General features: G+C 71.1%; 55 protein-coding genes (2 of these 55 only partly in view). 24 read left to right on the top strand and 31 right to left on the bottom strand.

Annotated elements, in window-relative coordinates:
• The 3 genes in view from AAHG03_RS18165 to AAHG03_RS18155 are tightly spaced (at most 22 nt apart) and all read left to right on the top strand, a layout consistent with a single transcriptional unit that may run on beyond the window.
• A protein-coding gene (locus tag AAHG03_RS18165) for an SIMPL domain-containing protein (RefSeq protein ID WP_342152183.1) crosses the window boundary here: on the top strand, positions 1–594 show its 3' portion. Its footprint begins 117 nt before the window's first position; the window shows 594 of its 711 coding nt (coding positions 118–711); the start codon falls outside the window, past its left edge; its stop codon occupies positions 592–594.
• Positions 591–1,010, top strand: coding sequence for a (deoxy)nucleoside triphosphate pyrophosphohydrolase (locus AAHG03_RS18160; protein WP_342152182.1), 420 nt, complete (start codon positions 591–593; stop codon positions 1,008–1,010). The genes AAHG03_RS18165 and AAHG03_RS18160 overlap by 4 nt, the downstream gene beginning before the upstream one ends.
• Positions 1,011–1,032: 22 nt before the next feature.
• A complete protein-coding gene (locus tag AAHG03_RS18155; RefSeq protein ID WP_342152180.1) occupies positions 1,033–2,571 on the top strand; it encodes a DUF6880 family protein in 1,539 nt (512 codons plus the stop codon).
• 215 nt (positions 2,572–2,786) lie between these two features.
• Here the strand turns inward: AAHG03_RS18155 and AAHG03_RS18150 are convergent, their stop codons facing one another.
• A complete protein-coding gene (locus AAHG03_RS18150) occupies positions 2,787–3,131 on the bottom strand; it encodes a DUF427 domain-containing protein (protein ID WP_342152178.1) in 345 nt (114 codons plus the stop codon).
• Entirely contained in the window at positions 3,128–4,024 is an 897-nt protein-coding gene (locus tag AAHG03_RS18145) for a methyltransferase domain-containing protein (protein WP_342152176.1), read from the bottom strand. Before AAHG03_RS18145 ends, AAHG03_RS18150 begins: the two co-directional genes overlap by 4 nt.
• A gap of 143 nt (positions 4,025–4,167) precedes the next feature.
• Here AAHG03_RS18145 and AAHG03_RS18140 point away from each other — a divergent pair, with 143 nt between their 5' ends.
• On the top strand, positions 4,168–4,398 hold the full coding sequence (locus tag AAHG03_RS18140; RefSeq protein WP_342152240.1) for a hypothetical protein: 231 nt from the start codon (positions 4,168–4,170) through the stop codon (positions 4,396–4,398).
• A complete protein-coding gene (locus AAHG03_RS18135; protein WP_412759771.1) occupies positions 4,395–5,165 on the top strand; it encodes a ComF family protein in 771 nt (256 codons plus the stop codon). Before AAHG03_RS18140 ends, AAHG03_RS18135 begins: the two co-directional genes overlap by 4 nt.
• Positions 5,166–5,437: 272 nt before the next feature.
• Here the strand turns inward: AAHG03_RS18135 and AAHG03_RS18130 are convergent, their stop codons facing one another.
• From AAHG03_RS18130 to AAHG03_RS18115, 4 genes are all read right to left on the bottom strand, one after another.
• Positions 5,438–6,694, bottom strand: coding sequence for an MFS transporter (locus AAHG03_RS18130; RefSeq protein WP_342152174.1), 1,257 nt, complete (start codon positions 6,692–6,694; stop codon positions 5,438–5,440).
• Positions 6,695–7,134: 440 nt separating this feature from the next.
• Positions 7,135–10,881: an AAA family ATPase gene (locus AAHG03_RS18125; protein WP_342152173.1), complete on the bottom strand. Its 3,747-nt coding sequence runs from the start codon at positions 10,879–10,881 to the stop codon at positions 7,135–7,137.
• A 9-nt stretch (positions 10,882–10,890) separates the two neighbouring features.
• The gene (locus AAHG03_RS18120; RefSeq protein WP_342152171.1) at positions 10,891–12,135 is read right to left on the bottom strand and encodes an exonuclease SbcCD subunit D; all 1,245 of its coding nucleotides are present in this window, start codon (positions 12,133–12,135) and stop codon (positions 10,891–10,893) included.
• Positions 12,136–12,503: 368 nt separating this feature from the next.
• Positions 12,504–12,749 carry a hypothetical protein gene (locus AAHG03_RS18115; protein WP_342152170.1) on the bottom strand — a complete coding sequence of 82 codons (246 nt, stop codon included), beginning with the start codon at positions 12,747–12,749 and terminating at the stop codon, positions 12,504–12,506.
• Between the two features lie 353 nt (positions 12,750–13,102).
• Here AAHG03_RS18115 and AAHG03_RS18110 point away from each other — a divergent pair, with 353 nt between their 5' ends.
• Both AAHG03_RS18110 and AAHG03_RS18105 read left to right on the top strand, forming a co-directional pair.
• Positions 13,103–14,062, top strand: a complete 960-nt coding sequence (locus AAHG03_RS18110) for a L,D-transpeptidase (RefSeq protein WP_342152169.1) — start codon at positions 13,103–13,105, stop codon at positions 14,060–14,062.
• Between the two features lie 55 nt (positions 14,063–14,117).
• Positions 14,118–15,998, top strand: coding sequence for a S9 family peptidase (locus AAHG03_RS18105; RefSeq protein WP_342152167.1), 1,881 nt, complete (start codon positions 14,118–14,120; stop codon positions 15,996–15,998).
• Positions 15,999–16,197: 199 nt separating this feature from the next.
• Here the strand turns inward: AAHG03_RS18105 and moaD are convergent, their stop codons facing one another.
• From moaD to AAHG03_RS18085, 4 genes are all read right to left on the bottom strand, one after another.
• Positions 16,198–16,449, bottom strand: a complete 252-nt coding sequence (moaD, locus tag AAHG03_RS18100; protein ID WP_342152165.1) for a molybdopterin converting factor subunit 1 — start codon at positions 16,447–16,449, stop codon at positions 16,198–16,200.
• Between the two features lie 59 nt (positions 16,450–16,508).
• Positions 16,509–17,108 carry a CDP-diacylglycerol--glycerol-3-phosphate 3-phosphatidyltransferase gene (pgsA, locus tag AAHG03_RS18095; RefSeq protein WP_342152238.1) on the bottom strand — a complete coding sequence of 200 codons (600 nt, stop codon included), beginning with the start codon at positions 17,106–17,108 and terminating at the stop codon, positions 16,509–16,511.
• Between the two features lie 70 nt (positions 17,109–17,178).
• Positions 17,179–19,251, bottom strand: coding sequence for an excinuclease ABC subunit UvrC (gene uvrC, locus AAHG03_RS18090; RefSeq protein ID WP_342152164.1), 2,073 nt, complete (start codon positions 19,249–19,251; stop codon positions 17,179–17,181).
• Between the two features lie 257 nt (positions 19,252–19,508).
• Entirely contained in the window at positions 19,509–20,231 is a 723-nt protein-coding gene (locus tag AAHG03_RS18085) for a chemotaxis protein (RefSeq protein ID WP_342152163.1), read from the bottom strand.
• A gap of 218 nt (positions 20,232–20,449) precedes the next feature.
• Here AAHG03_RS18085 and AAHG03_RS18080 point away from each other — a divergent pair, with 218 nt between their 5' ends.
• Positions 20,450–21,187 carry a L,D-transpeptidase gene (locus AAHG03_RS18080; RefSeq protein WP_342152162.1) on the top strand — a complete coding sequence of 246 codons (738 nt, stop codon included), beginning with the start codon at positions 20,450–20,452 and terminating at the stop codon, positions 21,185–21,187.
• A 72-nt stretch (positions 21,188–21,259) separates the two neighbouring features.
• On the opposite strand, the gene AAHG03_RS18075 is transcribed toward AAHG03_RS18080, so the two are convergent.
• The 5 genes from AAHG03_RS18075 to lgt all read right to left on the bottom strand — a co-directional run bounded on the left by AAHG03_RS18075 (position 21,260) and on the right by lgt (position 26,406).
• Positions 21,260–22,039, bottom strand: a complete 780-nt coding sequence (locus tag AAHG03_RS18075; RefSeq protein ID WP_342152160.1) for a DUF2076 domain-containing protein — start codon at positions 22,037–22,039, stop codon at positions 21,260–21,262.
• A gap of 289 nt (positions 22,040–22,328) precedes the next feature.
• Positions 22,329–23,225: an outer membrane protein gene (locus AAHG03_RS18070; RefSeq protein ID WP_342152158.1), complete on the bottom strand. Its 897-nt coding sequence runs from the start codon at positions 23,223–23,225 to the stop codon at positions 22,329–22,331.
• A 447-nt stretch (positions 23,226–23,672) separates the two neighbouring features.
• Positions 23,673–24,434 (bottom strand): peptidoglycan editing factor PgeF, encoded by a 762-nt coding sequence (gene pgeF, locus AAHG03_RS18065; RefSeq protein WP_342152156.1) that lies wholly within the window; start codon positions 24,432–24,434, stop codon positions 23,673–23,675.
• A gap of 14 nt (positions 24,435–24,448) precedes the next feature.
• Positions 24,449–25,513: a class I SAM-dependent methyltransferase gene (locus AAHG03_RS18060; protein WP_342152154.1), complete on the bottom strand. Its 1,065-nt coding sequence runs from the start codon at positions 25,511–25,513 to the stop codon at positions 24,449–24,451.
• A 2-nt stretch (positions 25,514–25,515) separates the two neighbouring features.
• Positions 25,516–26,406, bottom strand: coding sequence for a prolipoprotein diacylglyceryl transferase (gene lgt / locus AAHG03_RS18055; RefSeq protein WP_342152152.1), 891 nt, complete (start codon positions 26,404–26,406; stop codon positions 25,516–25,518).
• Positions 26,407–26,707: 301 nt separating this feature from the next.
• On the opposite strand from lgt, the gene AAHG03_RS18050 reads away from it, so the two are divergent.
• Complete coding sequence (locus tag AAHG03_RS18050; protein WP_342152151.1) at positions 26,708–27,388, top strand: MgtC/SapB family protein; 681 nt, start codon at positions 26,708–26,710, stop codon at positions 27,386–27,388.
• 92 nt (positions 27,389–27,480) lie between these two features.
• Entirely contained in the window at positions 27,481–29,112 is a 1,632-nt protein-coding gene (locus tag AAHG03_RS18045) for an alpha-D-glucose phosphate-specific phosphoglucomutase (protein WP_342152150.1), read from the top strand.
• A gap of 188 nt (positions 29,113–29,300) precedes the next feature.
• On the opposite strand, the gene AAHG03_RS18040 is transcribed toward AAHG03_RS18045, so the two are convergent.
• From AAHG03_RS18040 to AAHG03_RS18020, 5 genes are all read right to left on the bottom strand, one after another.
• A complete protein-coding gene (locus AAHG03_RS18040; protein ID WP_342152148.1) occupies positions 29,301–30,206 on the bottom strand; it encodes a cell wall hydrolase in 906 nt (301 codons plus the stop codon).
• A 125-nt stretch (positions 30,207–30,331) separates the two neighbouring features.
• Positions 30,332–30,589 (bottom strand): hypothetical protein, encoded by a 258-nt coding sequence (locus AAHG03_RS18035; RefSeq protein WP_342152147.1) that lies wholly within the window; start codon positions 30,587–30,589, stop codon positions 30,332–30,334.
• A 430-nt stretch (positions 30,590–31,019) separates the two neighbouring features.
• Positions 31,020–33,686 carry a pyruvate, phosphate dikinase gene (gene ppdK, locus AAHG03_RS18030; RefSeq protein WP_342152146.1) on the bottom strand — a complete coding sequence of 889 codons (2,667 nt, stop codon included), beginning with the start codon at positions 33,684–33,686 and terminating at the stop codon, positions 31,020–31,022.
• A 252-nt stretch (positions 33,687–33,938) separates the two neighbouring features.
• Complete coding sequence (locus AAHG03_RS18025; RefSeq protein WP_342152145.1) at positions 33,939–34,091, bottom strand: DUF3096 domain-containing protein; 153 nt, start codon at positions 34,089–34,091, stop codon at positions 33,939–33,941.
• 113 nt (positions 34,092–34,204) lie between these two features.
• Complete coding sequence (locus AAHG03_RS18020) at positions 34,205–34,861, bottom strand: L,D-transpeptidase (RefSeq protein WP_342152143.1); 657 nt, start codon at positions 34,859–34,861, stop codon at positions 34,205–34,207.
• Between the two features lie 178 nt (positions 34,862–35,039).
• Here AAHG03_RS18020 and AAHG03_RS18015 point away from each other — a divergent pair, with 178 nt between their 5' ends.
• Positions 35,040–35,483 (top strand): VOC family protein, encoded by a 444-nt coding sequence (locus AAHG03_RS18015; protein WP_342152141.1) that lies wholly within the window; start codon positions 35,040–35,042, stop codon positions 35,481–35,483.
• 30 nt (positions 35,484–35,513) lie between these two features.
• Here AAHG03_RS18015 and AAHG03_RS18010 read toward each other — a convergent pair whose 3' ends face one another.
• The gene (locus AAHG03_RS18010; RefSeq protein WP_342152140.1) at positions 35,514–35,960 is read right to left on the bottom strand and encodes a Crp/Fnr family transcriptional regulator; all 447 of its coding nucleotides are present in this window, start codon (positions 35,958–35,960) and stop codon (positions 35,514–35,516) included.
• Between the two features lie 82 nt (positions 35,961–36,042).
• Positions 36,043–36,252: a hypothetical protein gene (locus AAHG03_RS18005; RefSeq protein WP_342152139.1), complete on the bottom strand. Its 210-nt coding sequence runs from the start codon at positions 36,250–36,252 to the stop codon at positions 36,043–36,045.
• Between the two features lie 192 nt (positions 36,253–36,444).
• Between AAHG03_RS18005 and AAHG03_RS18000 the strand changes: the two genes are divergently transcribed.
• Positions 36,445–36,633, top strand: coding sequence for a con-10 family general stress protein (locus tag AAHG03_RS18000; protein WP_091950803.1), 189 nt, complete (start codon positions 36,445–36,447; stop codon positions 36,631–36,633).
• A gap of 64 nt (positions 36,634–36,697) precedes the next feature.
• Here the strand turns inward: AAHG03_RS18000 and AAHG03_RS17995 are convergent, their stop codons facing one another.
• Positions 36,698–37,210 carry a MarR family winged helix-turn-helix transcriptional regulator gene (locus AAHG03_RS17995; RefSeq protein ID WP_342152138.1) on the bottom strand — a complete coding sequence of 171 codons (513 nt, stop codon included), beginning with the start codon at positions 37,208–37,210 and terminating at the stop codon, positions 36,698–36,700.
• A gap of 104 nt (positions 37,211–37,314) precedes the next feature.
• Here AAHG03_RS17995 and AAHG03_RS17990 point away from each other — a divergent pair, with 104 nt between their 5' ends.
• Positions 37,315–38,094 (top strand): DUF1499 domain-containing protein, encoded by a 780-nt coding sequence (locus AAHG03_RS17990; protein WP_342152137.1) that lies wholly within the window; start codon positions 37,315–37,317, stop codon positions 38,092–38,094.
• A gap of 205 nt (positions 38,095–38,299) precedes the next feature.
• Here AAHG03_RS17990 and AAHG03_RS17985 read toward each other — a convergent pair whose 3' ends face one another.
• The 3 genes from AAHG03_RS17985 to AAHG03_RS17975 all read right to left on the bottom strand — a co-directional run bounded on the left by AAHG03_RS17985 (position 38,300) and on the right by AAHG03_RS17975 (position 40,815).
• Positions 38,300–39,160: an MBL fold metallo-hydrolase gene (locus AAHG03_RS17985; RefSeq protein WP_412759770.1), complete on the bottom strand. Its 861-nt coding sequence runs from the start codon at positions 39,158–39,160 to the stop codon at positions 38,300–38,302.
• A 159-nt stretch (positions 39,161–39,319) separates the two neighbouring features.
• Positions 39,320–40,327 (bottom strand): DUF2865 domain-containing protein, encoded by a 1,008-nt coding sequence (locus AAHG03_RS17980; protein WP_342152133.1) that lies wholly within the window; start codon positions 40,325–40,327, stop codon positions 39,320–39,322.
• 344 nt (positions 40,328–40,671) lie between these two features.
• Complete coding sequence (locus tag AAHG03_RS17975; protein WP_342152132.1) at positions 40,672–40,815, bottom strand: hypothetical protein; 144 nt, start codon at positions 40,813–40,815, stop codon at positions 40,672–40,674.
• Positions 40,816–41,060: 245 nt separating this feature from the next.
• Here AAHG03_RS17975 and AAHG03_RS17970 point away from each other — a divergent pair, with 245 nt between their 5' ends.
• The gene (locus AAHG03_RS17970; protein WP_003599466.1) at positions 41,061–41,237 is read left to right on the top strand and encodes a DUF1328 domain-containing protein; all 177 of its coding nucleotides are present in this window, start codon (positions 41,061–41,063) and stop codon (positions 41,235–41,237) included.
• Positions 41,238–41,444: 207 nt separating this feature from the next.
• On the opposite strand, the gene AAHG03_RS17965 is transcribed toward AAHG03_RS17970, so the two are convergent.
• Positions 41,445–41,882, bottom strand: coding sequence for a DUF3429 domain-containing protein (locus tag AAHG03_RS17965; protein ID WP_342152131.1), 438 nt, complete (start codon positions 41,880–41,882; stop codon positions 41,445–41,447).
• A 253-nt stretch (positions 41,883–42,135) separates the two neighbouring features.
• Here AAHG03_RS17965 and AAHG03_RS17960 point away from each other — a divergent pair, with 253 nt between their 5' ends.
• From AAHG03_RS17960 to AAHG03_RS17950, 3 genes are all read left to right on the top strand, one after another.
• A complete protein-coding gene (locus AAHG03_RS17960; RefSeq protein ID WP_342152130.1) occupies positions 42,136–43,458 on the top strand; it encodes a chloride channel protein in 1,323 nt (440 codons plus the stop codon).
• A 70-nt stretch (positions 43,459–43,528) separates the two neighbouring features.
• A complete protein-coding gene (locus AAHG03_RS17955; protein WP_056246931.1) occupies positions 43,529–43,708 on the top strand; it encodes a DUF1328 domain-containing protein in 180 nt (59 codons plus the stop codon).
• Between the two features lie 15 nt (positions 43,709–43,723).
• Positions 43,724–44,563 carry an SDR family oxidoreductase gene (locus AAHG03_RS17950; RefSeq protein ID WP_412759769.1) on the top strand — a complete coding sequence of 280 codons (840 nt, stop codon included), beginning with the start codon at positions 43,724–43,726 and terminating at the stop codon, positions 44,561–44,563.
• A 277-nt stretch (positions 44,564–44,840) separates the two neighbouring features.
• Here the strand turns inward: AAHG03_RS17950 and thiL are convergent, their stop codons facing one another.
• The 3 genes from thiL to ribH are packed head-to-tail and all read right to left on the bottom strand — an operon-like array spanning position 44,841 to position 46,864.
• Positions 44,841–45,818: a thiamine-phosphate kinase gene (gene thiL / locus AAHG03_RS17945; protein ID WP_342152127.1), complete on the bottom strand. Its 978-nt coding sequence runs from the start codon at positions 45,816–45,818 to the stop codon at positions 44,841–44,843.
• Between the two features lie 6 nt (positions 45,819–45,824).
• A complete protein-coding gene (gene nusB, locus AAHG03_RS17940) occupies positions 45,825–46,358 on the bottom strand; it encodes a transcription antitermination factor NusB (RefSeq protein ID WP_342152125.1) in 534 nt (177 codons plus the stop codon).
• Positions 46,355–46,864 carry a 6,7-dimethyl-8-ribityllumazine synthase gene (gene ribH, locus AAHG03_RS17935; RefSeq protein ID WP_342152123.1) on the bottom strand — a complete coding sequence of 170 codons (510 nt, stop codon included), beginning with the start codon at positions 46,862–46,864 and terminating at the stop codon, positions 46,355–46,357. Before ribH ends, nusB begins: the two co-directional genes overlap by 4 nt.
• Positions 46,865–47,027: 163 nt before the next feature.
• On the opposite strand from ribH, the gene AAHG03_RS17930 reads away from it, so the two are divergent.
• The 3 genes from AAHG03_RS17930 to AAHG03_RS17920 all read left to right on the top strand — a co-directional run bounded on the left by AAHG03_RS17930 (position 47,028) and on the right by AAHG03_RS17920 (position 49,612).
• Complete coding sequence (locus tag AAHG03_RS17930) at positions 47,028–47,321, top strand: hypothetical protein (protein ID WP_342152122.1); 294 nt, start codon at positions 47,028–47,030, stop codon at positions 47,319–47,321.
• A 363-nt stretch (positions 47,322–47,684) separates the two neighbouring features.
• Positions 47,685–49,199: a UbiA family prenyltransferase gene (locus AAHG03_RS17925; protein ID WP_342152121.1), complete on the top strand. Its 1,515-nt coding sequence runs from the start codon at positions 47,685–47,687 to the stop codon at positions 49,197–49,199.
• Positions 49,199–49,612 (top strand): GtrA family protein, encoded by a 414-nt coding sequence (locus AAHG03_RS17920; RefSeq protein WP_342152120.1) that lies wholly within the window; start codon positions 49,199–49,201, stop codon positions 49,610–49,612. Before AAHG03_RS17925 ends, AAHG03_RS17920 begins: the two co-directional genes overlap by 1 nt.
• Here AAHG03_RS17920 and AAHG03_RS17915 read toward each other — a convergent pair.
• Complete coding sequence (locus AAHG03_RS17915; protein ID WP_342152119.1) at positions 49,600–50,829, bottom strand: hypothetical protein; 1,230 nt, start codon at positions 50,827–50,829, stop codon at positions 49,600–49,602. The two genes, AAHG03_RS17920 and AAHG03_RS17915, sit on opposite strands and share 13 nt — an antisense overlap.
• A gap of 203 nt (positions 50,830–51,032) precedes the next feature.
• Here AAHG03_RS17915 and AAHG03_RS17910 point away from each other — a divergent pair, with 203 nt between their 5' ends.
• The 4 genes in view from AAHG03_RS17910 to AAHG03_RS17895 are tightly spaced (at most 9 nt apart) and all read left to right on the top strand, a layout consistent with a single transcriptional unit that may run on beyond the window.
• Positions 51,033–52,115 carry an acyl-CoA dehydrogenase family protein gene (locus AAHG03_RS17910; RefSeq protein WP_342152117.1) on the top strand — a complete coding sequence of 361 codons (1,083 nt, stop codon included), beginning with the start codon at positions 51,033–51,035 and terminating at the stop codon, positions 52,113–52,115.
• A 3-nt stretch (positions 52,116–52,118) separates the two neighbouring features.
• Positions 52,119–52,718, top strand: coding sequence for a class I SAM-dependent DNA methyltransferase (locus tag AAHG03_RS17905; protein ID WP_342152116.1), 600 nt, complete (start codon positions 52,119–52,121; stop codon positions 52,716–52,718).
• Complete coding sequence (locus tag AAHG03_RS17900) at positions 52,705–53,382, top strand: cytochrome b/b6 domain-containing protein (protein ID WP_342152115.1); 678 nt, start codon at positions 52,705–52,707, stop codon at positions 53,380–53,382. The genes AAHG03_RS17905 and AAHG03_RS17900 overlap by 14 nt, the downstream gene beginning before the upstream one ends.
• 9 nt (positions 53,383–53,391) lie before the next feature.
• Positions 53,392–53,426, top strand: partial view of a molybdopterin-dependent oxidoreductase gene (locus tag AAHG03_RS17895; protein ID WP_342152114.1) — the 5' portion only. The gene runs 709 nt beyond the window's last position; the window shows 35 of its 744 coding nt (coding positions 1–35); the start codon lies at positions 53,392–53,394; its stop codon lies beyond the right edge, outside the window.

The raw sequence follows: 53,426 nt of genomic DNA, 5'->3' as shown, positions 1-53,426 counted from the left end.
GCCTCGGTCGAGGTCGGGGTGGAGAGCCGGGGCGCGACCCCGGCCGCCGCGCTCGATGCCGCGAGCCGCGCCGCCAAGGGCGTGATGGCGACGGCCAAGGAAATGGGCGTGCCGGAGGCCGACATCGGCACCACCTCACTCACGCTCCAGGCCCGGACCAAAGCGGTCAACCAGCCCGACGGCACCGTGCGCGAAGTGGCCGACGGCTACACTGCGGGCAACCTCGTGCGGGTGCGGCTGGCCGAGATGGGCAAGCTCGGCGAGTTGCTGCGCCGGGCGCTCGATTCCGGCGCCAACCGGATCGACGGCATCGCCTTCGGCCTGCGCGACCCGGCCGCCGCCGAGGCCGACGTACAGTCCGCGGCCATGAAGGACGCCCGCGCCCAGGCCGAGCGCCTCGCGGAGGCTGCGGGCGTGCGGTTGGGGCAGGCCATCGCCATCACGTCGCCCCCGCGGGGCGAGGGCGCCCGGCCGATGCCCTATGCCATGGCGGCCAAGGCCGCCGCGCCGCGGGGGCGGACCGCCGTGCCGATCGAGGCCGGCAGCATCGAGACGGCCGCAGAAGTCGAAGCCGTCTTCTCGATCGCCCGATGAGCGCCGCCCCGATCCGCCTCGTCCTCGTGGTCGCCGCCGCCCTCGTCGATGCCGACGGGCGCGTGCTGATGGCCCAGCGGCCGGAGGGCAAGGCGCTCGCCGGCCTGTGGGAGTTCCCCGGCGGCAAGGTCGAGCCGGGCGAGCGCCCGGAGGAGACGCTGATCCGCGAGTTGGCGGAAGAACTCGGCATCGACGTGCGCGAGCCCTGCCTCGCGCCGCTCACCTTCGCCAGCCACGCCTACCCGGATTTCCACCTCCTGATGCCGCTCTACATCTGTCGGCGCTGGGAAGGGATTCCGCAGTCGCGCGAGGGGCAGGCCCTGCGCTGGCAGCGTCCGGGGGCTTTGCGCGACCTGCCGATGCCGCCGGCCGACCTGCCGCTGATCCCCTTCCTGATCGATCTGCTCGGCCCCTGACCGGCCGATAGGGAACGGGACGATGGCGAGACGGGCGAAGGCGGTCGAAACTCCCCAAAAGCCGACTGCCCCAAAACCCGCCGCGAAGCCGCGCAAGTCGCGCAGCACCGTCCCGTCACCCGAGACCCTGTCGGGGCTGAGTCAGGAGCGGCTGATCGCCCTGATCCTCGAAGAGGTCGGCCAGAGCCCCGCTTTCAAGAAGCGGGTGAAGGCGGCGCTGGCCGCCCTGCAGGGGCCCGATACGGTGGCCGCGGTGATCGACCGGCGCCTTGCCGCCCTGGAGAAGGCGAGCGGCTTCATCGACTGGCCGAAGCGCAAGGCGTTTGCGGCCGACCTCGGCGCCACGGTGGCGTCGGTGCTCACCGACCTGAAGCCGCTCGATGCCGACATGGCCCTCGACCGGCTGCTCCGCTTCCTCACTACCGCCGACGCCACGCAGGACCGCGTGGACGATTCGAACGGGCAGATCCACGCCGTCTACGAGACCGCCGCCGAGGCTGCCGTGGGCATCGCCGCCGATCAGCCGCCCGAGACGGCGGAGGCGTTCGTCGTCCGCGCCATCGGCCATCTCGCGGGGGACGGCTATGGCCTGATCGGCAACCTGCTCGGCGAACTCGTGCCGAAGCTGCCGAAGGCGGTGCTGCCGCGCCTCGACGCGACGCTGGCCGAGGCGCTCGCCGCCGTGCCGAAGCCGACCCGGAAGAGCGGGCGCGAGGCCTTCGCCGCCGCGCAGGGCGTGTGGGAGCATCGCTACCAGCGCCTGCGGCTCGGCAGGCTGCGCCAGGTCGTGGCCGAGGCAAGCGGCGATGTCGATGCCTACATCGCGCTGGAGAAAGATATCTCGCCGGACCGCCCCAACGTCGTGGCCATCGCCGCGCGGCTGCTGGACGCCGGTCGCCCCGCGGAGGCATTGGACTGGATTCGCCGCAAGTCGAAGCCCGGCATCGCCGCGATGGACGCCTACGACCTGATCGAAGAAGCCGCCGGCTACGAACCTTCAGCGCTGGACCATACGGCGCTCGAGGCCCGCATCCTCGACGCGCTCGGGCGCAAGGAAGAGGCGCAGGCGCTCCGCTGGGACCGGTTCGAGCGCACCCTCGATCCGCAGACCCTGCGCGACCACCTCGTCAAGCTGCCGGACTTCGAGGACGAGGAGGCACTGGAGCGGGCCTTCGCTCTCGCCGAGACGCGCAAGGACGCGCATTTCGGGCTCTACTTCCTGATCGGCTGGCCCAACCTCGACCGCGCCGCCCGGCTCGTGCTGGCCCGGCGCAGCGAATGGTCGGGCCGCAACTGGGAGGTGCTGGCGCCTGCCGCCGACGCGCTGGCACCGGACCATCCGCTGGCCGCCAGCCTGCTCTACCGCGCGCTGATCGACGACATCCTGGAGCGCGCCCGCTCCAACGCCTACGGCCACGCCGCGCGCGACCTCGCCAAGCTCGGCATGCTGGCGGAGGAGGTGGAGCCGGGGGATCTTGAGCCGGACCACGACGCGTATGTCGCCGCGTTACGCAAGACGCACGGGCGGAAGTATGGGTTCTGGCAGTTGGTGGAGAGGTAGGCGCCGCTTGCCGCCTCACGCCACGCGGCCTCACACTCCGCCGTCATTCCGGAGCCGCGTAGCGGAACCCGGAATCCACCCGTGATGCGGGAGGCCCGACTGAAGCTGAACTGTCGTGCCCAGTCGTGGATTCCGGGTTCGCCTTCGGAGCCCCGGAATGACGGCGGTGGGTGTGCCCGGCACGGCCGCGTCGCGCCGCCCTACGCCTCGATCCCCTAAGTCTCGATACCCTCCACCCGATCCGGATAGAACGCCAGATGCCGCCGGATGCGGGCCACTGCCGGGAACGGGTTCTCGTAGGACCACGCCGCCGCCGTTCCGCCCGCCACGTCGAAGTAGCTCGCCTCGCCCTTGTACGGACAGTGGGTGCGCCGCGGGTTCGCGGCCAGAGCATCCGCCGCCACGTCCTCACGGGGGATGTAGAGGACCGGCGGATAGTTCGCCTCGCGCAGTTCCAGCGCCCGCGCGCTCTCGGCCACGACGCGGCCGTTCGCCCGCACCCGCACCGTGCCGACATGCGGCGTGATCGTGATCGGATGGGCGGGGCCGGGTTCCTTCATCGCGTCTCTCCGGTGTCGGGTATGATCCGGTGCTCGGCGGTGCCGAGCGCTTCGGCGAGGCGGGTCTTTGCGGTGCCGGGGCGCAGCGGCTTCTGCTGGCTCTCGTGCGGCACCCAGCCGGAGACCCACAGCACCTCGAAGGTCGCCCGCAACCGCCCGTCGGCATCGGAGAAACGCTCGGCGTAGATCGCGGCAGCGCGCATCAGCGTGGCGCGGCGCAGCGGCGTGCGGCGGCGGTCGGTCAGCGCGTTGGTCAGCCCCATGGCGCGCAGGTCTCGCATCAGCGCGAACGGATCGCCGTAGCGCACGCGGATCGTGTCGGCATCGACCACCGGCAGCGCGAAGCCCGCCCGCTGCAACAGGCCGCCGAGGTCGCGCAGCTCCGCGAACGGCGCCACCCGCGGGCTCACCCCGCCCTCGGTCTCGCTCTCGGCTTGCAGGAAGGCTTGGCGCAGTTCGGTCAGCGTCGCGCCGCCGAGGAGGCAGCCGAGAAACAGGCCGTCGGGCTTGAGCGCCCGGCGCAACTGCACCAGCACGCCCGGCAGATCGTTGACGTGTTGAAGCGCCAGCGCCGACACCGCCAGATCGAAGCCGGCACTCGCCGCGAAGGGCAGGGCCTCGGCATCGCCCACGCAGTCGGCCTCCGCCTCGGGGAGGGGGCTCAGCCGCACCAGCCTCTCCACGCGGCCCCCCGCGCGCAGGCGCTCGGCCAAAGCCGGCACCGGGCTGACGAGATCGAGCGCGAGGGGAAACGGCCGAGTCACCGCCGCGAGCCGGTCCTCGAAATCGTCGAGGACGCGCTCCATCAGGAAACTGGCATAGCCCCCGGCCCGCGCGCGGGCGAGGCGGCGGCGGATCAGGGCGGTGTCGAACAGGGGCGTCGGATCGCTCATCGGGAAGGCAGATGGGACTCGGGGTCAGCGGCGGCCAGACGAGGCCGAAGAATGGATGAAAACGGAATATGCGGATGCGGCAAAACGTGTCGGAACCTCGATGGCGCGCAATCGTTTTTGCGCCGTCGATCAAGGAGGTTCACATGACTCGGATCATTCTCCGCGCAACGCTGATCCTGGCTGCGGTCGCCATGGCCGGCGCCGCCGAGGCGAAGGGCTGCATCAAGGGTGCCGTCGTCGGCGGGATCGCGGGCCACGCGGTCGGCCACGGCATCGCCGGTGCGGCGGCGGGCTGCGCCATCGGCCGTCACGAGGCCAACAAGGCGGACAAGGCGAAGTCGCAGAACGACGCCGCCCAGCCGGCCGCTCGCTGACCCACGTCGCGCCGCTCCCCGCCCTGCGGCAGGCGCTGCGCCGCGCCGCGGCGGCGGGGCTCGGCTTCGTCTACCCGCCGACCTGCCCCGGCTGTGCCGCCGCCACCGCCGAGCCGCACGCGCTCTGCGCCGCCTGCTGGAGCGGCTTGCGCCTGATCGAGCGGCCGTACTGCGAGCGGCTCGGCACGCCCTTCGCCCTCGATCTCGGCACCGGGCCGCTGCTGTCGCCGCGCGCCATCGCCGATCCGCCGGTCTACGACCGCGCCCGCGCCGTCGCGCTCTACGACGGCACTGCCCGCGACCTCGTCCACCGGCTCAAATACGACGACCGCCTCGAACTCGCGCGCACCATGGCGCGGATGATGGCCGCATCCGGCCGCGAATTGCTGGACGAGACCGATCTGATCGTGCCGGTGCCGCTGCACCTGTTCCGCCTGTGGCGCCGCCGCTTCAATCAGGCGGCCTTGCTCGCCCGCACCATCGGGCGCCTCTCTGAAACACCCTGCGATGTCCGGGCGCTCGCCCGCGTGCGAGCGACGCGGCCTCAGGTCGGGCTCACGCGCAATCAGCGTGCGCTGAACCTGCAGGGCGCCTTCCGGGTGCCGGACGCGGCACGCTCGCGCATCGCCGGTCGGCGTATTTTGCTGATCGACGACGTCGCCACCACCGGCGCCACCGGCAACGCCGCCGCGCGGGCGCTGCTGCGGGGCGGGGCGACCAGCGTCGATCTGCTGACCTTCGCGACGGTGACCGGCGAGCCGCTGTGAGCGTGCTTGCCGATTATCCGCTCGGCTTCAGCCGCATTCCCCCTCTCCCCGCACGCGGGGAGAGGCCTGCATGGACCTTGTCGTCCATGCAGGAAGCGCAGGCGAAGCCGAAGCGGCGGTGAGGGGGCGATTCACGGTGAGTCGCCTCCGTAGAAGCCCCCTCACGCCTCGGCTGCCGCCTCGCTTCGGCGACGACAGGGTCGCCGAAGCCCTCTCCCCGCGTGCGGGGAGAGGGGATGCGCGTTGACGTAGCTCTTCCTGCAGTATCGCGCTCAAACCGCCGCCGGCTCCATCCGCCCGCCGGCACCTTGCGCCTCGCTCGACTTGTCGAGCACCTTGCCCCGCGGGCCGACCCAGGTGCCGACCCATTTGCGCTGCCACAGGAACAGGCAGCCCAGCACGACGGCCGCGAACACCGCGTAGGCGACGAAGCCGGGGGCGAAGCCGCCGGTGTACTGCTTCGACAGGCCCATGACGTTCGGCAGGATCGCGCCGCCGAGCGCCCCGACCTCGCCGATCATCGAGCCGGCGACCGCCGTGTTGGTCGGCCAGCGCAAGGGGACGAGCTGGAACAGCGCGCCGTTGCCGGCGCCGAGCGCGGCGAAGCAGAGCATGAACAGGATGGTGGTGGCGACGAGCGACGGCGTCGCGGTGAGCGCCAGGAACGAGCCGATGGCGGCGAGCAGCACGATCGACAGCACCATGATGCCGCCTATGCGGTCGGCGAAGTAGCCGCCGAGGATGCGGATCGCCGAGCCCATCAGCGCGGCCAGCATGGTGAGGCGCCCGGCCTCGACCTTGGTGACGGCGAACTGCTCGTAGAAGAAGGTCGGCAGGAAGTTCGACAGGCCGATGAAGCCGCCGAAGGTGATGACGTAGATCAGCGAGAACGCCCAGCCGTCCTTAGTGAACAGGCAGGAGACGTGCTCCTTGAAGCTCTGGCCGTGGAGATCCGGCGGCTCCTTGGCGAGGAGAATCATCACGACGATCGGCACGATCATGACGAGGCCGGCGAAGCCGTAGACCGCCTGCCAGCCATAGGCCTGGGCCAGCGGCGGGGCGAACAGCACGGCGAGCACGGTGCCCGAGTTGCCGGCGCCCGCGATGCCCATGGCAAGCCCCTTGTGCTCCGGCGGGAACCAGCCCGAGCCGAGCGACAGCGCCACGCCGAACGAGGCGCCGGCGATGCCGAGCAGCACGCCCATGGCGAGCACGTCGTTGTAGGAGGAGATGAAGAAGAACCCGTAGGCCATCGCCAGCACGATGACGCCCATCTCGGTCAGCGCCGCGTTCTTGCGGCCGATGTATTGGGCCAGCACGCCGAGGGGAAAGCGCATGATCGCGCCGGCCAGGATCGGCAGCGAGATCATGAAGCCGGTCTGGGCCGGCGTCAGCTTGTAGGTCTCGGTGATGAACGGGCCCATGGCGCCGTTGAGCACCCAGATCGCGAAGCAGAAATCGAAGTAGAGGAACGCGGCGAACAAGGTCGGGGGGTGGCCCGACTTCATCACGGTCTTGAAGGAAGCCATCGGCGTGCTCGATGTCAGGCGGGCGCGCCGGACCGTCGGGTCGGTGGCGGCCGCACAAGCGGGGAGGGTTGCCGGACCAGCGCCGTCCGGACCGCGAGGCGCCGTTGCCCCGCCGCTGCCACGGGCAGCCGGGGGAGGCTATGCAGCCGGCGTGCCAAGCGGTGGAGGAGGTTGTTAACGACCTCGAAACCATCACCCACCGTGATTCCGGGGCCGCGAAGCGGAACCCGGAATCCACCCGTGATGCGGGATACCCGGCCGAAGTCGGACCGTCGCGGCCAGTCGTGGATTGCACGCCTCCGGCGCGCCTCTCCGGGTCCGGGTTCGCTTGTCAGCACCCCGGAATGACGGTGGTGATCCGAACAGGAGCCCGACAGCCCCCTCCCTGGCGCCGCGCGCGCCACCGCCTGCCCAGGATGCGGGCACCTGCGGCGATTGCCTCACATCACGGCAGTGCCGCGATCCACCACCTGGACGACGCTGCGCCCGCTGCCGCGCTTCTCCACGCGGATCTGCACGGCGATGCGCTCCATCATCCCGGCCACGTGGGTGATGACGCCGACCTTTCGTCCACGACCCTGGAGGGTTTCGAGGGCGTCCACGGCGAGGTCGAGGGTCTCGGCGTCGAGCGAGCCGAACCCCTCGTCGATGAACAGGGTGTCGACGAAGGATTGCCGCCCCTCCAGGCCCGAGAGCGCCAGCGCGAGAGCCAGCGAAACCAAGAAGCGCTCGCCGCCCGAAAGGCTGCGGGTGGCGCGGCGCTCCTCGCCCATGTCGCGGTCGATGACGTGCAGGCCGAGATCGGCCGCCGGGCTGCGGGCGAGGCGGTAGCGCGGGCTCAAAGCCCGCAGTTGCTCGTTGGCGAGATGGACGAGATGATCGAGGGTGATGCCCTGGGCGAAGCGCCGGAACCGGTCGCCGCCGGCCGAGCCGATCGCCTCCTCGACCTGCGCCCAGACCGCGAATTCGGCTTTTGCCGCCGCGACGTCCGCCTCCAGACCCTCGGCGCGTGCCCGCGCGGCGTCGTCGCGGGCCAACTCGGCGTCGAGGGCGCCGAGGCGCTGCTGCGCCTGCGCCTCGGTTTCGGCGAGCGTCGCGGCCTCCGCCTGGACGGCTTCGACGTCGATGTCGGCTGCATCGACCAGCCCATCGAGATCGGCCCGGCGCGTGGCGCGGGTGGTCGCGGCGTCCGCCGCCTCGCGGACGAGACCGTCGAGGGTGGCGCGCAGCGCCTCCCGCTCGGGGGTCGGCACGGCGAGGAGTTCGGCCACCGCCGCGCGGTCGCGCGCGCCGCATCCTTGCGCGAACGCAGCCTCTGCCGCCGCATGCCGGGCCAGCGCCCGCTCGCGCTCTGCCGCCATGCCCGCGGCCTCGGAAAGGCGCACCGCCAGCACGCGGGCTGCCTCCGCCGCCCGGTCCTGCACCCGCTTCAGCGCGTCGTGGGCGGCGCGACGCTCGGCGTTGATGCGGGTGCGGTGCAGGCCGGTCGCCTCGCCGCCGAGCAGGGTTTTTCGGGTTTCCCGCTCCTGCGCCAGTCTTTCGGCACGGCTCGCGGCCTCATCTTTGGCGAGGCGCGCGGCTTCGTCCCGATCCGTCAGCGCGGTGACGGCCGCCGCCCGCTCCGGGGCGAGGGCGGCGCGCTCGGCCTCGCGGGCGGCATGGCGCGCGTGCAACTCCGCATAGGCTTGGCCCAACGCCTCGATCCGCCGTGCGGCGGCCTCTGAATCGCGGTCGAGATCGGCCTCCGCGAGATCGCCCGCGCTGAGCGCCGGGCCGAGATCGGCGGTCACCGTGGCGATGCGTTCCTTCAGCGCCGCGCCGTCCGCTTCCGCGCGGCCGGCGGCGAGCGCCGCCTCCTGCCGCTGCTGCGCCAGAAGCGCGTGAGCGCGGCTCTCGGTGGTGGCCTGACCCTCCGCCTCGTCGCGGGCGCGGACGAGACCGTCGATCTCGCCACGCAGGGCGCGGGCGGCGTCGAGGGTTTGGACGATCCGCTCGCGCTCGGCCCGCGCCGCGAGGCCGGCGGCGGCCAGCGATTCGGCCTGCGGCTCCTGCGGCAGCGCGGCGGCGAGGCCCGCTGCGGCGAGCGCGTCGAGAAGTCGGGGCAGGAGGCCGCGATAGAGGTCGAGGGTTTCGCGGCACGCCGCGTCCGCCGCCGTCGCCCGGCGCTCGGCCTCGCCGCGGCGTCCCTCCGCGGCCGCGGTCTCGCTGCGGGCGCGGTCGCGGGCGGTATTCTGGGCAGCGATGGCGGTGTCGAGGGCAGCGCGGCGGGTGCGCAGCTCGTCCGCCAGCCGGCCGAGGGCGTCGTTGGAGGCATGGGCGTGCGGGTGCTCGCCGCCGCCGCAGACCGGGCAGGGCTCGCCCGGCACGAGCAGGCTGCGCAGCCGCGCCGCCTCGCGCGAGACGCTCTCTTCCGCGAGTTCGGCGAGCGGCAGCAACTCGGCGCGGCGTCCTTGCGCCTCCCGCAAGCCGCCCTCCGCCGCGACCCAGCGGGCGGTCGCCGCCGCGTGGTCGGCCTCCGCACCCGCGCCGTCCTGCCGGGCCGCGGTCGCGTCGGCGAGGGCGGCGGCATGGCGACCGGCCAGCGCGTAGGCCTCGCGCAGCGCATCCAGCAGAGCTTCGAGATGGCCCGCGCGTGCCAGCGCCGCCGGCTCGTCGAGGGCGGCGAGCGCCGCTTCGCGCTCGGCCCGGCGCGTCGCCAGCGCGGCCCGGCGGGCGTGAATCTCCGCGAGCCGCCCGGTGCCGGCCTCTGCGGCCGCCTCGCAGCGCGCGATCTCGGCCCGGTGTCTTTTTTCGGACTCGGCGGCGGCCTGCGCCTCCCGCCGCAGCCGGCCGCGCTCGCGAATGCGCCGGGCGATGTCTTCGCCGCGCTCGGCCAGGAGTGCGTGAGCGGCGTCCGCTTCCAGCCGGCGCGCGTCGGCCGCGCTTGCCTCGACCAGGGCCGCCAAGCGGCGATCCAGCCCGGCGAGCGTCGTCCGCGCTGCCTCGGTCGCCTTGGTCGCCGCGTCGGAACGGGCGGCAGCGGCGTGCGCCTCCTGACCCGCATGATCGATTGCTCCGTCGAGCTTCGTCGCTTGATCCCAGAGCGGCCCGAAACTCTTGAACAGAGCCTCCATGGCCTCGTCGGCGGCTGCGGCCTCAATGCGCTCGGCCTCCGACGCCCGCGTCTCCGCTTGGGCCGCCTCGACCCGCTCGGCGCTCGCGAGTGCCTGCGCTTCCGCGGCGGCGAGGTCGCGGAGGCTCGCGTCGATCGCCTCGGCGCGCCCGCGCAGGGGCTCGACCGCGTCGAGTTCGGCGAGCCGCAGGCGGTCGGGCTCCGCCGCCGCCAGGGCGGCGTCCGTCGCCGCCACCTGCGCCTCGGCCGTCGCGAGGCTTCGGCGCGCAGCATCGAGGCGGCGGGCCGTCTCCAGACTGTGGCGCAAAGCGGCCTGCCGGGCGTGGCGCGGGGCGGCCTCGGCCCGGATCGCCGCCGCCTCGTCGGTGCGGGCCGCGCGCGCCTCGGCGTCGAGCAGGCCGATCTCGGCGCGGCGGGCTTCCAGGGCCTCGACGCCGCGCCGATGCGCCTCGAAGCCGGCATGGACCCGTTTGGAGATCTCCGAATAGATCTCGGTGCCGGTGATCTTTTCCAGAAGCTCGGCCCGCTCGCCCTCGGCGGCGAGCAGGAAGGCGTCGAACTCGCCCTGCGCCAGCAGCACCGTGCGGCGGAACTGGTCGAAGGTGAGGTCGGTGAGCCGTTCGACGGCGGCGAGCACGCCGGTCTTGCCGGCGGCGACCGCGCTGGCATCGTCGAGCCGGTGCAGCCGCCGCCGCTCGCCCTGCAGCCGCCCGTCCACCCGGTTGCGGGCGCGAAAGACTTCCCAGCCGACGCGGTAGCCCACCCCGTCCTGCCCGACGAAATCGACCTCGGCGAAGCCCGCGCCCGCGCCGCGGCGCAGGATCGCCCGGCCGTCGCCCGCGCTGAGCGCCTCGCCGCTGGGGTCCGGCACGTCCTCGCGGCGGCTCACCGCGACGCGGGGATAGCGCCCGTAGAGAGCGAGGCAGAGCGCGTCGAGGATGGTGGACTTGCCGGCTCCGGTCTCGCCGGTGATGGCGAACAGGCCGGTGGCGCTGACGGGTCCGGCGGCGAGGTCGATCTCGAACCGCGCGGCGAGGCTGGCGAGGTTCTCGCCGCGGATCGCGAGGATGCGCATGGGTTCGGCTCAGGCCTCGGCGCGGGCGCGGTGGAACACGTCGAGATGGGGCAGGCCCGGCTCCTCGTCCCAGCGGGCGCGGTAGGCGAGGCGAAACAGCTCTTCCGGGTCGCGCTCGGACAGGCGCGGCGGGGGCGCCTCGGTCTCCTCGATCGCGATGGCCGCCCGCGCCGGCACGGCGACGCGCACCTCCACGATCCGCACCGGAAAGCTTTCGGCGATGCGATCGACCTCGGCGCGGTAGCCCGGCAGCAGGCCTTCGCGGGCGAGCCGCACCTGAACGAAGGGCCGGGCTTCCAGCGGCAGGTCGGGATCGAGGGCGAGCGCGCTTAGATGGTCGCCGAGGTCGTCCAGCGCCATGTCGCCGGCGGCGGGCAGGCGCAGGAACGGCACCGGGCGCTCGATGGCGATCTGCTCCACCTCGGCCGGGCCGGAGCCGAGGGTCACCAGCGTGACGCCGTGGCGATAGGGCTGCTCGGCGGCCGAGAGCGGGATCAGCGAGCCGCAATAGCGCACGTGCCCGCCCCCCAAACCCTGCGCCTTGTGCAGATGGCCCAGCGCCACGTAGCGCGCCGCGTCGGGAAACACGTCGGCCGGCACGGCGTGCTCGCCGCCGACGAGGATGCGCCGCTCGGCGCCCTCCGATTCGAGCCCGCCCGCGACATGGAGATGGCCGGTGACAAGGAGCGGCAGGCCGGCGAGCCGGGGACGCGCCGCCTCGAACAGCTGGGCGTAGAGGTCGCGCACCCCGCGCACGATCGGCGAGGCTTCGCCGGCTTCCGTGTTCCGGATCGAGGAGAGCGGCGGCAGGCAGGCGGCGGTGGGGTAGGAGACGGCGAGCACCTGCGCGGCGACCTCGCCGGAGGGGTCACAGATCGGCACGAGGTGATGGCTCGGGTCGACGGCGCCGTCGCGGCGGCGGACATTGCCGATCACCCGCACGCCGATGGCTTCCAGAAGCGGGCGCGGGGCTTCCAGGCGGCCGGCGGCGTCGTGGTTGCCCGCCGTGATCACGATGGTCATGGCGGGGCGCGCCCGATGCAGCCGCGCCATCAGGGCGTAGAAGCGGGCTTGCGATTCGCCCGACGGGTTCTGGCAATCGAACACGTCGCCCGCGACCACGAGGGCGTCGATCTCGCGCTCGGCGACGATGGCCTCGAGCCGGGCGAACACGGCCGCGTGCTCGGCCTCCCGCGAGAAGCCGCGCAGGGTCTGCCCGATATGCCAGTCGCCCGTATGGAGGACGCGTATCACCGGAAGAATCCGCCGAGCCGTCGCCGCGGAGAGATGCGCGGCGGCGGGGTTGTAGCGGTTCGGGCCGCCGGCTTCGAGTCGTCAGGCGTCGCGGGCCGCGATCTCCTGTGGCGAACCGGTTCGCTCGGGGCCGAAGCGCGCGGCAGCACAGTGGTAGCCAGCGCGAGCCTCAGCGTCCATCTTTCCAAATCCCCACCCTCATCCTGAGGTGCGGAGCGAAAGCGGAGCCTCGAAGGAGGGCTCCAGAAGTCGCGCGATCCCTGGAGCCCTCCTTCGAGGCTGCTTCGCAGCATCTCAGGATGAGGGGGGTGGGTGGGATTAGCCCGTCGAACAGCCGCTCGAAGCGAGGTGATCGGCCGGACGCATAATTACCGACAGACCGTAATCGTCTTCACGATCCAGCCTTCGCCTTCCTGCCAAAGCTTGTGCCGGGCGCGGGCGCAGTTGTCGGGCTCGGCGGCGGTCCAGGCGGTGCCGGGTTTTTCCGCCGGGGCCGCAGCCTGGACGGGCGGCTTGGCCGCCGGCTTCGCCTTGGGGGCGGCCAGGGCTTCGGGGGACAGGCTCAGGGCAAGGCCGAGCGATCCGAGCAGGATGCGGAGGGTCGAGGCGCGCACGATGTGGGGGTCCGTGGTCGGGGCCGAACGGTCACGCTTCATCTAGTCGGCGCGGGCGCGGATGCAATCGTCGTCCACCACGATTTCGCCGCGATCTGCACAATTTTTTCGAAATCGTTAATGCCGGCCCGTTCGCCCGTCCCCGGATCGGACGTGGGGGATGAGTGTAACCCTTCGGACACAATGTTCGCACAGTCGTCGTGCTAGCCCACCGCTAAGCGGGGCGGTCGGCGTGACGCGCGGCCGGCTCGTTGTTACATCCAAGCGGGGCAGTTCAGCCGAACCGGACGATCGTGACCGTCATCCGATTTCGGAATCCGGTGCCGGTCCGGCGCATTTCTTTCGAGCGATCCATGTCCATGCAGAACCGCCGTACCCTTCTTCTCGGGGCCGCGACGAGCCTCGCGCTCGTGAGCCTGCCGGGTTTTGCCCTCGCGCAAGGCGCGGGCGGCTTCGACGACGACCGGCTCTATCAGGACGCCGCGGGCCAGCTCTACCGCAAGCAGGGCGGCCAGTACGTGCCGTATCGCGGCCGGGTCGTCCACGGCCGTCCGGTGCCGGAGGCCGACGACCTCGACGCCGAGGCCTATGCCCGCCGCCGGGCCCAGCGCTACGGCGAGCCGGCCCCCGAGGCGCCCGCCGGCCAAGCCTTTAACCAGAGCCCGGCCAACGGCCCGATCCAGACGCCGCGCCCGGCCGCACCCGGCCAGTCCGGCTGGCAGATGCCGCCGCAGCAGCCCGACAACGGCCCCATCGACTACGCCCGCGCCTACGGCCCGGCCGCGGGCGAGCCGTTCCCGGTGGCGGCGATCAACTACAAGAAGTTCAACCAGACCTACCTGCGCCAGGAGGTCGATTTCCGCACCAACGAGCCGCCGGGCACCATCGTGGTCGATCCGCGCGCGCGCTTCCTCTACCTCGTTCTGCCGGGCGGTCGGGCGCGCCGCTACGGCGTCGGCGTCGGCAAGCAGGGTTTCGCGTGGTCGGGCACCGCGACGATCAACTCGAAGCAGGCGTGGCCGGATTGGTATCCGCCCAAGGAGATGATCGCCCGCCGGCCGGATCTCGCCGGTCAGGTCGACAAGCTCCAGAGCGGGCTCGGCGTGCCCGGCGGCTCGCGCAACCCGCTGGGCGCTCGGGCCATGTATCTGTGGCAGAACAACAAGGACACGCTGTTCCGCATCCACGGCACGCTGGAGCCGCACTCCATCGGCCAGAGCGTGTCGTCCGGCTGCATCCGCATGATCAACCAGGACGCCATCGACCTGTTCAACCGCGTCGAAGTCGGCACGCGGGTGGTGGTGCTGGGCTGAAGGAGCGTTACGTTTCCCCGCGGGGCTCGCGAAAAAAGCCCCGCGAGGAGACATTATGGTCGATCTGATTCCGCGCGAGCACCTGTTCGGCAATCCGACGCGGTACGGCCATCAGATCAGCCCGGACGGTCGGCGCCTCGCCTGGGTCGCGCCGTTCGAGGGGGTGCTCAACATCTGGTCGGCGCCGCTCGACGATCTCGACGCGGCCCAGCCCGTGACGCGGGACCGGCGCCGGGCGGTGGACAGCTTCGCCTTCGCCTATGACGGGCGCCACCTGCTCTACGTGCAGGACGCCGACGGCGACGAGAATTTCCACGTGTTCGCCGCCGACCTCGACTCGGGCGAGCACCGCGACCTCACCCCCTATCCCGGCATCGCCGCCGGCATCGTCGGCATGAGCCGGCTCGTGCGGGACCGGGTGCTGCTCGCGCTGAACGACCGCGACGCCCGCTTCCACGACCTGCACAGCGTCGATCTCGCTACCGGGGCGCGGGAGCTGGTCGCCGAGAATCCGGGTTTCGCCGGCTTCCTGATCGACGACCACTATGCCGTGCACTTCGCCGCGCGGAACCGCCGCGACGGCTCGTCCGAGCTGCTGATCCGCGACGGCGCGAACTGGAAACCATGGCTCACCTTCCCGGCGGAAGACGCCCGCGCCTCGGGGGCCGAAAACCTCGATGCGACCGGCGCTGTCCTGTTCTGCCGCGACAGTCGCGGGCGCGACACCGCCGCGCTCACCCGCATCGACATCGCAGGCGGCGAGACCCGCACGCTCGCGGCGCATGACGAGGCCGATATCGGCACGGTGCTGCACGACATCGAGACCCGCGAGCCGATCGCCTACTCGGTCACCCATGCCCGCCGCCGCTGGCACGTGCTGGATGAGCGTTTCACGGACGACTTCGCCTTCCTCGACGGGCAGGGGCTGGGCGACTGGTATCCGGCGAGCCGCAGCGAGGACGACGCGCTGTGGATCGTCGTCGCCCGCTCGGACACGCGGGTGAGCGAGGCGGCGCTCTACGACCGGCGCACCAAGACACTCCGCTCCCTCGGCAGCGCCCGGCCGGAGCTGGAGGGCGCGCCGCTGGCGCCGATGCATCCGGCGGTGATCCGCTCCCGCGACGGGCTCGATCTCGTGTCCTATCTCAGCCGCCCGCTCGGCGCGGAGGGGCCGGGGCCGCTGGTGCTGCTCGTCCACGGGGGCCCGTGGGCGCGCGACAGCTTCGGCTTCGATCCGATGCACCAATGGCTGGCCAACCGCGGCTACGCGGCGCTCAGCGTCAACTTCCGCTCCTCGACCGGCTTCGGAAAGTCCTTCCTCAACGCGGGCGACGGCGCCTGGGGCCGGGCCATGGACGACGACCTGCTCGATGCGGTCGCCTGGGCGGTGGCGGAGGGCGTGGCCGATCCGGCCCGCGTCGCGATCATGGGCGGCAGCTACGGCGGCTACGCCGCCCTGATGGCGCTCTGCCGCAACCCGGACACGTATGCCTGCGGCATCGACCTCGTCGGCCCGGCCAACTTGGAGACGCTGGTGCGCACCATCCCGCCCTATTGGGAGGCGATGCGGGCGCAGCTCCACCGCGCCATCGGCGATCCCGACACGGAAGAAGGCATGGCGCTGATCCGCGAACGCTCGCCGGTCTACTTCGCCGACCGCATCCGGGCGCCGCTGATGATCGTGCAGGGCGCCAACGACCCGCGGGTGAAACAGGCCGAATCCGACCAGATGGTCGCGGCGCTGGACGCCAGCGGCGTGCCGGTCACTTATCTGCTCTACCCGGACGAGGGCCACGGCCTCGTGCGCCCGGACAACCGGCTGGCCTTCTTCGCCCGCGCGGAGGGGTTTCTGGCGCGCCATCTCGGCGGGCGCTGCGAGCCGATTCGGGAGGGGGAGGCGGCGGGGAGTTCGGTGCAGGTGGTGCGGGAGGGGTAGGTGGGGCTCGGGCGGCGGGGGATTAATCCACCTCCGCCGTCATTCCGGGGCCGCGAAGCGGAACCCGGAATCCACCCGTGATGCGGGATACCCGGTCGCAATCGAGCCGTCGCGGCCAGTCGTGGCTTCCGGGTTCGCCTTCGGCGCCCCGGAATGACGGTGGTGAGTGAAGCGCGGCCGCCGGCTGACTGCCGAAGCGCTACCCCCCCGTCATCGGCGGGAAGAAGGCGATCTCCTGCGCGCCCGCGATCGGGCTCGCGGGCTTGGCGTGCACCCGGTCGATGGCGGTGCGGACCACGCCCTCAGACTCGAAGGCGTAGGCGTATTCCTCGCCGCGCGTCCTGAGCCAGCCGATCAGGTCGGCGACGGTCGCGACCTCGGGGGGCGGGGTCACGGTCTCTTCCGGCTTGCCGACGCGCTCGCGCACCCAGGCGAAGTAGACGAGTTTCATCGCTCGTACTCCCGGACCCGCGGCGTTCTCAGCCGGGCGGTCCCAAAGTCCAAAAAGAATCAGCGCGGATCGTCGATCGCGTGGCGGATGCCGGCCCTCATGTAGTCCCAGCCGGTGTAGATCGTCAGGACGGCGGCGAGCCACAGCAGGACGATGCCCAGCGTCATGCTGCCGGGAATCACATCCTCGGCCGCGGGGCCGGCCACGAGCACGCCGAGCGCCAGGAGCTGCACCGTCGTCTTCCACTTGGCGATGCGGCTGACCGGCAGGCCGACCTTCAACTCGGCGAGATACTCGCGCAGGCCGGAGACCAGCACCTCGCGGCACAGGATCACGATGGCCGCGCCGATCGACGCCCCGCCGATGGTGCCGTCGGCGGCCAGCATGAACAGGCAGGCGGCGACCAAGAGCTTGTCGGCGATGGGGTCGAGCATGCGCCCGAGCGCCGAACTCTGGGCGTAGGCGCGGGCGACGTAGCCGTCGAGATAGTCGGTGATCGCGGCGGCGACGAAGACGCCGAAGGCGGCCCAGCGCGCGGCGAACTCGTCCGGCCAGAACAGCAGGGCGACGACGACCGGGACCGCAACGAGGCGGCCGTAGGTGAGGCAGTTCGCGAGCGTCCAGGCCTGCGACCGGCGTCGGGGAAGGACGGCGTTCATCGGGGCGGTGAAATCACGGGCGGGGGAGGGCGTCAACCGCGACGAATGCGGCTCCGGCTCGCGGATCGGCTCAGGCATTGGTGTGAAAGAAGTCGTAGACGGCCCGGGCCGTCGCCGCATTCACCCCCGGCGCCTTGGCGAGGTCTTCGAGCGCGGCGCGCTGAATCGCCTTCACGGTGCCGAAATGGTGCAGGAGCGCCCGCTTGCGGGTGGGGCCGATGCCGGCGATCTCGTCCAGCGGATTCTTCGTCATCTCGCGCTTGCGCTTGGCCCGGTGGGTGCCGATGGCGAAGCGGTGGGCCTCGTCGCGCAGGCGCTGGACGAAGTAGAGCACCGGATCGCGCGGCGGCAGCTTGAACGGCGGGCGGCCGGGCAGGAAGAAGGTCTCGCGGCCGGCATCCCGGTCGCGGCCCTTGGCGATGCCGACGAGCGGCACGTCGGTGACGCCGATCTCGGCCAGCACCCCGCGCACCGCCTCCAACTGGCCGGCGCCGCCGTCGATCAGCACGAGATCGGGCCAGGCCGGGAAGTTTTCCGCGTTCTCCAGAGCCGTTTCCAGCTCCGTGGCGGTGGAGGCCGCCTGTTCCCCAGCGTGCGGCGAGCCCGCTTCCGCTTCGTTCGGCGGGCGCGGCGCCTCCTTGGCCAACCGCTTGAAGCGGCGGGTCAGCACCTCGCGCATCATCCCGAAATCGTCGCCCGGCGTCAGCTCCTCCGACTTGATGTTGAAGGTGCGGTAATGCGTCTTCATGAAGCCGGTCGGCCCCGCCACGACCATTCCGCCGACGGCGTTCGTGCCGGAGATGTGCGAGTTGTCGTAGACCTCGACCCGGCGCGGGGCTTTGGGCAGGCCGAGCGTCTGGCCGAGCGCGGCGAGCAGCTTGCCCTGCGAGGCGGTGTCGGCCAGCCGCCGGCCGAGCGCCTCCTTGGCGTTGCGGCGGGCGTAATCGACGAGGTTCTTGCGCTCGCCCCGCTGCGGCAGGTGAATCTCGACCCGGTGATCGACCCGGCTCGACAGGGCGGCGGCGACGAGTTCGGCGTCCTCGACGGCGTGGCTCACCAGCACCACGCGCGGCGCGGGCTTGTCGTCGTAGAACTGCGAGATGAACGAGGCCAGCACCTCCTCGGCGCTCATGGAGCGGTCGGCCTTGGGGAAATAGGCGCGGTTGCCCCAGTTCTGGAAGTTGCGGAAGAAGAACACCTCGATGCAGAACTGGCCGGCCTGTTCGTCGAGGGCGAACACGTCGGCCTCCTCGACGCCTTGGGTGTTCACGCCTTGCGTCCCCTGAATCGCCGAGAGCGCGGCGATGCGGTCGCGGAAGCGCGCCGCGCGCTCGAATTCGAGGTTTTCGGAGGCCGCCTGCATCTCCTCGCGCATCCGGTCCTTCACGGCGTTCGACTTGCCCGAGAGGAAGGCGCGGGCGTTGTCGGCGAGCGCGACGTAGTCGGCCTCGGCGATCTCGCCGGTGCAGGGGCCGGAGCAGCGCTTGATCTGGAACAGCAGGCAGGGCCGGGTGCGGTTCTCGTAATAGCTGTCCGAGCAGGTGCGCAGCAGGAAGGCGCGCTGCAGCGCGTTCACCGTGCGGTTGACCGCCCAGACGTTGGCGAAGGGGCCGTAATAATTACCCTTGCGGCGGCGGGCGCCGCGGTGCTTGACGATCTGCGGAGCCGGGCCGTCGCTGGTGAGCAGGATGTAGGGGAACGACTTGTCGTCCCGCATCAGCACGTTGAAGCGGGGCTTTAACTGCTTGATGAGGTTGGCCTCCAGCAGCAGCGCTTCCGTTTCGGTCGCGGTGGTGACGAACTCCATCGCCGCCGTCTGCGCGATCATGCGGGCGATGCGGTTCGAGTGGGCCTGCCCGCGCGCGTAGGAACCGACCCGCGCCTTCAGGTTCTTGGCCTTGCCGACGTAGAGGACGTCGCCCTTGTGGTCGAACATCCGGTAGACGCCGGGCGAGGACGGCAGGGTCGACCAGAACCGGCGGATGATCTCGGTGCCGACCTTCACCGCCCCGTGGTCGATGTCGAAGTCGATCTCCGGCGCATCGTCGAGGGCGGCGACCTCGTCGGCCTGCGCCTCCCGCTCGTCCTCGTCGAAGCTCTCGGGCGGGACGTCCTCGAAGCTGGATCGGGTCGCGCGGCTCATGCCGCCCATGTAGGCCGGGGGGATTCCGGTTGGAAGGGTCGGGACGCGGCCCTTGTTCGGGCGGTGATCGTATCGATCGATCGCGACGCAACTGAGGAAAGCGTTCTCCTCCCCCTTGCGGGGAGGAGGTAGGAGGTGGGGGTGGTTCAGGATTGAGCGGCGCGGTGCCCTTTGCCCGACCCCCACCCCTGACCCCTCCCCGCAAGGGGGAGGGGACCCGCGTTCAATGCGGGCCGGTCATCCCCACCGACACGACGTCAATCGAACAGCGCGTCGATGTCCGACTGGTCCACGTGGCCCGGATCGTCGTGGAGCTTCGGGCCGTTCAGCAGCGAGCTCTCGTCGTTCTCGTCCGGCGTCTCGGGGCCGACGCCCATGATGTCGCCGAAGCTGTCGAGGCCGCTCCAGGCGTCGATGACGCGGTCGAGATGCTCTTCCACGAATTTCAGCACGCCGACGATCTTGCTGATGCGCTGGCCGGTCAGGTCCTGGAAGTTGCAGGCCTCGTAGGCGCCGACGACGCTGTCGAGGATGCCGTCGAGGTTGTCCTGGGCGGCCTTGGGCAGGCGCGTGCCGCGCATCATGTTGGCGTTGGTCTCGATCCGCTCGATCGCGCTCAGGATCGTCGAGGTCGCCTGCTCGGTCGATTCAACGACGGCGTCGAGTTCGCCCGCGACGCGCCGCATGCCCTTGCCGGAATTCTCGGAGCGGTAGAGGCTGGAGATCTCGGTCTTGGTGCGGGCGATGGCGTCCTTCATCACCTCCAGTTCGCGGCGCATGGCGAAGGCCTCGCCGAGTTCCCGACGGCAGGCCTCGACGGTCTCGCCCGCGCTGGCCTGGGTGATGCGGCGCAGATCGTTGATCGCGGTGAGGATCTCGTCGAGGCGCGGACTCGGCGCGGCGTCCGCCTGCGGGGCGGGCGCGACCGGGGCGGCAGCCAAGCCGAGGCTCTCCTCGATGCGGTAGCGCTTGGTCATCATCGGTCGTGTCGGCCTTGAGAAGCGTGTCGTTCGATCACAATCCCGCGCAGTGGTTTCTTTTTGCTGAAGGTTTCCGCTCGCAAGCGCCGTTTACGGCCCGTTGACGACGCTTCGCGTTAAGCGTGCGGACCGCTCCGATTCACCATCTTCGTTCATCGCCCGCCAGCCGCAGTGCCGGACCCTCGCGTCACACGAGGGGCAAGCCGGGGAGCGGGACGATGCGGTTCGGGTTGGGCGGGGCGCTCTTGAGCCTCGCGATGCTGGGAGCGGAGCCGGCCATGGCCCAGGCACAGGTGCGGCCGGGCCAGTACGGCGGCGGCTTCATCGAGTTCCTGATGACGGGCAGCGCCCAAGGGGGTTCTTACGGCCAGTCGCGGCATCCGGCCGTGGACGGCTACGGCGGGCTCCCGCAGCGCCAGACCTATCAGGCCCCGCGGCCCGAGCCGCGCACCCGCATGGCCGCGCTGCCGTCGCAGCCCCAGGCGGAGGAAGCCGGCATCGCCCGCGCGGTCGATCCGCGCTTCGCCCGTCAGGTCGTCGCCTATGACGGGCCGGGCAAGCCGGGGAGCATCGTCATCGACACGAACGCCAAGCACCTGTTCCTGATCCAGCCCGGGGGCCAAGCGATCCGCTACGGCATCGGCGTCGGGCGGCCGGGATTCGTGTGGACCGGCGTGAAGGCGATCACCAACAAGCGCGAATGGCCGGATTGGACCCCGCCCGCCGAGATGCTGGCGCGCCGCCCCGACCTGCCGCGGCACATGGAGGGCGGCCCCGGCAACCCGCTCGGCGCGCGGGCGCTCTATCTCGGCACCTCGCTCTACCGCATCCACGGCACCAACGAGCCGCACACGATCGGCCAGAACGTCTCGTCCGGCTGCATCCGCATGATGAACGAGGACGTGATCGACCTCTACGAGCGCACCCCGGTCGGGACGCGGGTCGAGGTGCTCTGACCCTCGTCACGCGGCAAAAAGGAAGCCCGGCGCCTCGCGGCGCCGGGCTCTTTCGTTTCGAGCCTTGAAGGATCAGGCCCAGTCGTCGTCGCCGCCGTCGCCGAGGTCGCCCCCGAAATCGCCGCCGGTGTCGCCGCCGCCGAAGCCGGCGCTCTGGAAGCCGCCGTCACCGCCGCCCAGCGCCGAGCCGAGATCCTGGTCGCCGCCGCCCTGGCCGCCGAAGTAGTTGTTCTCGACGATGGTGTCGCCGCCGCCGGTCAGGCCGGCCGCCGAGGCGCTGCCGAGGCTCGAATGGCCGCCGGCAAAGGCGTTGGAGAGCGCGCTGCCGAGCAGCATGCCGCCCGCCGCGCCCGCGGCCATCGGCAGCGCGGTGGCCAGGAAGCCGCCGCCGCGGGCCGGCTGCTGCTGGCCGTAGCCCGGCTGGCCGCCCCACGGACCACCCTGCGGGCCGCCTTGCGGAGGATAGCCGCCCTGCTGGCCGTAGCCCGGCTGCTGCCCGTAACCGGGCTGCTGCTGGCCGTAGCCCGGAGGCTGCTGGCCCCAGCCCTGGCCGGACGAACGCTGCGGCTCCTGACGGCTGCTGCTGCCGCCGAAGATGCTCGACAGGAAGCCGCCGCCGCCCGACGATTGCGGCTGCGCCTGCTGCTGGCGGGCCTGTTCGAGCTGCTGGTTGAGGCTCTTGATCGCCTCCTCCTGCACGTAGACCAGCTGCGCCATGGCGTAGGGCGCGTAGGGCTGGGCCCGCAGTTTCTCGGCGATGAAGCGCTCGGCATCGGCATCGCGGGGCTGGCCGGATGCCTGTTCGAGCCGCTGGAAGATGCCGTTGATGATGTCGCGTTCTTCGCTGTTCATGGAGTTGTCCTCCTGGGCGCCGGCGCTGTCGTCCACCGTGCGATGCCGATGAGATGGGAAGCGGCCGAGCTAATGTAAGAGCCGGACGAGAGGCCGCCCTTTCCCCGCGCCGCATCCGCGAGCGGACGCGCGCGGGACGAGCCGCCTCTGTGCCATGAACGAACGAGAGGGCGATTCCGACCCGCTCAAACCCGCGCGAGCACGAAAAAAGCCCGGCGCTGGGGGCACCGGGCTTCTTCGGGCATTCTGTGGAAGCGGCCCTCGGGCGAGGGCCGCTGCCGTGTTCGGCTTAGTACGAGCCGAACTTGTAGTTGATGCCGGCGCGGACGACGGCGAACTCGGTGTCGCGCTCGCGGGCGGCGCCGCCGCTCACGAGGACCACGCCCGGGCTGTTCGTGTAGACGAGGTTGCCGGCCGGGGTCGCACCGAAGGCGCCGGTAGTGCGGTTGCCGCGATCGAGGTTCACGTACAGGCCTTCCACCTTCAGCGTCACGGCCGAGGAGCGGAAGAAGTTCAGGAACGAGTCGGTCGGGAGAGCGTACTCGATACCGCCGCCAACGGCGTAGCCGGTCTTGAAGTCGTCGCTGGAGCCGCTCGGCAGGCCGAAGTCGCGGCCGCCGCCGGCGCCGTAGGCGAAGCCGCCGGTGCCGTACACGAGGGTGCGATCGAAGGCGTAGCCGAGACGACCGCGGACGGTGCCGAAGTAGTCGAGGCCCGTGACGCCGTTCGGGTTGAAGATCTGGGTGCCGGCCAGGAAGGCAGCCGAACCCGGAGCGACGGCGAAGCGGTTACGGTCACGGCCGAAATCGACGTACTGGGCGTCGGCCTCGATACCGACGACGATGCCCGAGCCCGGCGTGAACTGGTAGTTGTAGCCGATCTGACCACCGCCGACGAAGCCCTCGGTGGAGTTGCGGCCGTTGCTGAAGGCGATCGCGGCGGCGGTGCCGGGGGCCACGAGGCCGGAGGCGCCGTTGACGCCGACCACGGTCGGATCGCGACGGTCGTCGTTGGTGCCGAAGCCGTAACCGGCGTTGAAACCGGCGTAGAAGCCCGTCCACGTGAAGACCGGAACCGGCGTGAAGACCGGCGGCGGGGCGGCGCGGCGCGGAAGGTCGGCGGCGAGCGCCGAACCGGCGACGACGATGCCGGCGAGAGCCGTACCGGCGCGAAGAAGTGCTTGCATCACTCTGGTCCTTTTTGACTGTGCCGAGGCTTCTTGGAAGCTCAGCGGCACGGTGCCCCGTATCTATTCCAGCATCTCGAAAGATACTGTTGCGGCTCGATCACGCCGACCGTCCCGAAGGCGGCCCCTTTGTGGCGAAGATCGTTTTCTGCCTGTCCGTTCGATCATCAAACGCCGCCGAATGGCCAAGGTTCATTCACGGCCAAGCTTTTTTCGGTGTCGCTTGATGACGGATTGTCGCAGCCCACTGGCCGCGGCGATCCGTGACCCGACGGAATTACGCCGCCGCCGACGAAAAGCACGTGCGGCACCGCACAAAAGCCTGGCCGCAACGCCCCCCCCGGGAGGCGGTGTGGTTTTTGGGCATCGGTGTGGACGATGAAGGTCGGCTCACGCGGGAAGGACGGTGCGACCGAATTTCGGAAAAAGCTGCGTTACGACAGAGCTTTAGGTCAGGGTGATCGCGGAGATCAGGCGGCCGTAATCCGGCTCGCTCCGGTGAGTGGTGCGACGGAAGCTGTAGAAGCGCTCCGCGTCGGCATAGGTGCAAAGCCCGAGCGCCGTCGCACGGCCGATGCCGGCCTCGGCGAGGCAGGCCAGGATGAAGGCCGGCAGATCGAACTGCGCGTGGCCCTCGCGGCCCTCCGCGAAGAATCTTTCGGAGCCCGGCACCTCGGCGCGGAAGCGGGTGACGAAATCCGCGCCCACCTCGTAGTTGGCCTGCGAGATCGTCGGGCCGAGCACCGCCACGATGCTCTTTCGGGTCGCGCCCAGGCCCTCCATCGCCGCCACAGTCGCCTCGGCGACGCCGCCGAGCGCGCCCTTCCAGCCGGCATGGGCCGCACCGACGACGCGGTTCTCGGAATCGGCGAACAGGATCGGCCCGCAATCGGCCGTGGCGATGCCGAGCGCCAGACCCGGCACCCGCGTCACCATCGCGTCGGCCTTCGGGCGCTCGGCGAAGGGCGCCTCGACCGTCACCACGTCGGCGGAATGCACCTGATACAGGCTGACGAGGTTTTTTTCCGAGGGCAGATCGAGATGCCGGGTCATCCGGGCCCGGTTCTCGGCGACGTTGTCGGGCGCATCGTTCGAGCCGAGGCCGCCGTTGAGCGACGCATACAGCCCCTCCGACACGCCGCCCTCGCGGGTGAAGAAGGCGTGGCGCAGGCCGGGCAGCGCGGCGAGTTCGGGGGCTTCGATGACCATGGGGGCTCGCGATCTCAGACGGAGGGGAGGGCGGGCAGCGCCGTGAAGGCCGGGTGGCTCACGCCGAGCACCTTGAACAGGGCGCCCATGCCGCGCGGGCTCGGATCGGTCAGGCGGGTGACCGCCGCGTCGATCGCCGCCGCCTGGGAAGCGTCGGCGCGGGCCTTGAGCCGGGCGGCGCGGGCCTCAAGACCGAGAGCGAGGAGGAAGTCGCGCTGCGGCACCGGGCCGTGGACCGCCGCGCCCTCCGCCGTCGCGGCCCGCGCGAGCGCGGAAAAGTCGACATGGACGGTGAGGTCGGCCTCGCCCGGCCGCGCCAGCGGATCGGCGAAGGCGTGGCCCTCCACCGCCTGCAGCGTGTCGCCGAAGCCTGCCTCCGCGTGGCCGTAATCGATGGCGAGCAGCGCGCCGCCGTCGCGCACGAGGCGGCGGGCGAGGTCGCGCATCGTGGCAAGCGCCGCGCTCGGCACGGTGAGCACGGCGCCGTCCGGCGCCTCCGCTGTGAGTTGCGGATCGGGCTCCGGGTCGAGGCCGAATGCCAGCGCGCCCTCCTCGCCGAGGCCCACCCGGCGCTCGCACCAGCCGCGGGGCGTGCGCACGAACTGGCGGGCGGGGAGCGCATCGAAGAACTCGTTGGCGACGACGAGGAGCGGCGCCTCGGGCAGGCTCGCCACGCTGTCATGAAACGTCGGGCGCGCGTCGGCGAGGCGCTCGGCCTGGAGCGCGCGCAGGACCGGGCTGGTCTCGACGAGGTGGAGATCGAAATCCGCGCCCGCCGCCCGCAGGGCCCGCAGCGCGTCGCGCATCAGCGTGCCGCGCCCCGGCCCCAACTCGACGAGGCAGGGTTTTGTAGAGCTGGAAAATCCCGCGAGCAGGGCGGCGGCCCAGGCGCCGACCAGCTCGCCGAACATCTGGCTGATCTCCGGCGCGGTGACGAAGTCGCCCCGCGCGCCCAGCGGATCGCGGGTGGCGTAGTAGCCGTGGGCCGGATGGCTCAGGCAGAGCGCCATGTAGCGGTCGAGGCCGATCGGCCCGTCGGTACGGATCGTGCGCGCGAGGATCGCGTGGAGCGGCGTCACGCTCAGATCTGCCCGGCCTCGGCCCGGATCTCCGGCCCCTCGCGCCGGGGCCGCGTCACCCCGCGGGCGGCGAGCACGATGGCGGCGATCCCGACCAGCGCCATCGGCACGCAGAGCAGCATCCCCATGGTGATGCCGCCGCCGAGCGCGTTCACGTCCTGCCCGAACAGGAAGCCGAGTTGTCGGTCCGGCTCGCGGAAGAACTCGCAGAAGGTCCGGGTCAGCGCGTAGCCGAGGACGAAGATGCCGCCGAGCAGCCCCGGCCGGCGGAAGCCGAAGCGGCGCACGGCGAACGCCATGACGACGAACAGCAGCAGCCCCTCGGTCGCGGCCTCGAACAGCTGGCTCGGATAGCGCGGCACGTCGCCCCCGGTGGGGAAGACCACGGCGTAGGGGAAGTCCGGCGCGGGCCGGCCCCACAGCTCGCCGTTCACGAAGTTGGCGATGCGGCCGAAGAACAGGCCGATCGGCACCACCACGGCGGAGATGTCGAGCAGCGTCAGGCCGCCGAGGCCGCGGGCGCGGGCGAACACCAGCATCGCCAGCACCGCACCGAGGAAGCCGCCGTGGAACGACATGCCGCCGTTGCGGATCGCCAGGATCTCCATCGGCTGATCGAGATAGAGCGGCAAGTTGTAGAACAGCACGTAGCCGATGCGCCCGCCGAGCACGACGCCGAGCGCCACCCAGACGACGAGGTCGTCGAGATCGGTCTGGCTCGGGCGCTTGACGGCGCCCCACAGCGTATCCGCCAGCACCAGCCGGCGCGCGTAGAACCAGCCGCCGATCAGCCCGGCGATGTAGGACAGCGCGTACCACTTGATCTCGATCGGCCCGAGCGAGACCGCGACGGGATCGATGGCCGGAAAGGGCAGGGCGAGGAGCGGCGGCATCGGCAGCCCTTGGGCGATTCTTTTCCGAAAGTCGCGCCGCATTGGACCCGCGGGGTTTGGGGCGTCAAGGCAGGCGAGGCATGCGCGGGGGCCTATCGAAACCTACAGCCGTCATTCCGGGGCCGCGCAGCGGAACCCGGAATCCACCCGTGATGCGGGAGGCCCGGCTGAAGTCGAACCGTCGCGGCCAGTTGTGGATTCCGGGTTCGCTTCGCGCCCCGGAATGACGGGTGTGTGTCGGTTGCACGCTACCGGCGGACGGGCGCAGAGTTTCCATCAACGATGTCTTCGAGGAGACGCCATGCTCGGCAACACGGAGATGGTGGCGCGGCTGCTGCTGGCCGGGGCCATGGGCAGCGTGATCGGGTTCGAGCGCGAGCGGCTGCTCTGGGCGGCGGGCCTGCGCACGCACATGCTGGTCTGCGTCGGCGCCTGCCTGTTCATGCTGGTCTCGGCCTTCGGCTTCGCCGACGTGCTGGGCGAGCGGAACGTGCAGCTCGACCCCTCGCGGGTGGCGGCCGGCGTCGTCTCCGGCATCGGCTTCCTCGGGGCCGGCACCATCCTCCTGCGCGGCGAGGCGGTGAAGGGGTTGACCACCGCGGCGAGCCTGTGGGCGGTGGCGGCGATCGGACTCGCGGTCGGCGGCGGGCTCTACGTGCCGGCGCTCGCCGCCACGGGCCTCGTCGTCGGCATCCTGGCCGGGGTGAAGCCGATCGAGGAGCGGTGGCACGACCGGATGCGCCCTTGCGAGATCGATCTGACGGTCAAGGCCGGCAGCCTCGCCATCGACGCGCTGCCCGAGCTGACCGGCGAGCGCGCCTCGCGCATCCGGCAATTTGTGGTGCGGCCCGGCGCGGAGCCGGGGCTGGAGGACGTGACGATCACCTTCGCCCGCCTGCCGCGCGCCGGCGTCGAGGCGGTGGCCCGGCGCCTGCGCGAGAACCCGGCGGTGATCCGCGTCCGCTCCGGCCATGAAGAATGACGCGATCCGGGCGGGGAAATCGGCGTCGCCGGCCTCGCTGCGGCGCAAAACTGCGCTAGGACATGCGCAGCGAATCTGAGGACCAAGTCAGCATGGCTGCCAAGCAGGTCACCACGACCCCCTTCCCGGACCAGAAGCCCGGCACCTCGGGCCTGCGCAAGAAGGTGCCGGTGTTCCGCCAGCCGCATTACGTCGAGAACTTCGTCCAGGCGATCCTCGACTGCATTCCCGAGCGCGAGGGCGCCACCCTGGTGATCGGCGGCGACGGGCGCTTCTTCAACCGCGAGGTGGTGCAGATCGCCATCAAGATGGCCGCCGCCAACGGGCTCGGCCGGGTGCTGGTGGGCCGCGACGGCCTGCTCTCGACCCCCGCCGCCTCCTGCGTCATCCGCAAGCACGGGGCGATCGGCGGCATCGTGCTCTCGGCGAGCCACAATCCCGGCGGGCCGGAGGGCGATTTCGGCATCAAGTACAACGGTGCCAACGGCGGCCCGGCTCCCGAAAGCGTCACCGGCGCGATCTTCGAGCGCACCAAGACGATCTCGGAATACCGCATCGCCGACGCACCCGACCTCGATCTCGGCACCACCGGGACGCATGAGATCGACGGCATGAGCGTCGAGATCATCGATCCGGTCGCCGACTACGCCGAGCTGATGCGCTCGCTGTTCGACTTCGAGGCGCTGACGAAACTGTTCGCCTCGGGCTTCCGCATGCGCTTCGACGCGCTCTCGGCGATCACCGGCCCCTACGCCAAGGCGATCCTGGAGGACACGCTCGGCGCCGCGCCCGGCACGGTGGTGAACGGCGAGCCCAAGCCCGATTTCGGCGGCCACCATCCCGATCCGAACCCGGTCCACGCCCACGAGCTGTTCGACCTCATGCACGGCCCCGACGCGCCGGATTTCGGCGCGGCCTCGGACGGCGACGGGGACCGCAACATGATCGTGGCGCCGGGCCTGTTCGTGACGCCGAGCGACAGCCTCGCGATCCTGGCCGCCCACGCCCACCGGGCGCCGGGCTACGCGGGCGGCCTCTCGGGCGTCGCCCGCTCCATGCCGACGAGCCGCGCCACCGACCGCGTGGCACAAAAGCTCGGGATCGAGGCGTTCGAGACTCCGACCGGCTGGAAGTTCTTCGGCAACCTCTTGGATGCCGGCCGCATCACGCTCTGCGGCGAGGAGAGCGCGGGCACCGGCTCGAACCACGTGCGCGAGAAGGACGGGCTCTGGGCGGTGCTGCTCTGGCTCAACATCCTGGCCGCGACGGGCAAGCCGGCGCAGGATCTGGTGCGGGCGCACTGGGCCGAGTTCGGCCGCGACTACTATACCCGCCACGACTACGAGGAGATCGATTCCGACGCCGCCAAGCGGCTGATGGAAGGCCTGCGCGCCAAGGTCGCGAGCCTGCCGGACACGACCATCGGCGGGATGACGGTGAGCGAGGCCGACGACTTCCGCTACGTCGATCCGGTCGACGGTTCGGTCACCGAGGCGCAGGGCGTGCGCATCACCTTCGCGGAGGACGCCCGCATCGTCTACCGGCTCTCCGGCACCGGCACGGCGGGGGCGACGTTGCGGGTCTATATCGAGCGCTACGAGAGCGACCCCGCGCGGCTGGAGCAGCCGGTGGCCGAGGTGCTGGCCCCGGTCGTCGCCGTGGCGCGGGAGTTGGCGGATATCGAAGGGATCACGGGGCGGGCCGAGCCGAGCGTCGTGACGTAGCGCCGGTCGGCTAACCCTCCCCCCTCCGCGGGGGAGGGTGCCTCGCGGATGCGAGGCGGGAGAGGGGACAACGCTTCCGAAGATGGCTGGTCGAGCGCGGCCAAGCGGACGCGTCGCTCCCCTCTCCCGACCCCCTTCGGGGGCCCACCCTCCCCCGCGGAGGGGGGAGGGCTGAGCGGTGCGTTGGCTCAGGTCTGGTTCGGCTTCAGCTGATAGAAGATATGCCGGCCGATCATGTCCTTGCGCTTGAGGCGGCGGGACCAGCCGGGCTTCACGTAATCGGCGTGGTAGTGCGTCGCGCCGCCGACCTCGCTGAGATAGGTGCGGCCCTCGATCACCGCGCTGGCGATGCGGGTGGCGGTCTGCCACGAGCCGGCATCAGTGATGCGCAGCGACTTGCCCTCGCAGGCGAAGGAGAACTGGCAGCCCATGAAGCGGTGCCGGTTCTGGTAGACCACGCCGCAAACGCTCGACGGGTAGAGCCCGCTCTTGGCGCGGTTGAGCACCACCTGGGCGACCGCTGCCTGACCCTCCTCCGGCTCGCTGCGGGCCTCGAAATAGACGGCCTCGGCGAGGCAGCGCTGCTCCTTGTCCATCGCCTCGGGGGCGATCAGGTCGGCGTAGCGGTGCTTGGCTTCGGGCGAGGCGATGTCCATCTCGGGCTCGCCCGGCGCCGGGGCGCGGTCGAGGCGCGGCGAGAAGCCCGGCAGGACGAGGCTGGCCGCGGCGACCTCGATCGGCGTCGCGTCGGCGGGCGCGGGTGTCACCGAGGAGAGGGCGACGGCGCGCGGCACCGCCGGGGTCGAGCCGTCGGATTCGGCGAGCGCGGGCAGGCTGCCGTCGTCGGGCTCGTCGTGGGGGGAATCCGGCGTGGCGACGATGCCGGCGGCGATCATGTCGGCGTTCCAGCCCGACGCGATGGCGCCCGTGGTCGCGACCTCGCGCTCGAACAGGCGCTCCGGCGACAGCGTCGCGTCGGTGCCGGCGGTCGCCGTGAAGGAGATCAGCAGGCCGCTCGCCAGCATCCACGGCACCACGGCCGAGACGATGAAGCGCGGCCCCAATCCCAGCCCTCGAACGCGACTCGCACGCAACGCCGACATCCCACGCTGAACGATGGCCCGGGGATCGCAGCCTAGCGCAGGCGACGGCTCCCGTTCCTCATGGGCGCGAGTTTAAGTGCGAACGTGGTTGCCGGACGGTTAAGGCGTAACTCGCCTCAACGATGCGGGCGGCCGTGGTGGACGGCCAGCCCGTTGACGACGACGGCGAAGTAGCCGGCCCCGCCCTGCGAGGCGATGATCATCCGGCCCGCCTCGCGCTCGCTGTGCTGGGACAGGGCGTAGGCCAGCCCCAGGAGCCCGACCGCCGTGGTCAGGCTCGCGAGAATCCAGAGATAGGCGTGCTGCATGGCCCGCGGCTCCGGCGCGACGGCGCCGGCATCGAGGAGGGCGATGGAGGTGTCGGGATTGGGCATGTGGCAAGTCCCGCGAAGACCCGGACCTTACGACAGGCCGGCGCTCCCGCGCTCAGACTCCCGCTAGCATTGAACGCGCCAGCACGACACGGGTTCACGCCGTCATCCGCAAAATTATTGCGTAGCTTGGGCCGGGGCGGAGAGGGCGGTCTCCCGTTCGGTCTCACCGTCATTGCGAGGCGAAGCCGAAGCAATCCAGCGCTCCGCAGCCTCAGAATGGCGCGTGCCGTCGATGACGGGACGACCAAAGCCGTTTCGTCTCATCCGGCAACGTGGCGCTCTGGATTGCTTCGGCTCCGCCTCGCAATGACGGTGCGGGGTGAAATCCAAGGCGAGCAACCTCGGCACGATACGCAAAAGAGAAGGGCGACCGCACGAAGCGACCGCCCTTTTCCGTCACGACGTTCGAAGCCTTACGGCGCCGATCCGATCAATCGCTCTTGCCGAGCGCCGACTGCGCGGCGGCGAGACGGGCGATCGGCACGCGGAAGGGCGAGCACGACACGTAGTCGAGGCCGACTTCCTGGCAGAAGCCGATGGAGGCCGGGTCGCCGCCGTGCTCGCCGCAGATGCCGAGCTTGATGTCGGCCCGCTGCGCGCGACCGCGCTCGGTCGCGATCTTGACGAGTTCGCCCACGCCCTCGCGGTCGATCGACACGAACGGATCGACGGCGAGAATCCCCTTCTGGGTGTAGGGCCCGAGGAAGGTCGCGGCGTCGTCCCGCGAGATGCCGAGGGCGGTCTGGGTCAGGTCGTTGGTGCCGAAGGAGAAGAACTCCGCGGTCTCGGCGATCTCGCCGGCCTTGAGCGCCGCGCGCGGCAGCTCGATCATGGTGCCGACCTGATACTCGAAGCTGGCGCCGGTCTCCTCCGTGACGGCCTTCGCCATGGCGTCGATGCGCGCCTTGACGATGTCGAACTCCATCCGGGTGAAGACCAGCGGCACCATCACCTCCGGGGTCACCGAGGCGCCGGTGTCCTTGGCGGCCTGCACCGCGGCCTCGAAGATCGCGCGCGCCTGCATCTCGGCGATCTCGGGGAAGGCGATGGCGAGGCGGCAGCCGCGGAAGCCGAGCATCGGGTTGTGCTCGGACAGCTCGCGGGTGCGGTGGCGGATCTTGTCCTCGCTGACGCCGGTCGCCGAGACGACCTCCTGCACCTCCTCGTCGGTGTGGGGCAGGAACTCGTGCAGCGGCGGATCGAGCAGGCGGATCGTGACGGGCAGGCCCGACATGATCGTGAACAGCTCGACGAAGTCCTGGCGCTGGTAGGGCAGGAGCTTGGCCAGCGCCGCGCGGCGACCCTCGGCGTCGTCGGCCAGGATCATCTCGCGCACCGCGACGATGCGGTCGCCCTCGAAGAACATATGCTCGGTGCGGCACAGGCCGATGCCTTCCGCGCCGAACTTGCGGGCGGCGCGCGCGTCGGCGGGGGTGTCGGCGTTGGTGCGGACCTTCATGGTGCGCACCGCGTCGGCCCATTCCATCAGCGCGGCGAAGTCGCCCGACAGCTCCGGCTGGAGCATCTTGACCTCGCCCTGGATCACCTGACCGGTCGAGCCGTCGATGGTGATGACGTCGCCCGCCTTCAGGGTGACGCCGCCGACCGTCATCGTCTGCGCCTTGTAGTCGATGCGGATCGAGCCGACGCCGGAGACGCAGGGCTTGCCCATGCCGCGGGCGACCACCGCCGCGTGGGAGGTCATGCCGCCGCGCGTCGTCAGGATGCCTTCCGCGGCGTGCATGCCGTGGATGTCCTCCGGCGAGGTCTCGATGCGCACGAGGATGCAGCGGCGCTCGGCCTTGCGGGCGGCTTCCGCGGCTTCCGAGTTGAACACGATCTCGCCGACCGCCGCGCCGGGCGAGGCGGGCAGGCCCGTGGCGATGACCTTGCGCTCGGCGTTCGGATCGATGGTCGGGTGCAGGAGCTGGTCGAGGGCGCCGGGCTCGATGCGCTTGATCGCCTCGTCCTTCGAGATCAGGCCCTCGCCCGCGAGTTCGACGGCGATGCGCAGCGCCGCCTTCGCCGTGCGCTTGCCGTTGCGGGTCTGGAGCATCCAGAGCTTACCGCGCTCGATGGTGAACTCCATGTCCTGCATGTCGCGGTAGTGCTTTTCGAGGATCCCGTAGATGCGGGTCAGCTCCTCGAAGCTGTCCGGCATCGCCTTCTCCATCGAAGGTTTTTCGCTCTTTGCCTCGATCCGAGCCTTCTCGGTGATGTCCTGCGGCGTGCGGATGCCTGCGACCACGTCCTCGCCCTGGGCGTTGATGAGGAACTCGCCGTAGAGCGCGCTCTCGCCGGTGGAGGGGTTGCGGGTGAAGGCGACGCCGGTGGCGGAGGTGTCGCCCATGTTGCCGAACACCATGGCCTGGACGTTGACGGCGGTGCCCCAGCTCTCGGGGATGCTGTTCAGCTCGCGGTACTTCTTCGCCCGCGGGATCATCCACGAATCGAACACCGCGCCGATGGCGCCCCAGAGCTGGTCCTCGGGCTTCTGCGGGAAGTCCGAGCCGTGCTCGTCGCGGACGATCTTCTTGTAGACGCCGATGAGGTGCTTCCAGTCGTCGGCCTTGAGATCGGTGTCGAGGTTGAGGCCCTTGCCGTCCTTGTAGTGCTCCAGCGCCTCCTCGAAGGCGTGGTGCTCCACGCCGAGCACGACGTTGGAGTACATCGTGATGAAGCGGCGGTAGGAATCGTAGGCGAAGCGCTCGTCGTCGGCGTCCTTCGCCATCGCCTCGACGGTCTCGTCGTTGAGGCCGAGGTTGAGCACCGTGTCCATCATGCCGGGCATCGAGGCGCGGGCGCCCGAGCGGACCGAGACGAGGAGCGGCTTGTCGGCATCACCGAAACGGCGGCCGGTCAGCGCGCCGACCTTCTCCAGCGCGGCACCGACCTCGTCGCGGAGCTCCGCCGGGTAGGTCTCGCCGTGCTGGTAGTAGTAGGTGCAGACTTCCGTCGTGATGGTGAAGCCGGGGGGCACCGGCAGGCCGAGGTTCGACATCTCGGCGAGGTTGGCGCCCTTGCCTCCGAGGAGGTTGCGCATCGACGCCTCGCCCTCGGCCTTGCCGTCACCGAAGGAATAGACCCATTTCGTCATCAGGCTCTCCGCTCGACGGATGGCGTGGTTGTCTCTCGACCGTAGTCCCGCTGCACCGGCGGCGCGCGGGTCCTGGAGCCCGGAAGCGGGCGCGTGGGGAGGCATCCTAACGCATCGTTCCCGCGGGCGTGGCCCATCTCATGCCGCAGCGCAAGAAGAAGCTTTGCACTGCGTACACCCCGCAGTGACGATGCGGTCAGTCTGTCAGAGGGTTCGCACGGAGAACGGGTGCGAGGGCTCAGGTGATCGGGATCAGGTCAACGGGCGCAGCACGCCGAGCCCGATCAGGCCGACGGCGATCAGGTAGATCGCCACGATGTAGTTGAGCAGCCGCGGCGCGATCAGGATCAGCACGCCCGCGGCGATGGCGATGATCGGCTGGAGATGCGAGATCGTGATGGTCATGGGCACTTTCTCCTGATCGCGGCCGGTGACGTCTCCGGTCCGGCCGCATCAAGCCGGCGTCTCCATGAACCGGAGATGGCGCCGCGTCTTTCGCCGAAGCGACATCCGATGCGTCAGACGCGGTACCGGCCGCCGCGCTTCACCAGCACCCGCGTGCCCACCGGCACCCGCTCGTAGAGATCGACGATGTCCTCGTTGAGCATGCGCACGCAGCCCGAGGACATCTGTTCGCCGATGCTCCACGGCTCGTTGGTGCCGTGGATGCGAAACAGCGTGTCGCGGTTGCCCTGGTAGAGGTAGAGCGCACGGGCTCCGAGCGGATTGTCGACGCCGCCCTTGCGCGAGCGGTCGATCTCCGGGTGAAGCGAGACCATCGTCGTGGTCGGCGTCCAATCGGGCCAGACGCCCTTGCGCGCGATGCGGGCCTCGCCCTTCCACGAGAAGCCGAGCTTGCCCACGCCGACGCCGTACTGGATCGCCCGGCCGCCCTCCTGCACCAGGGCGAGCTGGCGCTTGTCGATATCGACCACGATGGTGCCCGGCGCCTCGGGGCCGGCATAGGCGACCTCCTGGCGGCGGTACTTCGGATCGAGCCGGGCGGTGTCGACCAGCGGCACGTCATAGGGCTTGTCGGGCTTCATGCCGATGTACCACGCCGATTCGTCGTCGAGCGCGGCCGTCCGGCCGGGGCCGGAGGATTTGCAGGCTGCGAGCGGCACGAGGCAGAGCGCGACGAGAAGGGTCCGGGTGGCGGTCGAAGGGGCAATCATGGCCACTCCGTTGCGGGCGTCGCGGGACGGGGGTCGAGGATGCGTCATGCCCCATGACTAGCCGCAGCGGAGCCGATCGGGTGTGGCCGGAGGGCCGCATCGGGCCAGGAACGACGCCTCGCCGGGGCGCGGCCTCGCGTTATCTTGAGGGGACAGCGCCGCCCGAGGCCCGAGAGCCATGCCCGAGACCGAGACCCTGACCGTCGAGGACAACCCCCTCGACACCGTGGTGCTGGCGCCCGCGATCCATCTCGACCATTGCGTGATCCACGTCTCCGACTGGGACCGCGCGACCGCCTTCTACCGCGACGTGCTCGGCGCGGAGGTGATCCCGGTGGGACGTGGCGTGGCCTTCCGCTTCGGCGGGGTGCAGCTCAACGTCCACGGCCCCGGCCAGATCGGCGAGCCGCGCGCGGCCAAACCCGTGATGCCCGGCGGCAGCGACCTGTGCTTCCGCTGGTCGGGCTCGATCGAGGATGCGGTGGCGCATCTTGCCGCGCATGGGGTGCCGGTCGAACTCGGGCCGGTCGAGCGCTACGGCGCGGCGGGGGCGGGGATCAGCGTCTATTTCCGTGATCCGGACGGGTCGCTGATGGAGTTCATCACCTACCCGACCGAATGACGGCGTGGCAGTCGCGGGCAACCGGAATCGTCAGGCGCCGCCGCGCTCTGCCAGCCGCTGGTTGGTCTGCTCCAGCCGCAGCGCCAGGTCGCGCATCACCGCGATGCCGATCTGCGGGAACTGAGCCAGGAGTTCGAGGAAGACGTCGCGGTCGATCCTCAGCGCCGTGGTCGCGCCCTCGGCGGTGACGGTGGCCGAGCGGGGCTGGTCGGCCAGGATGCCCATTTCGCCCACCAGCGCGTTGGCGCCGAGCAGCGCGAGGCGCACGGGCCCGTGCGGGCCATCGATCGAGACCGCGGCGCCGCCCTCCAGGATGAGGTAGGCGGCATCCGCCGCCTCGCCGCGGGCGAAGAGGAGCTGTCCTGCCTCGAAATGCACCCGCTCGCTGGTGAAGGCGAGGAGCTTGAGGCGCGCGGGCTCGACCTCGCGGAACAGCGGCACCTGCCGCAGCGACGTCACCTCGTTGTCGAGGGTCATGACCGACTCCGATCCGCCGCCCTCATCGGCGGCGCGGGAAAGGGCGGCGCCTAGACTCGCCGGCCGCCCCTGTCAAAGACGCTCACGGATCGCGGCCGGCCGCCAGCCCGATCTCGCCGGGTTTCGGCGCCTCGCGCTTGAGGCTGGCATTCGGCTGGGGCGAGTCGATCGGCTCTTCCCGCACCGTCGGCGTGCGGCTGTCCTCGGGCGCCGGCATCGGCGGCAGCGGGGTGGCGTTGGCCGCCTGGGGCTTGGCCGCGGCGTCAGGCTTTACCATATGGCGATTGGTCATTTCCGGTATCCTCCGGAGTGGCGGGGCCTGTGCAAGACCTGTTCACAAGTCCGCGTAAATCCTTGTCTCGGCTCTCGTAACGTCTGGACTGGACAGGGGTTTCGCACCCGACCGTGATCGATACGGCCAAGGAACCATCGATTGCGCTGAAGGTTGATGAACGTGTGAAAAATCGAGCCTGAGGAGGCGTCAATGGCTACTGGAAACTCGACCTCGAAGCGAGGTTTCGCATCCATGAACATCGAGCGTCAGCGCGAGATCGCCAGCAAGGGCGGCCGTTCGGTCCCGGCGGAGAAGCGCTCGTTCTCGCAGGATCGTGAGCTAGCCTCGTCGGCCGGTCGCAAGGGCGGTCAGTCCACCGGCCGTACCGGCGAAGCGTAATCCCGGTCGAGGGCGCACCGCGCGACGCGCGTCGTGCCGCCCTGGCCGATAACGAATAACGATCTCAAACTTTCCCGACAGGCGCCCCCGGCGTCTGTTTTTGTTTGTCCGGCGCCTCGGCATCCGCCCGCGCCAGCGCCCGCCATTTCAGCACGAGGGCCTCGAAGGTTTCGAGTTCGCCGGTTTCCAATTGTCCGAGGGTGCGGGCGACGTAGGCCGCCTGCGCGCCGATGCCGCGGGCGGCGAGGTCCGCGCCCGCCGCGGTGAGATGGAGTGCGTGCGAGCGCCGGTCGCCCGGAATCGGGCGCCGCTCGACGAGACCGGCTTCCACGAGGCGGTCGATCAGCCCCGAGACGTTGCCCTTGGTCACGTAGAGCCGCCCGGCCAGTTCCTGCTGGGTCAGGCCCTCGCGCTCCGACAGCGTCGAGAGCACGTCGAATTGCGGGATCGACAGGCCGGTGCCGCGCAATTCCGCCGCCACCGCGGCCGTGACGCGCCGGCTCAGCCGGATGAAGCGGAACCAGACGCGCAGCGGATCGGGCTCGGCGCTCGTCTCGGGGTGGGGGGGCTGCGACATGCTGCTCAGGCATATAGCAGAGCCGTGAACCGCTAGCAGCCGAGTGGCGCCCTTCGCCCCCAGGCGATACAGTCTCGCTCCGATTTCGACATCCCGCCAGGGCGATGCGCCGTCAGATCCTCGACGAACCGGTGACGCGCGCGGGCCGCTACGCCCGCACGCTCGCGATCTTCTCCGTCCTCGTCACGGGAATCGCGGTGCTGCTCGTGCGCAGCCCATCCGCCGAGGCGATGCCGGCCATGGCCGTGCTCGGCAGCGGCGTCGCCCTGTCGCTGGTGGCGATCCTGTTCGCCCTGTTCGCCTTCGTGCGGGTCTGGCGCGAGGGCGCGGGCGGGCTCGGCGCCGCGGTCGGCGGACTTTTGCTGGCGAGCCTCGTGCTGGCCTATCCGGCCTACGCGGCGCTGAAAGGTGTAAGGCTGCCCGCCCTCACCGACGTCTCGACCGACACCGAGCGCCCGCCCGCGTTCTCCCGCTCGCGCCTCGCCTTCGCGGCCCGCGAGGGCCGCTATCCGCCCGATCCCGGCCCGAAGGCGCGGGAGTTGCAGCGGGCGGCCTATCCGCAGATCGCGCCGCTGACCCTCGATGTGGAGGCGGACGAGGCGTTCGAACTCGCCCGCAAGGCGGCGGTGAACCGCAAATGGCAGATCGTCGAGGCGATCCGCCCCGGCGGGCGCATGGGCAACGGCCGGATCGAGGCGGTCGCCCGCTCGCGCCTACTCAACCTTCCCGCCGACATCACCGTGCGGGTCCATCCCCGCGCCGACGGCGCCCGCATCGACGTGCGCTCGGCCTCGCGGATCGGGACGCGCGATCTCGGCGACAACGCGGATCGGATCCGGTCTTATCTGGATGAAGTGGCGAACCTCGCGATCGCGCTGAAGTAGCTGGCTTCGCCCACCCCCCTCATCCTGAGGCGCGCTATTTTCACCGCCGTCATTCCGGGGCCGCGAAGCGGAACCCGGAATCCACGACTGGCCGCGACGCTGTGTGAAGCCGCGCATCACGGGTGGATTCCGGGTTCGCTTCGCGCCCCGGAATGACGGTGGCAGGGATGGCGCGCCTCACGAGGATGAAGGGGGGGCGGGAGGCTCACGCCGGCCGGAAGCGCCCGCTCAAGAGCGGCGGCCCGTCGGTCGTGACGAGCCCGCGCTCCACCAAATCCTCCAGATGGGCGAAGACCGAGAGCGCCGCCGCACCCAACAGCTTCGCGCTCAGGCCCTGATAGACCGCCCCGACGATGGCGCGGATGTCCTCGTCGCCGGCCGCCAGCCGCGCCCGGATCGCCGCCTCGCGCTGGCGGCGGTGGGCGGCGAGCCCGCGGACGAAGCGGCGCGGATCGCGCACCGGGCCGCCGTGGCCCGGCCAGTACAGCGTTTCCTCGCGCTCGCGCAGGCGGTCGAGGGAGGCCATGTAGGCGCGCATCGATCCGTCCGGCGGGGCGACGATGGAGGTGGACCACGCCATCACGTGGTCGCCCGAAAACAGGGTGTTCTCCTGCGGCAGGGCGAAGGCGAGGTGGTTCATGGTGTGGCCCGGCGTCGCCAAAGCCGTGAGCGTCCAGCCCTCGCCCTCGAGGCTCTCGCCGTCGGTCAGTTCGCGGTCGGGCCGGTGCTCGCGGTCGGCGCTGGCGTCGAGCGCCGGCAGCTCGTTCTCGGCCAACTCGCGGGCAGCGCGATGCGGGCCGCAGCCGACGATGGGGGCGCCGGTGAGCGCCTGGAGCAGCCGCGCGCCGGGCGAGTGGTCGCGGTGGGTGTGGGTGACGACGATGGCCTCGACCCGCTCGTCGCCGAGATCGGCCAGCAGCGCCTCGACATGGCCGGCATCCGCGGGGCCCGGATCGATCACCGCGACGCGGCCCCGGCCGACCACGTAGCTGCAGGTGCCGCTCGCGGTGAACGGGCCGCCGTTGGGGCAGATGCGGCGGCGCACCAGCGGGCTCACCCGCTCCATCCGCCCGGCGGGCGGAAGCGCGGCGTCCAGGCCGGCGGCGGGGGCGGACGCCTCCGGCGCCTCGTCGTGGGGTCGGCTCATGCGCGGGGCTTAAACGTCGGCGAGGATGGCGAGAAGGCTCGCCTACGACAGCCGGCGCGGTTCGCCAAATCGGGCCGATCAGCGCTCGAACGGCGAGGGCACCACGACCCGCACCGGGGCGAAGCCGGCGCCCGCCGCCTGGACCGTCGCGAAGCCGCTGCCGCCCTCGGCATCGTCCATGCGCAGGCGCGCGACCTGGACCTCGGCGGTGCGGATGCGCTGCGCGCGGTTCTCCGCGAGCCGCAGCACGCGCCGGAAGGCCGCCGCGTCCGCGTCGCGACGGATCGCGCCGACGCGAAGCTCGATGATGCGGCGGCTGCCCTCGCCGATGCGCGCCTCGCGGTAATCGGTGAGGACCGGGCCGTCGCGGGTGAGTGCGGTGACCACGTCGGCGCTGTCTTCGGTCGCGAAAATGTCGCCTTTCCGCACGGTGCGGTCGTCGGCGGCCGTGGGGAGCGGGCCGGTCTCGCCCGGCGGGCGGCAGGCGCATTGGGCGACGCGGGTGCGCTTGTAGAGGTTGGCCCAAGGTGCCGAGAGATAGGGCTGGCCGGCCAGACTCACGGCCTTCTCGTATTCGCTCTCGCCCGAGGCCAGGGTGAAAAGGTCGGTGCGGACGCCGGGGCAGGCGGCGGCGCAGGCCGCCTGATGCACCGGCAGGTCGGCCTCGTTCTTCAGCCGCCCGACCGGGAAGGCGAAGCCGTCGCACAGGCGCACGCAGACGGTCTGGGTGCCCTTGAGCGCGCCGGGGCCGGCGGTCGCCTCAGCCACCGCGGGCCGCACCGGGCGAGCGCGCAGGCGCGGCGTCTGCTGCGTCAGGCGGCGCGCCGGCTCGATCTTGCGGGAATCGGGCAGGGCGGAGTAGCGCCGCGGCGCCTTGCGCGGAATCTCGACCGGCGCCGCCGCCGTCTCGGCGGGCTTCGGGGCGCCGAACAACGCGTCGATCATGTCGGCGAAGAGACCGCGCTCGGACGCGCTCACCACGGTGGCCCCGGTGGTGCCGGCAAACCCCAGCGCGATCCCGACCAGCGCCGTCGCCCAGACGCGGCGCCGCCGGGTCTGCGGGCGCGGCGGGACGGGGGCCCGCATCCACGCTCCGGGCACACGCTTGCCGAAGGCCATCCTGATCCGTCTCCCGGGACGCGCCCGGCTCGTTCCGGTTGCGCGCTTGAGGGCAGCTAGGACGGCGCGGGGGAGGGGGGCAATTGCGGCAAACCACCGAACTTTGCCGGGTCGGACGCCACGGGGCGACCGGTAAGAGCCGTTCGCGCACAAGGCCTTGGCGGCGCGCGGAAAACGGATTCGTTGTTCGATTCGCGCCCGGTAAGGCTAACGCGGCTGGGGTGTGGACGGCACAGCCGGAACGCGAAAGCGCCGCCCGGAGGGGGGCGGCGCTTTCGAAACTCGTGCGGATCGTCGTCGGGTCGGCGCGCTCAGCGGCGCCGGCCGGACTTCACGCGGACGGGGATCGGCTGGAGTACGGGTTGGGGCGCGAGGGCGGAGAGCCGCTCGATGGCGGCGTGCACGGCTTTCGCGACAGCTTTCTTGAGAGATCCCGGCTTGGTCTGTGCAGGCACGCCGAACGCCTCCTTCGAGAATTCCCGGGGCCCGAGAGTGGCTCGAACCGTTGGGACATATTTGGTCACGAACGGCCCGTTGTGCCACCCGGTTCCGCCCGGCATTCCGCCGCAGGGCCGTGAAGAATTCGTGTGGAAGATGGCGGAACCGTGGCACCGAAAAGGAACTGAACGCGAAACCTTGACGTTATTCGGGTCAAGAGGCTGCGGCACAGGCCGCGCCAGTCTTCGAAAGGAACGCCAAGATGCTCGGTTGGGCCGTTACATTCCTCGTGGTCGCCCTGGTCGCCGCCCTGCTGGGCTTCGGTGGCATTGCCGGCACGGCCATGGAAGCCGCGAAGCTCGTGTTCTTCGTCGCGATCGTTCTGTTCGCCATCTCGGCCGTCATCGGCCTGATGCGCGGCCGCTCGCCGACCTTGTGACGACGCTCTAGGCGCCGCCGCGCTCGTTCGAGCGCGGCGCGACTGCGAGCGAACGCCTTCGGCGGCCCTGATCGGGTGCGGCCGGAGGCTTTTTTGTTGGAAAAGACTATACAATCGACCTGGATACGAAATCCAGGTCGATTGTCTAAGTTGCTGTGCCGCATCGGCTTTTTCCGAGAGCCGGTTCCCACCCTTCGGGCCGATGCTCTATGCCGCCACCAGCAGCGACAGCCCAGCGACGGCCGAGAGCGCCAGCCGCAGGCGGCTCATCCAGTTCGGCACCATGCCGCGTCGCGCGAGATCCTGATCGACGAGGCCCCACACCAGCACCAGCGCGCCGAGCATGCGAAGATCCCACGGGGCGGGGGCGGCGAGCGCGGCCCAGGCCAGCAGCGACGGGACGATGGCGAGCACGTAGTCGGGCCAGCCCGCGCCGCGGGCGGCGGCGACGCCCCAGCGGATGCCGCCGAGGAACGAGGCGATGACCGCGCCGTAGGCCGACAGGATCGTGCGCGGCGACAGGCCGATGGTGCCGAGCCCGCCATCGGACCCGCTCACCGAGAGCGCCGCGAACCCGACGAACGGGATCAGCCCGGCGATGCCGAGCAGGACGGCGCTCGTCGGAACCGTGGTCAGCCGCGCCATGCCGTCTCCCGGTTGCTGCCCGTCCGCGACGTCACCGCCCGGAAGGTCGGATTTCATCGGAAGCGCTGGGGCCTACACGCGCAGATCCACGAGCTTCCCGCAACCGGGACCATTTGCTGCACCGCAAGCGATCATCGAGTGTATCTCGCCGGTGCCGCCCTTGCGCATCGTCTGTGGACAAGGGCCGTGCGGGCGCCGGCCCGGCAGGGTACCTGCACGCCACGAGGTCACGTCCGCCCTTAGACCGGATTCCATGCCGCTGCGTCCCCCCGCCCTGCGATCCGCGCTTTACCGGATGCGCCGCCCCTCCCTCGACGCCTGGACGGTCTGGCGGAGGCGCGCCCTGTTCCTGGCCGGCGGCGTCTGCGTGGGCTTGGCCGCGGTGCTGATGGCCTGGGCCGCCGACGCCGCGCAGGCGGCGTTCCGCTCCGCGCTCGGCCTCTCGCCCTGGCTGGCGCTGCTGCTCTGCCCGGCCGGCTTCGCGCTCGCCGCGTGGCTCGCCCGGACGGTGTTTCCGAACTCGCAAGGCTCTGGCATCCCGCAGGTGATCGCCGCCCGCGCCATCGACGAGCCGGCGGCGCGCCACGCGCTGGTGTCGCTGCGGGTCGCGGGCGGCAAGGTCGTCGTCATGGTGCTGGGCCTGCTCTGCGGCGCCTCGATCGGCCGCGAGGGGCCGACGGTGCAGGTGGGGGCCGCGATCATGGCGGCCTTCGGCCGTCTCAGCCCCGAGCATGTCCGCGGCCTGCTGCTCGCGGGCGGGGCCGCCGGGGTCTCGGCGGCGTTCAACACGCCGCTCGCCGGCATCGTCTTCGCCATTGAGGAGCTGGGCCGGGCTTACGACAGCCGCGGCACCGGGCTCGTCGTCGCCACCATCGTCGCGGCAGGCCTGACCTCCCTCGCGATCCTGGGCGACTACACCTATTTCGGCACCACCGACGCCAAGCTCTCGCTGGCCGCGGGTTGGCTCGCGGTGCCGCTCGTCGGCGTGGCCGGGGGCCTGCTCGGCGGGCTGTTCAGCCGCGCCGTCATCGCGGTCGCCCGCGGGCTGCCGGGCCGGGCGGGTTCTTGGATCGCCCGTTACCCCATCGCCTTCGCGACCCTGTGCGGGCTCGGGCTGGCTCTGTGCGGGCTCGCCTCGGGCGGGGCGGTCTACGGCACCGGCTACGAGGAGGCGCGGGCGATCCTGCACGGCGAGAGCGTGGCCCGCCTCGACTTCGCCCCGCTCAAGTTCCTGGCGACGCTGCTCTCTTCGATCAGCGGCATCCCCGGCGGCCTGTTCGCGCCCTCGCTCGCGGTGGGCGCCGGGCTCGGGGCGGAGGCGAGCCTGCTGCTGCCGCAGGTGCCCATCGGCGCCCTCGTTCTGATCGGCATGGTCGCCTACCTCACCGGCGTGCTCCAGGCCCCGATCACCGCCTTCGTCATCGTCACCGAGATGACCCAGGACCACGCCATGATGATCCCGCTGATGCTCGCCGCCCTCATCGCCGACGCGGTGTCGAAGCTGGTCTGCAGCAGTGGGCTCTACCACGCGCTGGCCGAGCTGCTGGTGCTGAAGGCCGCCGAACCGGGGCGATAATCGCGACCGGGCGGAACGTCGCGGGCCCGAGGGCGATTATCGCGACGCTTATGCTTCGGAGTCTCGCGTCATGACCCTTCTGAAATGGGCCGCCATCGCCTTCGTGATCTCGCTGGTCGCGGGCGCGCTCGGCTTCACCGGCATCGCGTCCGGCGCCAGCTCCATCGCCCGCATCCTGTTCGGCCTGTTCCTCGTGCTCGCGATCGTCATCGTGGTCATCGCGCTGGCCGTCGGCAAGATGGTGTTCTGACCGGTGAGCGCCGACCTGCGCGGGCGCAATGCCCTCGTCACCGGCGCCACCTCCGGGATCGGCGCCGAGACGGCCCTCGGCCTCGCCCGCCTCGGCGCGCGGGTCGGGGTCGTCGGGCGCGATCCCGCGCGCGTCGCGGCGACGCTCGCGCGCATCCGCAGCGAGACCGGCGCGGAGGCCGACAGCTTCGTCGCCGACCTCTCCGAGCAGGCGGGGGTGCGCCGGCTCGCGGCGGAGGCCGGCGAGCGTTATCCGGCGCTCGACATCCTCGTGAACAACGCCGGCGCGATCTTCTCTGAGCGCCAAGTCACGGCGGACGGGTTCGAGCGCACCTGGGCGCTCGACCATCTCGCCTACGTGCTGCTGACCCACGAGCTGATGCCGCGGCTCGCAGCCGCGCCCTCCGCCCGCATCGTCAACGTGGCGTCGGCCGCCCACACCCGCGGGCGCATCGATTTCGACGACCTCGACGGCGCCCGGCGCTTCTCCGCCATGGGATCGTATTCTCAGGCCAAGTTCGGCAACGTGCTGTTCACCTACGCCCTGGCGCGCCGCCTCGCCGGCACGCGGATGACCGCCAACGCGGTCCATCCCGGCGTGGTCGCGACGGGGTTCGCCGGCAACACCCACGGCCTGCTGAACGTGGCTTGGCGGCTGATCCGCCCGCTGCTGATCACGCCGGAGAAGGGGGCGCGGACCTCCCTCCACGTCGCGACCGCGCCGGAGGTGGCGGGGGTGAACGGCCGCTACTTTTCCCGCTGCCGCCCGGTGGCGTCGTCGCCGCTGAGCCGGGACGAGGCGTTGCAGGAGAAGGTGTGGGCGCTGAGCCGCAGGCAGGTTGGGATCGTGGACTGAAGCAGGCCTGCTTGGTCGCTTCGGCTTCAGTGGGTTCCCCCCTCTCCCCGCACGCGGGGAGAGGCCTGTAGGGACCTTGTCGTCCCTACAGGAAGCGGAGGCGAAGCCGCAGCGGCGGTGAGGGGGCATCGACGGAAGATTCTTCCTCGGAACCGCCCCCTCACCTTCGGCTGCCGCCTCGCTTCGGCGACGACAGGGTCGCCGAAGCCCTCCCCCCGCACAGCGGGGCGAGGGGATGCTCGGCTTACGCGTGATCACGAGAATGAGCGGTGCAGCCTCAGAAGTGGCTGAACGAGCCCGTTCCGAACACCATCGTCTCGCCGGCCGCATCGATCACAACCGGCGGCTTATCGCCCGCTTCCACGACTCCGATCTCGGTGACCGGCACCCCAACCCGCTCCGCTTCGGCGAAGAAACCCGGCAGCGCCTCCGGCGGCACGGCACAGAGAATCTCGTAATCGTCCCCCCCGGTCAGCGCTGTCGCGAAGCGGGCCGGATCGCGGGTGATCGCCGCGCGCGCAGCCGGCGACAGCGGCACCCGCGCGGCCTCGATCCGGGCGGTGAGGCCGGTTCCCGAAAACATCTTGGTCAGGTCGCCGACGAGGCCGTCCGACACGTCCATGGCGGCGCGGGCGTGGGCCAGCAGAACCGGCGCGAGGGCGAGGCGTGGGCGGGGATGGAGGTAGCGGTCGCGCAACGCGGCGTCGTGGGCGGGGTCGAGCCCCACATCCGGTGCGAGCCGGAGCGCGAGGCCGAGCGCCGCGTCGCCGATGGTGCCGCTGACGCAGAGACGGTCGCCGGCCCGCGCCGCCTGTCGCCGGACGATGGTGCCGGTCGGCACCTCGCCGAAGGCCGTGACGCCGATCAGCGCGCGTCCGCCGGAACGCACGGTGTCGCCGCCGAGCAGCGGGCAGCCGTGTTCGCGCGACGCCGCGCCCAGGCCGTCGGCGAAGGCCGCGAGCCAAGCTTCCGTCCAGTCGTCGGGCAGCGCCAGCGTCAGCAGGAAGCCGCGCGGCGTGGCGCCCTTGGCGGCGAGATCGGAGAGGTTGACACCGAGCGCCTTGATCGCGACCGAGCCCGGCGGGTCGTCGGGAAAGTAGTGGACGCCCGCCACCACCGCGTCCGCCGTCACCACGAGGTCGTGGCCGGGGGTTGGGGTGAGGCTCGCGGCGTCGTCGCGGAGATTATCGGCGCCGGGGCCGCTGAGCGGGGCGAAGTAGCGCGCGATCAGGGCTTCCTCGCCGGCGCGCGCCACGGGGTGTCAGGCCTTCTTCGGCGCGGCCGGGATGCCGAATTCGGTCGAGCGCGCCTCGCGGCCGACCCGGTCGAGCACGGCGTTGACCATGCCGGGCTCGTCGCCGGAATAGAAGCTGTGGGCGACGTCGACGTATTCGGAAATGGCGGCACGCGCCGGCACGTCGCGGCGGAACATCAGCTCGTAGGCGCCCGCCCGCAGGATCGCGCGCAGCACCACTTCGAGGCGTCGCAGCGGCCAGCCCTTGGAGAGCGCAGCGTCGAGCTTCGGATCAATGGCGCGCTGCTCCTCGACCGCCCCGCGCAGCACGTCGCGGAAGAAGGCTGTCTCGGCCGGCGGGTGGACGACGCCGTCGACCTCCTGGCCGATCCAGTACGCCTCGAACTCGGCGAGCGCCTCGATCACGCCCTTGTCCGAGATCTCCATCTCGTAGAGCGCCTGGACCACGGCCAGCCGCGCGCCCTTGCGCAGGCTCAGCGGGGCGGGCTTGGGCTTGGCGGCGGCGTCCGGCGCGGCCGGTGTCTCGGCGGGCTGAGTCATCGGGCGGATTCCAGGTTGGCGGCGCGCTTGATCGCGACGAGGCTCAAGGCCGCCTCCGCCGCGCCGCCGCCCTTGTTCATCTGCGAGACCCGGGCGCGCACCAGCGCCTGCTCCATGGTCTCGACGGTGAGGATGCCGTTGCCGAGCGGCAGGCGCTCGGACACGGAGAGGTCCATGAGCGCGCGGGCGCTCTCGCCCGCGACGATGTCGTAATGGCCGGTCTCGCCGCGGATGACGCAGCCGAGCGCCACCGCCGCGTCGTAGGGCTCGCCCCGCCGCTCGCCGGCCTTGAGCAGGATCGCCATCGCGGCCGGAATCTCGAGCGCGCCCGGCACGGTGAAGACGTGGGCCTCGGCGCCGACCGCTTCGATGGCGCTGCGGGCGCCGGCCAGCAGCTCGTCGGCGATGTCCTCGTAGTAGCGCGCCTCGATCACCAGCACGCGGGTGCCGGCAAGGCTCTCGAGGATGGTTTTCGGCGCGGCCGCGTCGCGGTTCTGGGCTACCATGGGCTCGGACGGGTCCGGGGATGGGGCGATGGGGAGGGCCGGAGGGTTAGCCCAGAAGCCTTCCGCTCCACAAGCGGCGCCGCGAGCCGTGCGGCGATGCGCGGGACGCCGGAGCGGCCATCGACGGTGTAGCCTGTCCGGGACACGAGGAACGGGAGCCGGCATGAGCGAGGGATTCGAGGCGGCTCTGGCCACGCTCCAGGCGGAACTGAGCGCGACGCAGCAGCTCGTGAAGATGCTGCTGGTGCAGCATTCCCTCGACCGCTCGCGGACGGAGCCGACCGGCGCCATCGACGAGCTGGGACGCGACTTTTCGCGGATCCTCGGCGAGCTGGCGCGGGGCACGAGCAACGCGGCCGAGCGGCAGCATTTTGCGATGGTGATCGAGGCGCTGGAGGCGCAGCTCGACAGTGCGCGACAGCTCGCAAGGTCGTTCGCGGTGCGTGGGGCCGAGTAGAGGCAGGATAGGGCATTCTCCTCCCCCTTGCGGGGAGGAGGTAGGAGGTGGGGGTGGTTCAGGATGGGGCGGGGCGGTGCCTTCTGCCCGACCCCCCACCCCTGACCCCTCCCCGCAAGGGGGAGGGGACCCGCGTTCCTGTCTTCGATCGCGGGGCTATGCGACCGCTCAAGGTTAACCGAAGACGAAATCGTAAAATTCGACGGAATTACACCGGCATCGTTCAAGTACGTCTCACGGAAACCGGGTATCCGCGCCGCCCACCCCCGCCGATTTAACCGCCGCGAAGTCCCGCCCGCCCGAACACTGACCCGAGACAGGGCGCTGTTGTGAGACCGGCGTCGAGAAAGACAGGCGGGCAGCATGGCGGTCGCGAGCGTTCGACGGGCGGAGAGGCCCGCTCCCATCACGGCCCCAGCGGCGCGGCCGGCGCCGCTGGTGATCGACCTCGACGGGACGTTCCTGCGCACCGACCTGCTGCTCGAAGGAGCGGTGTCGCTGCTTCGGCGCAACCTCCTGATGCTCTTCGCGATGCTGCTGTGGCTGCCCCGCGGAAGGGCCTATTTCAAGCGCAAGGTCGCCGAGCGGGCGGTGCTCGACATCGCGACCATGCCGGCCAACGCCGCGCTGATGGCGCATATCGAGGCCGAGCGGGCAGGGGGCCGCGAGATCGTGCTCGCCACCGCCGCCGACGAGCTGATGGCGCTCAAGGTGATACAGGCCTTTCCGGTGTTCGACCGGGTGGTGGCGAGCGACGGGGTGAAGAACCTCAAGGGCGCAGCCAAGGCAGCGCAGCTCGCCGCGCTGTATCCCAAGGGTTTCGACTATGCCGGCAACGCCGCCGCGGATCTGCCCGTCTGGGCGCGGGCCCAAAACGTCATCGTGGTCGAGGCGCCGGGCGGCGTTGCGCGGGCGGCCCGCGCGCTCGGCAAGCCGGTGCAGGAGTTTCCCGCTTCCTCACGGCTGCGCGCCCTGCTGAAGGGCCTGCGGCTGCACCAATGGGCCAAGAACGGCCTCGTCTTCCTGCCGCTCGTGCTCGGCGGGCAGGCCGGCAACCCGGCCGCCTGGGGGCTGGCCATGGCCGCCTTCCTCGCGCTCGGCCTCGTCGCCTCGGCGAGCTATCTGCTGAACGATCTCCTCGATCTGCCGCACGACCGCGCCCACTGGTCGAAGCGCGAGCGCCCCCTGGCGAGCGGACGGCTGCCGCTGTCGGCCGGTATCGCTGCCACGGTGCTCGGCCTCGCGGGCGGGCTCGCGGTGGCGTTCGCGGCGGGGCCGGCGGTGCTCGTCGGCGTGCTCGCCTATCTGGCGCTGACGCTGACCTACTCGGCCTGGCTCAAGCGGGTGCCGATGCTCGACGCGCTGACGCTCGGCAGCCTGTTCACGCTCCGCATCGCGGTGGGCGTCGCGGCCGTTGCGGTGGCGTGGTCGCCGTGGCTGCTGACCTTCTCGATGTTCCTGTTCACCTCGCTCTCCTTCGCCAAGCGCCACACCGAGTTGCGCGGCGCGGCCAAGCGCGGGCGCTCGGGCAAGCTGTCGGGGCGGGGCTACCAGAGCGCCGACGAGCCGGTGGTGCTGGCCTTCGGCATCGCGGCGGGGCTCGCCAGCGTCGTCATCTTCATCCTCTACCTCGCCAACGAGGCGTTCCGCCACGCCGTGCTGGCGGCGCCGCTGGCGCTGTGGGTGTTTCCGATGGTGCTGGTGCTGTTCATGGGCCGGGTCTGGCTGCTGGCGGGCCGCGACGAACTCCACGACGATCCCGTCGCCTTCGCGGTGAAGGACCGGCCGAGCCTCGCGCTGGCCGGCCTCGCCGGCCTCGCCTTCGGCATCGCGGCCTTCGGCCTGCCGCAGGGGTTTTTGGCCGGATGGGGGCTGTGATGAACGGCGAAGTCTTTCGCTTTCTGATCGCGGGCGGTTCGGCGGCGGCGATCAACTGGGGCGCCCGCATCTTGCTCTCGCTGGCGCTCCCGTTCGAGGCGGCTCTGATCGTCGCCTACGCCATCGGCATGGGGGCGGGCTTCTGGCTCTACCGCCGCTTCGTCTTCCGCGGCGCGGGCGCCGGCTCGGTGCGCGGCCAGCTTCCGGTCTTCCTAGCGGTCAACATGGTCGGAATGGGCGTGGTGCTCGCCGTGAGCGCGGGCCTCGTCGCCGCGCTCGGGGTGGTAATGCCGGGCCTTCCGCTCCCCGTCGCGGAAGCCCTGGGGCACGGCGTCGGCATCGCGGTCGGCGCGGTCGCCAACTATTTCGGCCACCGGCTGCTGACGTTTTCGGCTGCGCCTCAGACCCTGTAGATCGCCAGCACGACGAGCGTCGCGAGGTTGGCCGTTACGCCCCAGGTGACGAGGAGCGGCAGGGCCGCGAAGGCCGGCGGGCGGGGGCCGCGCGCCATCAGCACGATCAGGATCGGCAGCCAGTCGAGGGTGTAGCGCTGGGTCGCGATCTGCGCCGCGCCGTTCGAGTGGTAGAACAGGGTGATGCCCGCGATGATCGCGATCACCGCGGCGCCCGCCGCGAAGACCCGGTCGAGCCGCGCGTAGAAGGCCAGCAGCACCCACGGGCTCGCCACGAAGAGCGCGGTGCCGGCCATGTCGAAGCCGGTGAGCGTGGTGAGCCCGGGCCCGCCGAACTCGAAATGCAGCCCCTGCAGGAACAGGTAGAGGGTGTTGAACAGGAGGTAGTCGCGCGAGAACAGGCCGGTCTCGCGGATGCGGTGCCAGATGAAGCTCGTCTGGTCCGGGTTGTGGATGAAGCCGTAGCCGGTCTCGGTCGGGCTGCCGAAGCGGGCATAGTTGTAGGCGAAGTAGACCGCGAGCGCCGCCAGGACCGGGATGCCGGCGAGCAGCACCGGCCGCACCATCGTCTGCAGGGTCTCCCTCAGCGGTCGCTCCCGCGGCAGGCAGAGGAACAACAGGAACAGCGGATAAAAAATCGCCATCTGTCGGCACAGGAAGGCGAGGCCGACGAACAGTCCCGCGAGCGGCAGCGAGGCCCGGCAGATCGCCGCCCAGAGGCTTAAACTGACCATCAGGAAGCCGAGGACTTGCGCGAAGAACCACACGCCGTCGGCGCGCTGCGTCACCTGATAGAGCGGGCTGGCGAAGGCCAGCGCCGCCAGAAGCCACAGCGCATCCGCCCGCGCGACGCCGAGCGCCCGCAGGATCGCCCGCCACGCGTAGAGGCTCAGCGTGGTCAGCGCGAGGCCGAGGACAACGAAGCCCTTGAAGCCGGGGAAGCCGAAGAGCGCCACGAACGGCATCGCCACGATGGCCGGCAGCGGCGGGAAGATGACGTAGGTGCGGCCCTGGAACAGCGCGCAGTCGATCTCCGGGCAGCTCTCGATCCAGAGCCGCCCGTGCAGGAAGGCGTCGGCGAGCGCCCCGTGCGAGTTGAGCCCGGCATCCTTGAGGCCGGCGCGCAGCAGAAGCAGGGCCAGCAGACCTGCGCCCGCGAGAACCGTCACCCCGGCCAGCACCCGGTCGCGCCGGGCCTCGAATCCGTCACCCGTCATCGCCGCCGGCCGCCCCTCGCTCGCGAATCGCGGGCGGCAGCTTTCCCGAGGAAGGGTTAAGGCGGGATTCACCGTGCCGGCTCCGCAACGCGGAACGAAGTGGCGGAAAATCACACGGCTTCATTGAACAGGAGACCCGACCACGCGTTTCCTCGACCTGCGGACGGTCGCACCTGAGCCGGCCCGCCACGCGCGAGCCTTCCTTGTCCGCCCCCACATCGCTCCATCTCGTGCCGTCCCCCATCGACGCCGCGGGCGACGATGCCTTTCCCCTCGTTGCCATCGAGCGGCTGCGCCGGACCGGCCGGCTCTCGGCGCCGCTGCCGATAGAACTCGGCGGCGAGGGCCTGTGCGAACCGGAGAAGGTCGGCGAACTGCGCCGCCTCCTCACGGAAATCGGCCGCGACAGCCTGCCCGTGGGCCGGCTCTACGAGGGCCACGTCAACGCGCTGGTGCTCATGCTGCGCTACGCCGATGCCGAGACCCGCGCTGGCCTCGCCCGCGATGCCCTTGACGGGCACCTGTTCGGCGTGTGGAACACCGAGCCGAAGGGCAACGGCCTGACGCTCGACGCGGTCGGCCGGCTGCACGGGGCCAAGAGCTACGCCTCGGGCGCCGGCTTCGTCACGCGGCCCCTCGTCACCGCGCGGATGCCCGATGGGCGCAGCCGGATGCTGGTGATGCGCCTCAAGGCCGGCGAGCGGGCCGATCTCAGCGAGTGGCGCGTCCACGGCATGCGCTCGACCGCGACCGGCACGGTCGATTTCACCAGTCTGACGCTGGGCGACGGCGCCGTGGTCGGCGCGCCCGACGACTATTTCCGCCAGCCGTTCTTCTTCGCGGGCGCGTGGCGCTTCCTCGCGGTGCAGCTCGGCGGCATGGAGGCCGTGGTCGAGACGTTCCGCACCCACATGCGGGAGACTGGCCGCGGCGGCGATCCGCACCAACAGGCCCGGTTCGGGCGCAGCCTCATCGCGCTCGAATCCTGCCGTCTCCTCGTCGCGCAGGCCGCCGAGACCGCTGCCGCCGAGGCGCTGATACCGGAGCGGGTCATCGCGTGCGTCAACCTCGCCCGCGCCGCGGTCGATCAGGCCGGGCTCGACGTGCTGACGCTGGCCCAGCGCTCGGTCGGCCTCGCGGGCTTCCTCGAAGACCATCCGCTGGAAGCGCAGATGCGCGATCTCGCGACCTATCTGCGCCAGCCCGCCCCCGATTTCGCCCTCACCGGCATGGCCGCCCACGTGCTGGAGGCGGACACGCCCCTGCACGCGCTCTGGGGGGCTTGAGCCATGAACGGCCGCCACGCCCATACCCTACCGGCGCGCTACTTCGTCGATCTCTACGCCTCGAACCCCGATCCGTGGCGCTTCACGTCGAGCGAGTACGAGCGGGGAAAGTACGCCGCGACGCTCCAGGCCTTGCCGCAGGCGCGCTACGCCCGCGCGCTGGAAGTCGGCTGCTCCATCGGCGTGTTCACCCGCGAACTCGGCGCGCGCTGCGCCGACCTCGTCGCGCTCGATATCGCCCCTTCGGCGATCGAAGCGGCCCGTGCCCGCTGCGCCGACCGTCCGCAGATCGATTTCGTCGTCGGCGCCGTGCCGGAGGTCTGGCCGGAGGGCCATTTCGACCTCATCGTCCTGTCGGAAGTGCTCTACTTCCTCGACCGCGACGACCTCGCCCGCCTCGTGGCAAAGGTCGGGCGCAGCCTGATGCCGGGGGGCGATTGCGTGCTGGTGCACTGGACCGGTGAGACCGATTATCCCCTCTCCGGCGACGAGGCCGTCGAAGGCTTCGTCTCCTTGGCTTCATCCATCTGCCGCCCGCTCGCGCAGAGGCGCACCGAACAGTACCGCCTCGATGTGCTTCGGTCGGGCCATGAGGCAGGCTGAGCGGTTTCGCCATCCGCTCTGGGTGCGCCTGACCCACTGGATCGGCGCGGGCGCCTTCGTGGCGCTCGCCATCAGCGGCTTCGCGATCCTGCTGGCGCTGCCGCGCCTCTTCTGGGGCGAGACCGGCTCCAACGATTCTCCCGCCTGGATCGTGCTGCCGCTGCCGGTCAACCTCGAACAGACCGGCTGGGGCCGTAACCTCCATTTCCTCGCGGCCTGGGTGTTCGTGTTGAGCGGCGCGCTCTACGGGCTCGCCGCCCTCGTCACCGGCCATCTCTTCCGCCGCCTCGCGCCGGACCGGGACCAGCTGCGCCCCGGCAACCTCGCCCGCGAGCTGCGCGACCATCTCCACATCCGCCCACCACATCCGACCTCCGGCGGGGAACGCTACAACGCGCTCCAGAAACTCGCCTATCTCGCCGTGCTGCTGGTGCTGGCGCCGGTGATGCTCTTGTCCGGCCTCACCATGTCGCCAGGCGTCACCGCGGCCTACCCGGAGCTGTTCACGCTGTTCGGCGGGCGCCAATCGGCCCGGACCATCCACTTCCTCGCGGCCTTCGGGCTCGTGGCCTTCCTGCTGATCCATCTCTGGCAGGTCGCCGCCAACCGCCCGCTGCGGCTCTTGCGGGGCATGATCACCGGCCGCCCCGGCGGCGAGACGTAAGGGGGCGTGATGGCCGAGATTTCCCGGCGCGGCGTGTTGCTCGG

The sequence above is a fragment of the Methylorubrum subtropicum genome (assembly GCF_038442325.1).
Classification (GTDB): Bacteria; Pseudomonadota; Alphaproteobacteria; order Rhizobiales; family Beijerinckiaceae; genus Methylobacterium; species Methylobacterium subtropicum.
The sequence above is the reverse complement of the archived record's forward strand: the minus strand, read 5'-3'. Positions and strand labels throughout refer to the sequence as shown.

Excerpts from the sequence above, each read along its gene's own strand:
- AAHG03_RS17965 (WP_342152131.1), bottom strand. The coding sequence starts at position 41,882 with ATGGCGCGGCTGACCACGGTTCCGACGAGCGCCGTCCTGCTCGGCATC.
- AAHG03_RS17920 (WP_342152120.1), top strand. The coding sequence starts at position 49,199 with ATGAACGGCGAAGTCTTTCGCTTTCTGATCGCGGGCGGTTCGGCGGCG.
- AAHG03_RS18160 (WP_342152182.1), top strand. The coding sequence starts at position 591 with ATGAGCGCCGCCCCGATCCGCCTCGTCCTCGTGGTCGCCGCCGCCCTC.
- AAHG03_RS18045 (WP_342152150.1), top strand. The coding sequence starts at position 27,481 with ATGGCTGCCAAGCAGGTCACCACGACCCCCTTCCCGGACCAGAAGCCC.
- AAHG03_RS18075 (WP_342152160.1), bottom strand. The coding sequence starts at position 22,039 with ATGAACAGCGAAGAACGCGACATCATCAACGGCATCTTCCAGCGGCTC.
- AAHG03_RS17985 (WP_412759770.1), bottom strand. The coding sequence starts at position 39,160 with ATGGAGCGGGTGAGCCCGCTGGTGCGCCGCCGCATCTGCCCCAACGGC.
- AAHG03_RS18080 (WP_342152162.1), top strand. The coding sequence starts at position 20,450 with ATGCGGTTCGGGTTGGGCGGGGCGCTCTTGAGCCTCGCGATGCTGGGA.
- AAHG03_RS17970 (WP_003599466.1), top strand. The coding sequence starts at position 41,061 with ATGCTCGGTTGGGCCGTTACATTCCTCGTGGTCGCCCTGGTCGCCGCC.
- AAHG03_RS17900 (WP_342152115.1), top strand. The coding sequence starts at position 52,705 with ATGAGGCAGGCTGAGCGGTTTCGCCATCCGCTCTGGGTGCGCCTGACC.
- AAHG03_RS17930 (WP_342152122.1), top strand. The coding sequence starts at position 47,028 with ATGAGCGAGGGATTCGAGGCGGCTCTGGCCACGCTCCAGGCGGAACTG.
- AAHG03_RS18010 (WP_342152140.1), bottom strand. The coding sequence starts at position 35,960 with ATGACCCTCGACAACGAGGTGACGTCGCTGCGGCAGGTGCCGCTGTTC.
- AAHG03_RS18000 (WP_091950803.1), top strand. The coding sequence starts at position 36,445 with ATGGCTACTGGAAACTCGACCTCGAAGCGAGGTTTCGCATCCATGAAC.
- AAHG03_RS18025 (WP_342152145.1), bottom strand. The coding sequence starts at position 34,091 with ATGACCATCACGATCTCGCATCTCCAGCCGATCATCGCCATCGCCGCG.
- AAHG03_RS18110 (WP_342152169.1), top strand. The coding sequence starts at position 13,103 with ATGTCCATGCAGAACCGCCGTACCCTTCTTCTCGGGGCCGCGACGAGC.
- AAHG03_RS18050 (WP_342152151.1), top strand. The coding sequence starts at position 26,708 with ATGCTCGGCAACACGGAGATGGTGGCGCGGCTGCTGCTGGCCGGGGCC.
- AAHG03_RS18155 (WP_342152180.1), top strand. The coding sequence starts at position 1,033 with ATGGCGAGACGGGCGAAGGCGGTCGAAACTCCCCAAAAGCCGACTGCC.
- moaD (WP_342152165.1), bottom strand. The coding sequence starts at position 16,449 with ATGAAACTCGTCTACTTCGCCTGGGTGCGCGAGCGCGTCGGCAAGCCG.
- AAHG03_RS18005 (WP_342152139.1), bottom strand. The coding sequence starts at position 36,252 with ATGACCAATCGCCATATGGTAAAGCCTGACGCCGCGGCCAAGCCCCAG.
- AAHG03_RS18015 (WP_342152141.1), top strand. The coding sequence starts at position 35,040 with ATGCCCGAGACCGAGACCCTGACCGTCGAGGACAACCCCCTCGACACC.
- AAHG03_RS18020 (WP_342152143.1), bottom strand. The coding sequence starts at position 34,861 with ATGATTGCCCCTTCGACCGCCACCCGGACCCTTCTCGTCGCGCTCTGC.
- AAHG03_RS18085 (WP_342152163.1), bottom strand. The coding sequence starts at position 20,231 with ATGATGACCAAGCGCTACCGCATCGAGGAGAGCCTCGGCTTGGCTGCC.
- AAHG03_RS18105 (WP_342152167.1), top strand. The coding sequence starts at position 14,118 with ATGGTCGATCTGATTCCGCGCGAGCACCTGTTCGGCAATCCGACGCGG.
- AAHG03_RS17960 (WP_342152130.1), top strand. The coding sequence starts at position 42,136 with ATGCCGCTGCGTCCCCCCGCCCTGCGATCCGCGCTTTACCGGATGCGC.
- lgt (WP_342152152.1), bottom strand. The coding sequence starts at position 26,406 with ATGCCGCCGCTCCTCGCCCTGCCCTTTCCGGCCATCGATCCCGTCGCG.
- ribH (WP_342152123.1), bottom strand. The coding sequence starts at position 46,864 with ATGGTAGCCCAGAACCGCGACGCGGCCGCGCCGAAAACCATCCTCGAG.
- nusB (WP_342152125.1), bottom strand. The coding sequence starts at position 46,358 with ATGACTCAGCCCGCCGAGACACCGGCCGCGCCGGACGCCGCCGCCAAG.
- AAHG03_RS17955 (WP_056246931.1), top strand. The coding sequence starts at position 43,529 with ATGACCCTTCTGAAATGGGCCGCCATCGCCTTCGTGATCTCGCTGGTC.
- AAHG03_RS18125 (WP_342152173.1), bottom strand. The coding sequence starts at position 10,881 with ATGCGCATCCTCGCGATCCGCGGCGAGAACCTCGCCAGCCTCGCCGCG.
- AAHG03_RS18070 (WP_342152158.1), bottom strand. The coding sequence starts at position 23,225 with ATGCAAGCACTTCTTCGCGCCGGTACGGCTCTCGCCGGCATCGTCGTC.
- AAHG03_RS18035 (WP_342152147.1), bottom strand. The coding sequence starts at position 30,589 with ATGCCCAATCCCGACACCTCCATCGCCCTCCTCGATGCCGGCGCCGTC.
- AAHG03_RS17990 (WP_342152137.1), top strand. The coding sequence starts at position 37,315 with ATGCGCCGTCAGATCCTCGACGAACCGGTGACGCGCGCGGGCCGCTAC.
- pgeF (WP_342152156.1), bottom strand. The coding sequence starts at position 24,434 with ATGGTCATCGAAGCCCCCGAACTCGCCGCGCTGCCCGGCCTGCGCCAC.
- AAHG03_RS18130 (WP_342152174.1), bottom strand. The coding sequence starts at position 6,694 with ATGGCTTCCTTCAAGACCGTGATGAAGTCGGGCCACCCCCCGACCTTG.
- pgsA (WP_342152238.1), bottom strand. The coding sequence starts at position 17,108 with ATGAACGCCGTCCTTCCCCGACGCCGGTCGCAGGCCTGGACGCTCGCG.
- AAHG03_RS18150 (WP_342152178.1), bottom strand. The coding sequence starts at position 3,131 with ATGAAGGAACCCGGCCCCGCCCATCCGATCACGATCACGCCGCATGTC.
- uvrC (WP_342152164.1), bottom strand. The coding sequence starts at position 19,251 with ATGAGCCGCGCGACCCGATCCAGCTTCGAGGACGTCCCGCCCGAGAGC.
- AAHG03_RS17980 (WP_342152133.1), bottom strand. The coding sequence starts at position 40,327 with ATGCGGGCCCCCGTCCCGCCGCGCCCGCAGACCCGGCGGCGCCGCGTC.
- ppdK (WP_342152146.1), bottom strand. The coding sequence starts at position 33,686 with ATGACGAAATGGGTCTATTCCTTCGGTGACGGCAAGGCCGAGGGCGAG.
- AAHG03_RS17995 (WP_342152138.1), bottom strand. The coding sequence starts at position 37,210 with ATGTCGCAGCCCCCCCACCCCGAGACGAGCGCCGAGCCCGATCCGCTG.
- AAHG03_RS17905 (WP_342152116.1), top strand. The coding sequence starts at position 52,119 with ATGAACGGCCGCCACGCCCATACCCTACCGGCGCGCTACTTCGTCGAT.
- AAHG03_RS18145 (WP_342152176.1), bottom strand. The coding sequence starts at position 4,024 with ATGAGCGATCCGACGCCCCTGTTCGACACCGCCCTGATCCGCCGCCGC.
- AAHG03_RS17915 (WP_342152119.1), bottom strand. The coding sequence starts at position 50,829 with ATGACGGGTGACGGATTCGAGGCCCGGCGCGACCGGGTGCTGGCCGGG.
- AAHG03_RS17925 (WP_342152121.1), top strand. The coding sequence starts at position 47,685 with ATGGCGGTCGCGAGCGTTCGACGGGCGGAGAGGCCCGCTCCCATCACG.
- AAHG03_RS18140 (WP_342152240.1), top strand. The coding sequence starts at position 4,168 with ATGACTCGGATCATTCTCCGCGCAACGCTGATCCTGGCTGCGGTCGCC.